General features: G+C 41.4%; 47 protein-coding genes and 2 pseudogenes (1 of these 49 running past the window's edge). 44 read left to right on the forward strand and 5 right to left on the reverse strand.

The features are described from left to right. Positions 1-439 precede the first annotated feature (439 nt). The 9 genes from OVN21_RS06840 to OVN21_RS06880 all read left to right on the forward strand — a co-directional run bounded on the left by OVN21_RS06840 (position 440) and on the right by OVN21_RS06880 (position 11,669). Positions 440-925, forward strand: coding sequence for an LURP-one-related/scramblase family protein (locus OVN21_RS06840; protein ID WP_267247822.1), 486 nt, complete (start codon positions 440-442; stop codon positions 923-925). A 21-nt stretch (positions 926-946) separates the two neighbouring features. Next, on the forward strand, positions 947-3,565 hold the full coding sequence (alaS, locus tag OVN21_RS06845) for an alanine--tRNA ligase (protein WP_267247824.1): 2,619 nt from the start codon (positions 947-949) through the stop codon (positions 3,563-3,565). A gap of 549 nt (positions 3,566-4,114) precedes the next feature. After that, positions 4,115-4,573, forward strand: coding sequence for a DUF4231 domain-containing protein (locus tag OVN21_RS06850; RefSeq protein WP_267247825.1), 459 nt, complete (start codon positions 4,115-4,117; stop codon positions 4,571-4,573). A gap of 12 nt (positions 4,574-4,585) precedes the next feature. Next, entirely contained in the window at positions 4,586-5,194 is a 609-nt protein-coding gene (locus OVN21_RS06855; protein WP_267247826.1) for a hypothetical protein, read from the forward strand. Further along, a complete protein-coding gene (locus OVN21_RS06860) occupies positions 5,187-5,597 on the forward strand; it encodes a hypothetical protein (protein WP_044814873.1) in 411 nt (136 codons plus the stop codon). The genes OVN21_RS06855 and OVN21_RS06860 overlap by 8 nt, the downstream gene beginning before the upstream one ends. Positions 5,598-5,607: 10 nt before the next feature. Next, complete coding sequence (ply, locus tag OVN21_RS06865; RefSeq protein ID WP_267247827.1) at positions 5,608-7,023, forward strand: cholesterol-dependent cytolysin pneumolysin; 1,416 nt, start codon at positions 5,608-5,610, stop codon at positions 7,021-7,023. A gap of 9 nt (positions 7,024-7,032) precedes the next feature. After that, complete coding sequence (locus OVN21_RS06870) at positions 7,033-7,779, forward strand: N-acetylmuramoyl-L-alanine amidase (RefSeq protein ID WP_267247828.1); 747 nt, start codon at positions 7,033-7,035, stop codon at positions 7,777-7,779. Between the two features lie 15 nt (positions 7,780-7,794). Further along, on the forward strand, positions 7,795-8,022 hold the full coding sequence (locus OVN21_RS06875) for a YSIRK-type signal peptide-containing protein (protein WP_267247829.1): 228 nt from the start codon (positions 7,795-7,797) through the stop codon (positions 8,020-8,022). Positions 8,023-8,237: 215 nt separating this feature from the next. Continuing rightward, positions 8,238-11,669: a DUF1542 domain-containing protein gene (locus OVN21_RS06880; RefSeq protein WP_267247830.1), complete on the forward strand. Its 3,432-nt coding sequence runs from the start codon at positions 8,238-8,240 to the stop codon at positions 11,667-11,669. Between the two features lie 296 nt (positions 11,670-11,965). Here OVN21_RS06880 and OVN21_RS06885 read toward each other — a convergent pair whose 3' ends face one another. Then, a complete protein-coding gene (locus OVN21_RS06885) occupies positions 11,966-13,420 on the reverse strand; it encodes an alpha-amylase (protein ID WP_267247831.1) in 1,455 nt (484 codons plus the stop codon). 272 nt (positions 13,421-13,692) lie between these two features. Between OVN21_RS06885 and OVN21_RS06890 the strand changes: the two genes are divergently transcribed. The 16 genes from OVN21_RS06890 (at position 13,693) to OVN21_RS06965 (ending at position 31,806) form a co-directional block, all read left to right on the forward strand. Beyond that, positions 13,693-14,856, forward strand: a complete 1,164-nt coding sequence (locus OVN21_RS06890) for a class I SAM-dependent rRNA methyltransferase (RefSeq protein WP_267247832.1) — start codon at positions 13,693-13,695, stop codon at positions 14,854-14,856. Next, a complete protein-coding gene (gene aroD, locus OVN21_RS06895) occupies positions 14,853-15,530 on the forward strand; it encodes a type I 3-dehydroquinate dehydratase (protein ID WP_267247833.1) in 678 nt (225 codons plus the stop codon). Before OVN21_RS06890 ends, aroD begins: the two co-directional genes overlap by 4 nt. Beyond that, a complete protein-coding gene (locus tag OVN21_RS06900; protein WP_267247834.1) occupies positions 15,520-16,374 on the forward strand; it encodes a shikimate dehydrogenase in 855 nt (284 codons plus the stop codon). Before aroD ends, OVN21_RS06900 begins: the two co-directional genes overlap by 11 nt. Positions 16,375-16,392: 18 nt before the next feature. After that, positions 16,393-17,460 (forward strand): 3-dehydroquinate synthase, encoded by a 1,068-nt coding sequence (gene aroB, locus OVN21_RS06905; RefSeq protein WP_267247835.1) that lies wholly within the window; start codon positions 16,393-16,395, stop codon positions 17,458-17,460. Between the two features lie 9 nt (positions 17,461-17,469). Further along, positions 17,470-18,636 (forward strand): chorismate synthase, encoded by a 1,167-nt coding sequence (gene aroC / locus OVN21_RS06910; RefSeq protein ID WP_267247836.1) that lies wholly within the window; start codon positions 17,470-17,472, stop codon positions 18,634-18,636. A gap of 9 nt (positions 18,637-18,645) precedes the next feature. Continuing rightward, a complete protein-coding gene (locus OVN21_RS06915) occupies positions 18,646-19,749 on the forward strand; it encodes a prephenate dehydrogenase (protein ID WP_267247837.1) in 1,104 nt (367 codons plus the stop codon). Positions 19,750-19,759: 10 nt separating this feature from the next. Continuing rightward, complete coding sequence (locus tag OVN21_RS06920; protein WP_267247838.1) at positions 19,760-20,098, forward strand: YlbF/YmcA family competence regulator; 339 nt, start codon at positions 19,760-19,762, stop codon at positions 20,096-20,098. Positions 20,099-20,188: 90 nt separating this feature from the next. Further along, positions 20,189-21,472 carry a 3-phosphoshikimate 1-carboxyvinyltransferase gene (gene aroA / locus OVN21_RS06925; RefSeq protein WP_267247839.1) on the forward strand — a complete coding sequence of 428 codons (1,284 nt, stop codon included), beginning with the start codon at positions 20,189-20,191 and terminating at the stop codon, positions 21,470-21,472. After that, a complete protein-coding gene (locus OVN21_RS06930; protein WP_267247840.1) occupies positions 21,465-21,941 on the forward strand; it encodes a shikimate kinase in 477 nt (158 codons plus the stop codon). Before aroA ends, OVN21_RS06930 begins: the two co-directional genes overlap by 8 nt. Continuing rightward, positions 21,938-22,786, forward strand: a complete 849-nt coding sequence (gene pheA / locus OVN21_RS06935; RefSeq protein ID WP_267247841.1) for a prephenate dehydratase — start codon at positions 21,938-21,940, stop codon at positions 22,784-22,786. Before OVN21_RS06930 ends, pheA begins: the two co-directional genes overlap by 4 nt. After that, positions 22,783-24,066 carry an LCP family protein gene (locus tag OVN21_RS06940; RefSeq protein ID WP_267247842.1) on the forward strand — a complete coding sequence of 428 codons (1,284 nt, stop codon included), beginning with the start codon at positions 22,783-22,785 and terminating at the stop codon, positions 24,064-24,066. Before pheA ends, OVN21_RS06940 begins: the two co-directional genes overlap by 4 nt. A 145-nt stretch (positions 24,067-24,211) precedes the next feature. Beyond that, positions 24,212-25,048, forward strand: a complete 837-nt coding sequence (locus OVN21_RS06945; RefSeq protein ID WP_267247843.1) for a LicD family protein — start codon at positions 24,212-24,214, stop codon at positions 25,046-25,048. Then, positions 25,045-26,013, forward strand: a complete 969-nt coding sequence (locus tag OVN21_RS06950) for a glycosyltransferase family 2 protein (protein WP_267247844.1) — start codon at positions 25,045-25,047, stop codon at positions 26,011-26,013. The genes OVN21_RS06945 and OVN21_RS06950 overlap by 4 nt, the downstream gene beginning before the upstream one ends. A gap of 21 nt (positions 26,014-26,034) precedes the next feature. After that, positions 26,035-28,194 (forward strand): LicD family protein, encoded by a 2,160-nt coding sequence (locus OVN21_RS06955; RefSeq protein ID WP_267247845.1) that lies wholly within the window; start codon positions 26,035-26,037, stop codon positions 28,192-28,194. Between the two features lie 57 nt (positions 28,195-28,251). Next, positions 28,252-29,064 (forward strand): LicD family protein, encoded by an 813-nt coding sequence (locus OVN21_RS06960; protein ID WP_267247846.1) that lies wholly within the window; start codon positions 28,252-28,254, stop codon positions 29,062-29,064. Between the two features lie 36 nt (positions 29,065-29,100). Next, entirely contained in the window at positions 29,101-31,806 is a 2,706-nt protein-coding gene (locus OVN21_RS06965; RefSeq protein WP_267247847.1) for an MBL fold metallo-hydrolase, read from the forward strand. A gap of 47 nt (positions 31,807-31,853) precedes the next feature. Here OVN21_RS06965 and OVN21_RS06970 read toward each other — a convergent pair whose 3' ends face one another. Beyond that, positions 31,854-33,332, reverse strand: a complete 1,479-nt coding sequence (locus OVN21_RS06970) for an oligosaccharide flippase family protein (RefSeq protein WP_267247848.1) — start codon at positions 33,330-33,332, stop codon at positions 31,854-31,856. A 122-nt stretch (positions 33,333-33,454) separates the two neighbouring features. Here OVN21_RS06970 and mecA point away from each other — a divergent pair, with 122 nt between their 5' ends. The 7 genes and pseudogenes from mecA to OVN21_RS07005 form a co-directional block, all read left to right on the forward strand. Further along, the gene (gene mecA, locus OVN21_RS06975) at positions 33,455-34,192 is read left to right on the forward strand and encodes an adaptor protein MecA (protein ID WP_267247991.1); all 738 of its coding nucleotides are present in this window, start codon (positions 33,455-33,457) and stop codon (positions 34,190-34,192) included. Positions 34,193-34,343: 151 nt separating this feature from the next. Beyond that, positions 34,344-35,630 (forward strand): homoserine dehydrogenase, encoded by a 1,287-nt coding sequence (locus OVN21_RS06980; RefSeq protein ID WP_267247849.1) that lies wholly within the window; start codon positions 34,344-34,346, stop codon positions 35,628-35,630. Between the two features lies 1 nt (position 35,631). After that, entirely contained in the window at positions 35,632-36,501 is an 870-nt protein-coding gene (gene thrB, locus OVN21_RS06985; protein WP_267247850.1) for a homoserine kinase, read from the forward strand. 212 nt (positions 36,502-36,713) lie between these two features. Then, a complete protein-coding gene (gene msrB, locus OVN21_RS06990; RefSeq protein ID WP_138338678.1) occupies positions 36,714-37,652 on the forward strand; it encodes a peptide-methionine (R)-S-oxide reductase MsrB in 939 nt (312 codons plus the stop codon). A gap of 59 nt (positions 37,653-37,711) precedes the next feature. After that, on the forward strand, positions 37,712-39,436 hold the full coding sequence (locus OVN21_RS06995; RefSeq protein WP_267247851.1) for an ABC transporter ATP-binding protein: 1,725 nt from the start codon (positions 37,712-37,714) through the stop codon (positions 39,434-39,436). A 1-nt stretch (position 39,437) separates the two neighbouring features. Next, positions 39,438-41,186: an ABC transporter ATP-binding protein gene (locus OVN21_RS07000; RefSeq protein WP_267247852.1), complete on the forward strand. Its 1,749-nt coding sequence runs from the start codon at positions 39,438-39,440 to the stop codon at positions 41,184-41,186. Between the two features lie 224 nt (positions 41,187-41,410). Then, a pseudogene (locus tag OVN21_RS07005) lies at positions 41,411-42,013 on the forward strand (amidohydrolase family protein); the annotation flags it as partial. Here the strand turns inward: OVN21_RS07005 and OVN21_RS07010 are convergent. Both OVN21_RS07010 and OVN21_RS07015 read right to left on the reverse strand, forming a co-directional pair. Continuing rightward, positions 42,008-42,526 carry a transposase gene (locus OVN21_RS07010; RefSeq protein ID WP_323744040.1) on the reverse strand — a complete coding sequence of 173 codons (519 nt, stop codon included), beginning with the start codon at positions 42,524-42,526 and terminating at the stop codon, positions 42,008-42,010. The pseudogene OVN21_RS07005 and the gene OVN21_RS07010 sit on opposite strands and share 6 nt — an antisense overlap. Then, positions 42,523-42,786 carry a transposase gene (locus OVN21_RS07015; RefSeq protein WP_267246846.1) on the reverse strand — a complete coding sequence of 88 codons (264 nt, stop codon included), beginning with the start codon at positions 42,784-42,786 and terminating at the stop codon, positions 42,523-42,525. The genes OVN21_RS07010 and OVN21_RS07015 overlap by 4 nt, the downstream gene beginning before the upstream one ends. 94 nt (positions 42,787-42,880) lie before the next feature. Here OVN21_RS07015 and OVN21_RS07020 point away from each other — a divergent pair, with 94 nt between their 5' ends. The 5 genes from OVN21_RS07020 (at position 42,881) to OVN21_RS07040 (ending at position 48,947) form a co-directional block, all read left to right on the forward strand. Further along, entirely contained in the window at positions 42,881-43,729 is an 849-nt protein-coding gene (locus OVN21_RS07020; RefSeq protein WP_323744041.1) for a putative PEP-binding protein, read from the forward strand. After that, positions 43,726-44,166 carry an ASCH domain-containing protein gene (locus OVN21_RS07025; RefSeq protein ID WP_267247854.1) on the forward strand — a complete coding sequence of 147 codons (441 nt, stop codon included), beginning with the start codon at positions 43,726-43,728 and terminating at the stop codon, positions 44,164-44,166. The genes OVN21_RS07020 and OVN21_RS07025 overlap by 4 nt, the downstream gene beginning before the upstream one ends. 122 nt (positions 44,167-44,288) lie before the next feature. Then, the gene (locus OVN21_RS07030; protein WP_267247855.1) at positions 44,289-46,835 is read left to right on the forward strand and encodes a M1 family metallopeptidase; all 2,547 of its coding nucleotides are present in this window, start codon (positions 44,289-44,291) and stop codon (positions 46,833-46,835) included. A gap of 110 nt (positions 46,836-46,945) precedes the next feature. After that, the gene (ciaR, locus tag OVN21_RS07035) at positions 46,946-47,620 is read left to right on the forward strand and encodes a two-component system response regulator CiaR (protein ID WP_267247856.1); all 675 of its coding nucleotides are present in this window, start codon (positions 46,946-46,948) and stop codon (positions 47,618-47,620) included. After that, entirely contained in the window at positions 47,610-48,947 is a 1,338-nt protein-coding gene (locus OVN21_RS07040) for a sensor histidine kinase (protein WP_267247857.1), read from the forward strand. Before ciaR ends, OVN21_RS07040 begins: the two co-directional genes overlap by 11 nt. A gap of 63 nt (positions 48,948-49,010) precedes the next feature. Here the strand turns inward: OVN21_RS07040 and OVN21_RS07045 are convergent, their stop codons facing one another. Further along, the gene (locus tag OVN21_RS07045; protein WP_267247858.1) at positions 49,011-49,295 is read right to left on the reverse strand and encodes a DUF3270 family protein; all 285 of its coding nucleotides are present in this window, start codon (positions 49,293-49,295) and stop codon (positions 49,011-49,013) included. 139 nt (positions 49,296-49,434) lie between these two features. Here OVN21_RS07045 and OVN21_RS07050 point away from each other — a divergent pair, with 139 nt between their 5' ends. The 7 genes and pseudogenes from OVN21_RS07050 to deoD all read left to right on the forward strand — a co-directional run. Further along, a complete protein-coding gene (locus OVN21_RS07050) occupies positions 49,435-50,364 on the forward strand; it encodes a peptidase U32 family protein (protein ID WP_267247859.1) in 930 nt (309 codons plus the stop codon). 105 nt (positions 50,365-50,469) lie between these two features. Then, entirely contained in the window at positions 50,470-51,153 is a 684-nt protein-coding gene (gene rpiA, locus OVN21_RS07055; protein ID WP_267247860.1) for a ribose-5-phosphate isomerase RpiA, read from the forward strand. A 13-nt stretch (positions 51,154-51,166) separates the two neighbouring features. Continuing rightward, the gene (locus OVN21_RS07060; RefSeq protein ID WP_267247861.1) at positions 51,167-52,378 is read left to right on the forward strand and encodes a phosphopentomutase; all 1,212 of its coding nucleotides are present in this window, start codon (positions 51,167-51,169) and stop codon (positions 52,376-52,378) included. Position 52,379: 1 nt separating this feature from the next. Beyond that, positions 52,380-52,941 (forward strand): annotated as a pseudogene (locus OVN21_RS07065) (DUF1697 domain-containing protein). After that, positions 52,938-53,747 carry a purine-nucleoside phosphorylase gene (locus OVN21_RS07070; protein ID WP_267247862.1) on the forward strand — a complete coding sequence of 270 codons (810 nt, stop codon included), beginning with the start codon at positions 52,938-52,940 and terminating at the stop codon, positions 53,745-53,747. The pseudogene OVN21_RS07065 and the gene OVN21_RS07070 overlap by 4 nt, the downstream one beginning before the upstream one ends. Positions 53,748-53,991: 244 nt before the next feature. Beyond that, positions 53,992-56,724 carry a thiol-activated cytolysin C-terminal domain-containing protein gene (locus OVN21_RS07075; RefSeq protein ID WP_323744037.1) on the forward strand — a complete coding sequence of 911 codons (2,733 nt, stop codon included), beginning with the start codon at positions 53,992-53,994 and terminating at the stop codon, positions 56,722-56,724. A gap of 377 nt (positions 56,725-57,101) precedes the next feature. Then, positions 57,102-57,671, forward strand: the 5' portion of a protein-coding gene (deoD, locus tag OVN21_RS07085) for a purine-nucleoside phosphorylase (RefSeq protein ID WP_267247863.1). It continues 141 nt past the right edge of the window; only the first 570 of its 711 coding nucleotides appear in the window; it begins with the start codon at positions 57,102-57,104; its stop codon lies beyond the right edge, outside the window.

Consider the following 57,671-nt stretch of genomic DNA (forward strand, 5'->3'; position numbering starts at 1 on the left):
TTCACAATGGATTTAAAGATGTTAAAGCAATTAGAATCCACACTTTAACCCAAAAATATTTATCCAATTCATATTGAAGATTATAGTCATTACCAGACTACAAAAAAAGAAGTAACAGATGCTAATTATAAAACTCTTTCTGTGGGGGAGACGATTAGTATCTAAGTTTCAGAATCTATAATTTGATGTGGCATCTTTAAAATGATATAACTTGACGAATCTCTATCAAAACAGTATAATAGTAAAGTTGAGAATTGATTTTCAATCATCTTAGTCCAGAGAAATGGCGGTGCTGCGAGCCATCTAAGCTAGGAAGTCATGCTACTCAATTATACAATTGCATAAGAATAGGAGAATGATAAGTTCATTGAATGAAGGTGGTACCGCGGTTTTTCGCCCTTCGTGATGTGAGCTTGTCTTTTGATTTTTGGAGGTGTTGATGAAAACATTTCTTGTCAAACAAAAGTTTCGCCTTGGAGGCGAACGCTTCGCTATCAAGGATGACAGGGGAGAAATCGCCTATCAGGTAGAGGGATCATTTTTTAAGATTCCCAAAACCTTTACTATCTATGATGCTAATGGTGAACAGATCAGTCAGATTAGTAAAGAAATCTTGACCTTGCTACCTCGTTTTGAGATTCAGCTTAGGGATGGCTCGAGTTTTGTCATTCGTAAGAAGTTGACCTTCTTTCGAGATAAGTATGAGTTTGATAATCTAGGTCTTCGTATCGAGGGCAATATCTGGGATTTGGATTTCAAATTGCTGGATGATCGCGATCAGCTGATTGCAGAAATTAAGAAGGAACTCTTCCATCTGACCTCTACCTATACCGTAACGGTTCTGGAGGACTCTTATGCAGATCTGGTCATTTCCCTCTGTGTCGCGATTGACTATGTGGAGATGCTGGAAAGCCAATCAAATTAAATAAGTAAATAAGGAGATATTATGAAACAACTATCTAGTGCTCAAGTTCGCCAAATGTGGCTTGACTTCTGGGCAAGCAGAGGCCACTCTGTAGAACCATCAGTGAGTTTGGTTCCTGTAAATGACCCAACTCTTTTATGGATTAACTCTGGGGTAGCAACCCTTAAGAAATACTTTGACGGGACTATCAAACCTGAAAATCCACGTATCACCAATGCGCAAAAGGCTATCCGTACCAACGACATTGAAAATGTCGGAAAAACTGCGCGTCACCATACCATGTTTGAAATGTTGGGGAACTTCTCTATCGGGGATTACTTCCGTGATGAAGCTATCACCTGGGCTTATGAGCTTTTGACAAGTCCTGAATGGTTTGATTTCCCTAAAGACAAACTATATATGACCTACTATCCAGATGATAAAGATTCTTACGACCGCTGGATTGAAGTAGGAGTGGATCCAAGCCACTTGATTCCAATCGAAGATAACTTCTGGGAAATTGGTGCGGGACCTTCTGGACCAGATACAGAGATTTTCTTTGACCGTGGAGAAGCCTTTGACCCAGAAAATATCGGTATTCGCCTTCTTGCAGAAGATATCGAAAACGACCGTTACATCGAAATCTGGAACATTGTTTTGTCACAATTTAACGCAGACCCTGCTGTACCTCGTAGCGAGTACAAGGAATTGCCACAGAAGAACATTGATACGGGCGCTGGTTTGGAGCGTTTGGTGGCAGTTATCCAAGGGGCTAAGACAAACTTTGAAACAGACCTCTTCATGCCGATTATCCGTGAAGTTGAGAAATCGTCAGGTAAGGTATATGACCAAGATGGCGATAACATGAGCTTCAAGGTCATCGCAGATCATATCCGTTCACTCTCATTTGCTATTGGAGATGGTGCCCTTCCAGGAAATGAAGGTCGTGGTTATGTCCTTCGTCGTCTGCTCCGTCGTGCCTCTATGCACGGTCAAAAATTGGGTATCAACGAGCCATTCCTTTACAAACTCGTTCCAACTGTTGGAAGAATCATGGAAAGCTACTACCCAGAAGTGCTTGAAAAACGTGACTTTATCGAAAAAATCGTTAAGAGTGAGGAAGAGTCATTTGCCCGTACTCTTCACTCAGGTCAACATTTTGCTCAAGGCATCGTAGTTGACTTGAAAGAGAAAGGACAAAGTGTTATCGCTGGTTCGGCTGTTTTCAAACTCTATGATACTTATGGATTCCCAGTTGAATTGACTGAAGAAATCGCTGAAGAAGCTGGTATGACTGTCGACCGTGAAGGTTTTGAAGCAGCCATGAAAGAACAGCAAGAACGCGCGCGTGCGTCAGCTGTCAAGGGTGGTTCAATGGGTATGCAAAATGAAACCCTTCAAAACATCACAGTGGAAAGCCACTTTAACTATGAAGCATCACAATTGTCTTCTAAATTGGTGGCTATCGTGGCTGACAATGCAGAAGTAGAAGCTGTGTCAGAAGGAACTGCCTCTTTGATCTTTGCAGAGACTCCATTCTACGCTGAAATGGGTGGACAAGTTGCGGATCACGGTCAAATCTTGGATGCTGCAGGAAATCTTGTTGCTACTGTGACAGATGTTAAAAAATCACCAAATGGACAAGCTCTTCATACTGTTGAAGTCCTTGCACCACTTGCCTTGAACCAAGAATATACCTTGGCAATTGATACAAATCGTCGTCACCGTGTCATGAAAAACCACACTGCGACTCACTTGCTCCATGCGGCTCTTCATAATATCCTTGGAAACCACGCAACACAAGCAGGATCTCTTAACGAAGTTGAATTCCTTCGCTTTGACTTTACCCACTTCCAAGCAGTGACTGCTGAAGAATTGCGAGCGATTGAACAGCAAGTCAACGAGAAAATCTGGGAAGCACTTGAAGTGAAGACAGTTGAAACAGATATTGACACTGCCAAGGAAATGGGAGCTATGGCCCTCTTTGGTGAGAAATACGGAAAAGAAGTCCATGTTGTCACTATCGGTGACTACTCTATCGAGCTTTGTGGTGGTACCCATGTTGGAAACACTTCTGAGATTGGACTCTTCAAGATTGTCAAAGAAGAAGGGATCGGATCAGGAACTCGCCGTATCTTGGCAGTGACTGGTAAGGAAGCCTTTGAAGCCTACCGCGAACAAGAAGACGCTCTGAAAGCTGTCGCAGCAACTCTGAAAGTACCTCAACTTAAAGAAGTACCTCATAAGGTTGAAGGACTTCAAGAACAACTTCGTCAGCTCCAAAAAGAAAATGCAGAATTGAAGGAAAAAGCAGCGGCAGCGGCAGCAGGCGATGTCTTTAAGAATGTCCAAGAAGCAAACGGCCACCGTTACATTGCTAGTCAAGTGTCTGTATCAGATGCCGGTGCCCTTCGTACCTTTGCGGACAACTGGAAACAAAAAGACTACTCTGACGTGCTTGTCCTAGTTGCTGCTATCGGTGACAAAGTCAATGTTCTTGTAGCAAGCAAGACAAAAGATGTGCATGCAGGAAACCTGGTCAAAGAATTGGCACCAATCGTCGATGGACGTGGTGGTGGTAAACCAGACATGGCCATGGCAGGAGGAAGCAACCAAGCTAAAATCCAAGAATTGTTGGATGCTGTAGTAGGTAAATTGTAAGTAAGTAAAGATCTATCCATTTGGGTAGGTCTTTTTGTGGTCAAAAAAGACCGTAACCGTCCAATATATGGCGGATTGAAGCTAGAATAATACAGCTTGGTTTCTAAAATATGGTTAAAAATTAGTTTGAATTTATCAATTAATTTATTCAGTCATTACTTCATTCTGCTATAAAAAATCAAACGCTCTCTTCTCATGATAGCAAAAAACAGCATGTAACAAAAAATTAATAATTCTGACATTTCAGGATACAGAGCTTGCAATCCCTGATAAAATCAGCTACCATGAGTAAGTAAGTAAGTAAGTAAGTAAGTAAGTAAGTAAGTAAGTAAGTAAGTAAGTAAGTAAGTAAGTTTTTTGTCCCAATTATGATATAATGAGTACACTAGTGTGAACTGTGCAAGTAGGAGAAGTGATGTTTTTCTCTCATTTCACAAACATTTCATATTTGGATTTTATAATAAGATATAGCTTTCCAGCTTTTACTATACTTTGATATTCAAATATGTTATATTACGATTATCAAAGTAAATGAAAGGAGTTACGAACATGACGTCAGAAGAAATGTACTTGACAGAGCGATTAGATGTACAGATAGAGCATTTTTTAAAGAAAAGCGTTCAACATCGTAGACGCTATAAGGTATTAAAAATAACAGAAATCGTGGCAGGTTTCTTCATAGCTGTCTTTTGTGCTATTCCTATGCCAGGTGATCGCTACCGTTTGATTTCGGTTGCTTTGTCCAGTCTGGGTTTGCTGTGTGAGGGGATTCTCAATTTGTATAATGCAAAGGAAAATTGGATTTCTTACCAAAAAACTGCGCAACTCCTGGAGAAAGAAAAATTCCTCTATCAATGCCAAACGGAGAAATATGCAGGAAAGACCAAGGCTTTTGCCCTATTTGTCAAGACATGCGAAGGTCTTATCTCAAAGGAAATCAACCAGTGGGAAAGTATCCAGTCAAAAGAAGTGGCAGCTAGTGCAGATGCTCCAGAGAAAAAAGAATAGGAGGTGGAGGAAATGTCTCAATCTAGCTACATTTTGCCCTTGCTCTGGTTAAAAAAAGAAGCCGACAAGGAAAAGATGAGCGCAATCCAGTGCCAGATATTTTTCTTTTACTATCAACTGTTTGAGCTCTTATTTGCTAGAGAAAGCGACTTGAAAGACTTGTGTCTGGGAAGGGAAGGTTTTTATTTCTCGCAGTTAGAGAAAGATTTGCTTTCTGGAGTTTCTCAATTTCTAAAAAACTTGGAGGGAAAAGGGACTCTCAAGGCTAACCAAGAAGTATCAGCTCGCAAAGCCCTTTTTCTAGCCTTGACAACTAGCCAGTCAGATTGGCTGGAGTTAGCTCCTGTTTTTGATTTTTATCAGACTATCAGGAGGCTTGAAATTCCTTCTCTCTTGAGTTCTCAGGACAGACAATATCTGATGTGGATTTACCAGTCAGCTTTGGAGAAGGATTATAGTGTCAAGGTGATTGGCGACAAGCATTTTGTATTGAAGAGACAAGAGGCTACTAAATTGACAGGGCGCCAAACGCAAACTTTGGAAATGCTGAGTCAATCAGAAGACTTGGTCAATCCTGTCTATGTTACATTAGGAGAAAAGGGGGTGCTCTTGCTTGATTAAGAGAGGAGATGTTGTAGCTCTTTATTTGCCTTTTCCAAGTATTAGTAGCGATTTGGCTGTAAAGAATCATATGTATATCTGTATTGACAACAGCATGACTAAAAACAAAGAGTTGGTTAAAAATCAGACCTTCAAACCAGTTCTCTTGACCAGACGTTTGGTCAAGAACTTTATGATAGAAGAGCCGGATCTAGCTCGTAATCCTTTTACAAGACCAACCTTGATTGACTTAGATAAGGTATTTATGCTGGATAATACGGTCATTCCGACTTCTTATCTAGCCAGACGGCGACGCAATGTCTCAGAAGAATTGTACGAGGAAATTTTGGATCACTTAGTCCAACCACGGCTGATTTCGCTGAACAAGTCTGAGTTTATGCAACTCAATCCAGGAACTTATTAGGAGGAAGAATATGACAAATAAAGCAGTAAATGACTTTATACTAGCTATGGATTACGATAAAAAGAAACTCTTGACCCATCAGGGAGAAAGTATTGAAAATCGTTTCATCAAAGAGGGGAATCAGCTACCCGATGAGTTTGTTGTTATCGAAAGAAAGAAGCGGAGCTTGGCGACAAACACAAGTGATATTTCCGTGACAGCTACGAACGATAGTCGCCTCTATCCTGGTGCACTTCTCGTAGTGGATGAGACCTTGTTAGAGAATAACCCCACTCTTCTTGCGGTCGATCGTGCCCCGATGACTTATAGTATTGATTTGCCTGGTTTGGCAAGTAGTGATAGCTTTCTCCAAGTGGAAGATCCCAGCAATTCAAGTGTTCGCGGAGCGGTAAATGATTTGTTGGGCAAGTGGCATCAAGACTACGGTCAGGTCAATAATGTCCCAGCTAGAATGCAGTATGAAAAAATCACGGCTCACAGCATGGAACAACTCAAGGTCAAGTTTGGTTCTGACTTTGAAAAGACAGGTAACTCTCTTGATATTGATTTTAATTCTGTCCATTCGGGTGAAAAGCAGATTCAGATTGTCAATTTTAAACAGATTTATTATACAGTTAGCGTAGATGCGGTTAAAAATCCAGGAGATGTGTTTCAAGATACTGTAACGGTAGAGGATTTGAGGCAGAGAGGAATTTCTGCCGAGCGTCCTTTGGTCTATATTTCGAGTGTTGCTTATGGGCGTCAGGTCTATCTCAAGTTGGAAACCACGAGTAAGAGTGATGAAGTGGAGGCTGCTTTTGAAGCTTTGATAAAAGGAGTCAAGGTAGCTCCTCAGACAGAGTGGAAGCAGATTTTGGACAATACAGAAGTGAAGGCAGTTATTTTAGGGGGCGACCCGAGTTCGGGTGCCCGAGTTGTAACAGGTAAGGTGGATATGGTAGAGGACTTGATTCAAGAAGGCAGTCGCTTTACAGCAGATCAGCCAGGTTTGCCGATTTCCTATACAACTTCTTTTTTACGTGACAATGTAGTTGCGACTTTTCAAAACAGTACAGACTATGTTGAGACTAAGGTGACAGCTTACAGAAACGGGGATTTACTATTGGATCATAGTGGTGCCTATGTTGCCCAATATTACATTACTTGGGATGAATTATCCTATGATTCTCAAGGGAAGGAAATTTTGACTCCTAAGGCTTGGGACAGAAATGGGCAGGATTTGACGGCTCATTTTACCACTAGTATTCCTTTGAAAGGGAATGTTCGCAATCTCTCTATCAAAATTAGGGAGTGTACCGGACTTGCTTGGGAATGGTGGCGTACGGTTTATGAAAAAACTGATTTGCCACTAGTACGTAAGCGGACGATTTCTATTTGGGGAACGACTCTTTATCCTCAGGTAGAAGATAAGGTAGAAAATGACTAGGAGGGAAGTATGTTTGAGACAAAAAGGATAAATGGTGATTTGTTTTCAGGACTTATCACAGATGTGGATGAGGAAATCATGAATAGCGATCAAAATCGCCTTGATATTGATACTATTGTCATCCACCATAATGGTGGGCTGAGTGATGAGGGGGCTAGAAGTACTTGGTATGTCTCTACAGGTCATGGCACATCTGCTCACTATCAGGTGACTCCTGATAAGATATGGGGGTGTGTTGGTGAAGAGAGCGTCGCCTATCATGCTGGCAACTATGAGGTCAATCAGCGTTCGATTGGTATTGAACACTTAAATAACCGTGGAGAACCGGACTGGACTATTGCAGAGGAAACCTACAGGAACTCAGCACGTTTGATTGCAGATATTTGTAACCGTTATAATTTGCCAATCAATCGTGAGACCATCCATCCTCATCAAGAATTCACAGCTACAGATTGTCCTGGTGGAATTGATCTAGATCGACTTATCCAGATGGCAGCTGAGATTCTTGCTAGCGATAGTTTCCAAGTATCGAAAGAGGAACAACCTCGAGATAGGAACAGAGAGCACCTAGTGCGTGTGGTAGATGATGATCTCTACATCCGAACAGGTCCAGGTATAGATTATCCTGATGACGGATTTTGTCCCCTTGGAACTTTTACTATCATAGAGGTAGAGGAAGCAGATGGCTATACTTGGGGCTTGCTGAAGTCGGGTAGGGGCTGGATCGCACTAGACTATACAGAAGAAATTAAATAGGAGAAGAAAAAAAGAATGAAACAAAAACATGAAGGAAACCACAAAGGGGAAAAGGTTTTTCGTTACTCAATAAGGAAGTACCACTTTGGTGCTGCCAGTGTTGCCGTTGCGGCGTTGATGTTTTTTGCTAACGGGACAGTACAGGCACAAACGCCTGATATTTCTCCAGCGACAGAAAGCGGAACGACTAGAACCAGCGCCCTTGTAAGCGATTCCTCGGGGGGGGGGTATCTGAAGAGCTAAGTGAAAAAACTTCTGATACAGATCCCAGTCAGTCAGAGCAATCTAGTCAAGGAAATCAAGAGACTTCAGATGGAAACAAGTCTCTAGTAAAAGATAGCGAAGAAGGCAAGAAAGAAAGCCAAGCAGAGACAAGTCGTCCTGCTGTAGATAAGTCGCTTGCCTCTTCTGCACAAACCAGTCTGCAAGCTTTACTTGCCAATCTGACACTGGACTCCATGAAAGAACTCCATGCTCGTGTAGAAGCAGGTCTAGCACAAGCTAAGGCTGTTCTTGAGAATCCAAACTCCAGTCAAGAGGAGGTCGATGCTCAGGTTCAAGTCATGAAAGACTTGACCGAGGAGGTCAACAAGGTTTTGGCTGGTGGGCTCACATCCCCAGCTCAGCTTGGAGACGGAAGTGGTGCGACTCCAAGTGAACCAAGCTCAACTCCTAAACGAGGGCGACGTGGTAGGGGGCAACTAACCCCTCCTGCAGAAAATCAAGAAACCAAGGAAAGGACGGAGGAAGTTACAGACTACACAAATGGTCAGGGGAGCTATCCTCTATCAGAGAAAATCCATAATCTCCTCCAAGAACTGAAGGCCAGCGCTGAAAATCCAGAACATGTTCAAAAACTCAAGGAAGCCTACGATAAACTCAACGAAGCATTGGGGCGATCAGAAAATGGGCTTGTCAATCAGGAGGTCTTTAATGCCGCACTTGAGGAGTATAAAAAGGCTACTCAATTAAAGAAAGGTTCGGAGGGAACTGGAAGAACTAGGAATCGTAGAAGCGTTTCCGGTCTTGTTTATGGCTTTGCCACAGGAAGTGATAGGAACGAAAAAAGAGCTAGGGATAGTTCAGGAAGGGAAAGAGACAGTCGTAGTTTATTTAATGGTCAAAATTTAAACACATTACCTTTAAAATATATTGCTACTGTAGAAACTGGAACTATTAGAGATATTTCTTTATCAGGGTTCCCAACGGTGGATAAAAACGGTAAAACCTGGGCTACAATAACAAAAAGAATTGATAACAATGGAAAGCGAGCTGTTATAGCTATTACTGGTCGCTCTCCTAAAGATATTCATGGGGTATACAATACAACCTTAACAGTGATTGAAGGAAATGGTCACGTATCTAGTAAGATACAAGCTGTTCAGTATCAACTTCCAAAACCAGAATTTGATGAATCTCCGCTTCATCCAGGAAAGACCGCTCAAGAAGATGTAGAGGGGAAAGCAGGAGAAAAACCGATAATTAAGGGGAAAATACCTACTCCACCAGGTGGATTGTCTGCTTCTAATATTCCGAAAGGCTCTCAATTGAGAATGTATTTGGTTCAAGGTGGACATAATGACTCTTTTGATGGAATTGAAACTTCAGCAAAAGGTTATGATATCGTTGCATGGGGGCTAGTAGGAGCAGATGGAACATCAGTCCTATATCCTACTCAGTATAAAAAACAATCCATCGGCGATAAACCGCTACGTCTTATTGTGGCTTATGTTCACCAAGGAACAGATCGACTAATAAGTGAGGACTTAGTTTCGCCTCTTTCTAAGGATTCCATTACACCGACCCATCCGATTGATAGGGATGGGGCAATTGGTGAACTTGATACCGCAGCTGGTAATAAGAAAACAGCGATTGAGAAGACTCCAAACTTAACTGCAGAAGAAATTGCGGATGCAAAAGGCAAAGTCGACCAAGCTCTTGCGGATGCCAAACGCAAAGTAGGAGAAGCGAAAGACCAGGCAGGAGTTAACCGAGCGAAACAAGAAGGACTTCAAGCGCTTCAAGCTATCAATCCGACACCAACAACGCACAACAAAGCAATTGGTGAACTTGATACCGCAGCTGGTAATAAGAAAACAGCGATTGAGAAGACTCCAAACTTAACTGCAGAAGAAATTGCGGATGCAAAAGGCAAAGTCGACCAAGCTCTTGCGGATGCCAAACGCAAAGTAGGAGAAGCGAAAGACCAGGCAGGAGTTAACCGAGCGAAACAAGAAGGACTTCAAGCGCTTCAAGCTATCAATCCGACACCAACAACGCACAACAAAGCAATTGGTGAACTTGATACCGCAGCTGGTAATAAGAAAACAGCGATTGAGAAGACTCCAAACTTAACTGCAGAAGAAATTGCGGATGCAAAAGGCAAAGTCGACCAAGCTCTTGCGGATGCCAAACGCAAAGTAGGAGAAGCGAAAGACCAGGCAGGAGTTAACCGAGCGAAACAAGAAGGACTTCAAGCGCTTCAAGCTATCAATCCGACACCAACAACGCACAACAAAGCAATTGGTGAACTTGATACCGCAGCTGGTAATAAGAAAACAGCGATTGAGAAGACTCCAAACTTAACTGCAGAAGAAATTGCGGATGCAAAAGGCAAAGTCGACCAAGCTCTTGCGGATGCCAAACGCAAAGTAGGAGAAGCGAAAGACCAGGCAGGAGTTAACCGAGCGAAACAAGAAGGACTTCAAGCGCTTCAAGCTATCAATCCGACAGCGAAAGCCAACAGCGACGCTAAATCAACACTGACGCAAAAAGCGACAGATAAGAAGAAGGACATCAATAACATTCCACATCTAACAGATGAAGAGAAGAATGCGGCGATTAAGAAAGTTGATGAGGCTCTTGAAAAAGCTAAGAAAGCCATTGATGCGGCGACGAACCAAGCAGAGATTGACGCGGCTAAAAGAACGCTTGAGACTGAGCTAGATCAAATCAGTCGAGAAGCAGAGGCTAAATCAACACTGACGCAAAAAGCGACAGATAAGAAGAAGGACATCAATAACATTCCACATCTAACAGATGAAGAGAAGAATGCGGCGATTAAGAAAGTTGATGAGGCTCTTGAAAAAGCTAAGAAAGCCATTGATGCGGCGACGAACCAAGCAGAGATTGACGCGGCTAAAAGAACGCTTGAGACTGAGCTAGATCAAATCAGTCGAGAAGCAGAGGCTTTGGGTAGAGCTAATGCTCGAACACTGTCTAGTCAAGATAAGGATCAAACTCCTCCGCGCCGCGCTCGTAGAAGTGTAGGAATTGTAGGGAATTCCCAAACCGGTACAACTCCATCGGCCGTGGACAAGTCAGAACTTCGCACTCTGATAGAGGATCTGGAACGCCGCCTGCAAAACCTAGCAGGTCTATCTCCTGAAGCACTTGAGGAAGCACAGCGTATTTTGAGAGAGGCGCAAGCAGCTCTTGCTAATGAAAACTTAACAGCTCAAGAATTGGCAGACCTTCTTGCTAAAGTTAGACAGTCTCTCAATTCTCTACAAGCTGGCACATCAGCTGATAAGAGTCAGTCTGCGTCAAGCTCAAATAAAGAAGTAGGAAGCGCCAAAGAATCTAAAAGTGCGATAGAAGTCCCTCTATATGGTGTCTTTGGAGCTGCAGTTCTATCTCTTCTAGGAGCTCTCCTCTTTGCAGTAGCTCGTAAAAAATCCTCTCAACTAGATAAGCTTTCAAGAGAATTGAATCAGCTTGTAGTTGAGCTAGAGGCTAGCAACAAAGATAAAAAAGTTCTAAACAAGGCTAAGAAATTAGCTGATGAAGCAAGACTCTTTGTAGATAGCCAGCAAAAAGATTCTCAAAAAGAAGCAGAACTAATTTCTGAAATCAAGACTGTTCTCAGCCAACTTAAAGAAGAAATCTAGTCTTGAAGAAAAAACTACTCCAACCTACTTTTAGTAATTGAGTGAGTAGCTTTGTAGCTATGATGAGGAAATAAGAAATCTCCAGATTAGGAACTATCCGTGAGTTCTCTAGTCTGGAGATTTTTCAATATACTTCGTTATTGGACGGTTACAGAAAATCAAATTAATTCCTAGAAATGTTTTAGAACCCGTAGTGTGCTATTTTATGTTTAATCCACTATATTGGACGGTTACGGTCTTTATGTGAATACAAAAAAGCCAAATCCGATGGGATCTGACTTGATTATCATTGTCTGTTAGATAGTATTGGCTGCCCATACACTGACTGAACCCGCTGCTACTGGAAATTCTCCATAACCTTCTTCATCAATTGTAACTTGACCTTGGTGGTTTCCAAGTAAATCTACAAAGGTTTGGTCAGCCCATTCTTGACCGATAAACATTGACTTGCTGTTTTCTTGGTCATTTGAGATAAGGACAGCGATTGGGGATTGATGTTCAGCACCTGAACGGACCCAACCGATACAGTTAGCATGGTCAAAGTAGTCTGTTTGCTCTCCATAGGCCAAATCTTTTCGGATGGCTAGGAGAAGGTCAAGAACTTCTCTGAAATCTTGTTGAGCAAATTGCCCTGAAATACCATAGTAGTCTCCGTAAAAGACACATGGAAGGCCATCTTGGCGTAATAGAATGAGGGCATAGGCCGCTGGCTTGAACCATTCTTCAACAGTTGATTCAAGGGCTTGTCCTCGTTGGGTATCGTGGTTGTCGACAAAGGTTACAGCCTTGACGGGCTTGAGTTCAACCAAGCTATCCGTGAAAATGCCACGAAGGTCGTAGTTGGAACCTGCTCGGCTAGCATCAAAGAGATTCTGGTGGAGACGAACATCGACAAGGTCAAAACGTTCCTCTATTTTTTCGAGATAGTCTAGGTTGGCTTCTTTATCTGGATTCCAAAATTCACCAAAAACATAGAAATCGTCACCATATTTTTCCTTCATATCACGTATGAAATTGCGCATAAAGAAAGAATCTATGTGCTTAACAGCATCCAAGCGAAAACCAGCTATACCTGTCGTTTCCATGAACCAGTCAGCCCAGTCATAGATATTTTGGATGACTTCAGGATGCTTAAAGTCTAGGTCTGCATACATGAGGTAGTCGTAGTTTCCGTTTTCGTTATCGACCAATTCCTCGTTGGCCCAGCCCTTGTTGTCTCCCTGGATCAGGTAAATGCCAGACTTACGACGTTTGGCATCATAGTCTGTACCTGTGAAGTGGTACCAGTGCCAGTGGAAGTCATTGTAGGTATTTTGACGACCATCGAAAGTAAAGTGAGTCCAGCCATTGATAGTGAAGGGATCGCTTAGTTGAACGGTACGGTCCTCAGGATTGACTTCAATAACCTGAAAGGCTTCCATATGATCGGCAGCAGCCTTGTGGTTAAGCACCACATCGGCCATAGGTTGAATTCCTTGTGCCTTTAGGGCTTGAATGGCTTGAAGATAGTCTTCTTTAACCCCATACTTGGTCCGGACAGTCCCTTTTTGCTGAAATTCTCCTAGGTCAAAAAGATCGTAAACACCATAGCCGACATCTTTTTCATTGGTTGCCTTGAAGGCAGGTGGCATCCAGACGTGGCTGATACCAAGGTTTGCTAGGTGCTCTGCGTCATTTGTCAGTCGATTCCAGTGTTGGCCGTCGTGAGGCAGATACCATTCAAAGTATTGCATAAGTGTCTGATTTTGCATTGTTTTTCCTCTTGCTTATCAATGTTGTGTTTTATTCTACCATAAAGTTTAGCACCAGGCAAACGTTTGCGCAAGTTTCTATACTCATTTCTAAAATTGTCTATTTTTAGCGAATAAAATCTCTCTTTCCATTACAAGGAAAAGGATGTTTTTGTGAAAAAGTAAATTGAATAAACTTATTTTAACAAAAATGACACTTAGTAAACTAAAGTACAAATGGTTAAACAGTTTCTTTTTTGAGAATTGTCACAAAATTTGCTATAATAGTAACTATGAATAGGATTAGGGTCAGCAGACGTGTTGAAAAGAAGCTCGCTAAAGGGTTAGTTTTACTAGAAGCTAGCGACCTTGCAGATGTTCATCTCAAGGATCAGGAAATAGAAGTCTATCGTCAAGAAGGCACCTTTCTTGGTACTGCCTACCTTTCTCAGCAAAACAAGGGCTTGGGCTGGTTTGTGAGCACAGACAAGGTGACCTTCAATCAAGCTTTCTTTGAAACGTTGTTTAGACAAGCTAAAGAAAAGAGAAGAGCCTACTATCAAGATGACTTGACTACTGCCTTTCGCCTTTTTAACCAAGAGGGGGATGATTTTGGTGGTCTGACAGTGGACCTTTATGGCGACTATGCCGTCTTTTCTTGGTATAACTCTTATGTTTATCAGATTCGCAAGGTTATCACAGAAGCCTTTAGACAGGTTTTTCCTGAGGTTTTAGGGGTCTATGAGAAGATCCGCTTTAAGGGTTTGGATTATGAATCTGCCCATGTTTATGGTCAAGAAGCACCTGACTTTTTCACTGTTTTGGAAAATGGTGTCCTCTATCAAGTCTTTATGAATGATGGCTTGATGACAGGTATTTTCCTGGACCAACATGAGGTTCGTGGTAGTCTAGTTGATGGGTTGGCCATGGGTAAATCCTTGCTCAATATGTTTTCCTATACGGCTGCCTTTTCAGTTGCTGCAGCTATGGGAGGCGCCAGTGAGACGACTTCTGTCGACTTGGCCAAACGATCGAGAGAGCTATCAGAAGCTCATTTTCAGGCAAATGGATTCAGTACGGACAATCACCGTTTTATAGTCATGGATGTCTTTGAGTATTTCAGGTATGCCAAACGAAAAGGCTTGACCTATGATGTCATTGTCCTAGATCCGCCTAGCTTTGCTCGGAATAAAAAACAAACTTTCTCTGTGGTCAAGGATTATCACAAGTTGATTTCCCAGAGTCTTGAGATTTTAAATCCTGGAGGGATTATCATTGCTAGTACCAATGCTGCCAATGCATCCCGTCAGAAATTTACAGAACAAATTGATAAAGGCTTTGCAGGAAGAAGTTACCAGATTTTAAATAAATACGGTCTTCCAGCAGATTTTGCCTATAATAAAAAAGATGAAAGTAGTAATTACCTCAAGGTGATTAGTATGAAGGTTAGTAAGTGAAATTAATCGTTTCAGTAATGCCAAGAAGTTTAGAGGAGGCTCAGGCTCTGGATGCCACGAGGTACCTGGATGCCGACATCATTGAATGGCGCGCCGACTATCTGCCTAAAGAAGCGATTTTGCAGGTAGCTCCAGCCATTTTTGAAAAATTCGCAGGTCGTGAGTTGGTTTTCACGCTGCGAACTCGTTCTGAAGGGGGACAAATCGACCTTTCTCCAGAAGAGTATGTTCAAATCATCAAGGAAGTTACACAGCTCTATCAGCCGGATTATGTAGATTTCGAGTATTTCAGCTACAAGGATGTTTTTGAGGAAATGTTGGATTTTTCAAATCTCGTATTGAGCTATCATAATTTTCAGGAGACACCTGAAAATATGATGGAAATCTTGTCAGAGTTGACGAGCCTAAATCCAAAACTTGTCAAGGTTGCAGTGATGGCTCATACGGAGCAGGATGTTTTAGATTTGATGAACTATACACGGGGCTTTAAAACCCTCAATCCTGAACAGGAATATGTGACTATTTCTATGGGCAAGGTGGGCAAGGTCTCTCGTATCACTGCGGATATGACTGGTTCGAGTTGGTCTTTTGCTAGTCTGGATGAGGCTAGTGCCCCTGGTCAAATTTCCCTAGCTAACATAAAAAGAATCAGGGAGATTTTGGATGAAGCTTGATGGCTATACACGTTTAGCTGCAGTTGTTGCCAATCCTATTAAACACTCTATTTCTCCTTTTATTCACAATAGGGGCTTTGAGGCGACAGCTACCAATGGTGTTTATGTGGCTTGGGAGATTGAAGCGGGTGATCTGGCGGAAACAGTAGCCAATATTCGCCGTTACCAGATGTTTGGGATTAATCTGTCTATGCCTTACAAGGAGCAAGTGATTCCTTATTTGGATGAACTGAGTGACGAAACACGCTTGATCGGTGCGGTCAATACGGTTGTCAATCATAATGGCAATTTAATCGGATATAATACAGATGGCAAGGGATTCTTTAAGAGCTTGCCTTCTTTTACAATTACAGGTAAGAAGATGACCTTGCTGGGTGCAGGTGGTGCGGCCAAGTCCATTTTGGCTCAGGCTATTTTGGATGGCGTCAGTCAGATTTCGGTCTTTGTTCGTTCAGTTTCCATGGAAAAAACAAGATCTTATCTGGACAAGTTACAGAAGCAGACAGGCTTTAAAGTGGACTTGTATGCTTTAGAAGATGTTTCTGTCTTGCAAGCAAGGATTGCTGAGTCGGATTTACTGGTCAATGCGACCAGTGTAGGAATGGATGGTCAGTCGTCCCCAGTTCCAGAAAGCATCAATTTGCCAGAAAATCTCTTGGTGGCAGATATCATTTACCAACCCTTTGAAACACCATTTTTGAAATGGACCAGAAGTCAGGGCAATCCAGCTGTTAACGGTCTGGGAATGTTGCTTTATCAAGCTGCAGAAGCTTTTCAATTGTGGACAGGCAAGGAAATGCCGACAGATGAGATTTGGCAGTCCTTAACAGAAAAATATAAATAGTGAAAAGGAGACCCTACTATGAAAATCAGAATCGATATTCCGCATCATCCTTATGATATTCAGATTGAAAAAGGTTGTCTAGCTCAGGCTGGTCAATGGTTGCGAGAACTCTGGCAACCTCAAAAAGTGGTCATTGTAACCGACAACCATGTAGCTTCTCTCTATGCAGATAAGGTTAAACTCAGCTTAGAAGATGCTGGTTTTCAGGTAGTTGTTTTTTACTTTTTAGAAGGGGAAGAACGAAAGAATTTAACCACTGTTCAGAAAGTCTATGATTTCCTAGTTAAGCAAGGTTTAACTCGTAGCGATGGAATCGTGGCTCTCGGAGGTGGTGTCGTTGGCGACCTGGCTGGTTTTGTGGCCTCTACCTATATGCGGGGTATTCACTTTGTTCAGATTCCGACCAGTTTGACAGCCCAGGTTGATTCTTCTATCGGTGGAAAGACGGGTGTTAACACTCCATTTGCCAAGAATATGGTAGGAACTTTTGCCCAACCAGATGGGGTTCTGATTGATCCGCTTGTCCTTGAAACACTTGGAAAGAGGGAGTTGATTGAAGGAATGGGTGAGGTTATCAAGTATGGCTTGATTGAGAACCCAGAACTGTGGGCTCTCTTGACGGAGCTGGATGGTTCTGTAGAGAGCATACTGGAACATGCAGAGACCTTGATTGAACATTCTTGTCAGGTCAAGCGCAAGATGGTGGTTGAGGATGAGTTGGATAACGGTGTTCGCCTTTATCTCAATTTTGGCCACACCATTGGCCATGCCATTGAAGCAACGGCCGGTTATGGCAAGGTCATGCATGGAGAGGCTGTGGCTATGGGAATGGTGCAGATTTCCAAGGTTGCTGAGAAAAAAGGTCTCATACCAGCTGGTATAACCCAGTCTATCACAGAGATGTGCCAGAAATTTGGACTACCTGTTGACTATGAAAACTGGGATGTTGATAAGCTTTATCAGACTTTGACTCATGACAAGAAAGCGCGTGGCAACACCTTGAAATTGGTCTTGGTACCAGAGCTTGGTTCAGCGACCATTCACCCAGTTTCTCTGGAAGAGCTGAAAGACTACTTGGTAAAATAAGGAGAGTGTATGAGATATTTAACTGCAGGAGAATCACACGGCCCTCGTCTGACAGCTATCATTGAAGGAATTCCAGCTGGACTACCTTTGACAGCTGAGGCTATCAATGGGGACCTTAAACGCCGTCAGGGTGGCTACGGCCGCGGTGGTCGTATGAAGATTGAGAGTGACCAGGTTGTCTTTACATCGGGAGTTCGCCATGGGAAAACGACAGGGGCTCCCATTACCATGGATGTCATCAACAAGGACCACCAAAAATGGCTGGATATCATGTCTGCGGAGGATATTGAAGACCGGCTTAAAAGCAAGCGGAAAATCACCCATCCTCGCCCAGGTCATGCCGATTTGGTTGGGGGCATCAAGTACCATTTTGATGATTTGCGTAATTCCTTGGAGCGCTCATCTGCCCGTGAAACCACCATGCGGGTGGCAGTTGGGGCAGTAGCCAAGCGTCTCTTAGCTGAGCTGGATATGGAGATTGCCAATCATGTCGTTGTCTTTGGTGGCAAGGAAATCGATGTACCTGAAAATCTGACAGTGGCTGAGATTAAGGAGCGAGCTGCCCAGTCTGAAGTTTCTATTGTTAACCAAGAACGGGAACAGGAAATCAAGGACTATATTGACCAAATCAAACGTGACGGTGATACCATCGGTGGGGTTGTGGAGACAGTCGTTGGAGGTGTACCAGTTGGTCTAGGTTCCTATGTTCAATGGGATAGAAAATTGGATGCGCGATTGGCCCAAGCAGTTGTCTCTATCAATGCCTTTAAAGGGGTGGAATTTGGCCTCGGCTTTGAAGCTGGTTACCGTAAAGGCAGCCAAGTCATGGACGAAATTCTCTGGTCTAAAGAAGACGGTTATACTCGCCGTACTAACAATCTGGGTGGCTTTGAAGGTGGTATGACTAATGGGCAACCCATCGTTGTTCGTGGAGTTATGAAGCCCATTCCTACTCTTTATAAACCACTCATGAGTGTAGATATCGAGACTCACGAACCCTACAAGGCAACCGTGGAGAGAAGTGATCCGACCGCTCTTCCAGCTGCCGGTGTGGTTATGGAAGCTGTTGTGGCAACGGTTCTAGCACAAGAAATCCTTGAAAAATTCTCATCAGATAATCTTGAGGAACTAAAAGAAGCAGTTGCTAAACACCGAGACTATACAAAGAACTATTAAGGAGTTCCTATGGCAAAAACAGTCTATATAGCAGGTCTTGGATTGATTGGAGCCTCTATGGCCCTAGGTATCAAGCGTGATCATCCTGATTATGAAATTCTAGGTTATAATCGCAGTCAGGCTTCTAGAGATATTGCCTTGGAAGAAGGTATGATTGACCGTGTGACGGATGATTTTGCCAGTTTTGCTCCTTTGGCAGATATCATCATCTTGACCTTGCCAATCAAACAGACCATTGCTTTTATTAAGGAGCTGGCAGATTTAGACTTGAAAGAAGGCGTCATTATCTCGGATGCGGGCTCAACCAAGGCTGCCATTGTGGAAATTGCTGAGGAATACTTGGCTGGCAAGTCAATTCGCTTTGTTGGGGCCCATCCTATGGCTGGTAGCCACAAGACAGGAGCTGCCTCTGCCGATGTTAATCTCTTTGAAAATGCCTACTATATCTTTACTCCATCGGGTTTGACCACTCCAGAAACTCTTTCAGAAATGAAGGATCTACTTTCTGGTCTCCATGCTCGTTTCATTGAAATTGATGCCAAGGAGCATGACCGTGTCACTTCTCAGATTAGCCATTTTCCTCATATTCTGGCTTCTAGTCTCATGGAGCAGACTGCGGTCTATGCTCAAGAGCATGAGATGGCAAGGTGCTTTGCGGCAGGTGGTTTTCGAGATATGACTCGTATTGCGGAGAGTGATCCAGGTATGTGGACCTCCATTCTCTTGTCCAATCGTGAAACTATTCTAGACCGAATTGCGGATTTCAAGGAACGCTTGGAAGCGATTGGTCAAGCCATCAGCAAAGGAGATGAGGATCAAATCTGGGACTTTTTCAACCAAGCGCGTGAGCAACGGCAGGCCATGGAAATCCATAAGCGTGGCGGTGTGGATAGTTCTTACGACCTCTATGTCGATGTTCCCGATGAAGAAGATGTCATCTTGCGGATTTTGGAATTGCTACGAGGAACTTCCTTGGTCAACATTCACATCAACGAAGAAAACCGTGAGGATATTCACGGGATTCTACAAATTTCATTTAAAAATGCTCAAGATTTAGAACGAGCTGAGCGCTTAATTACAGAAAATACCGACTACACAGTCGTCATCAAATAAGGAGAAAATCATGTCAAATATTTACGATAGTGCAAATGAACTTAGTCGCGGTCTACGCGAATTAGCAGAATACAAGGCTGTTAAAGCAGCTAAAGATGCGATTGCAGCAGATGCTGAGGCAAGCAAAATCTTTACAGAATATGTTGCTTTCCAAGAGGAAATTCAAAGACTAGCACAGACAGGTCAAATGCCAGACGCTTCCTTCCAAGCTAAGATGGAAGGCTTTGGCAAGCAGATTCAGGAGAACAGCCTCTTATCAGAATTCTTTACCAAGCAACAACAATTGGCAATTTACCTCTCAGACATTGAAAAAATTGTCTTTGAACCTGCTTCAGAATTATTGAAATAGTATTTTATCTGTATAAAAGCCAGAAATTTCAGGAATTTCTGGCTTTTTTGTGATAAAATAAGAAAAAGTATTGCAAGTATGAGGTCAACTATGAAACTAAAAACAAACATTCGCCACTTACATGGCAGTATCCGTGTCCCAGGTGACAAGTCTATCAGCCACCGTTCCATTATTTTTGGAAGTTTGGCTGAGGGCGAAACTAAGGTCTATGATATTCTGCGTGGAGAGGATGTGCTTTCAAGCATGCAGGTTTTTCGTGACCTTGGTGTTGAGATTGAGGACAAAGATGGGGTTATTACCATTCAAGGTGTAGGCATGGATGGCTTAAAAGCTCCGCAAAACGCCTTGGATATGGGGAATTCTGGTACCTCGATTCGCCTGATCTCAGGCGTACTTGCTGGTGCAGACTTCGAAGTAGAGATGTTTGGAGATGATAGTCTTTCCAAACGTCCAATGGACCGTGTGACGATTCCACTGAAAAAAATGGGCGTCAGTATTTCAGGGCAAACTGAGCGAGACCTGCCTCCCCTTCACTTAAAAGGAACGAAAAATTTAAAACCGATTCACTATGAGTTGCCAATCGCCTCTGCCCAAGTTAAGTCAGCCTTGATGTTCGCAGCCTTGCAGGCTCAGGGTGAGTCCGTGATTATCGAAAAAGAGTGTACCCGTAATCATACTGAAGATATGTTACAACAATTTGGTGGCCATTTAAGTGTGGACGGCAAGAAAATCACAGTCCAAGGACCACAAAAATTGACAGGACAGAAGGTAGTCGTGCCAGGAGATATTTCCAGTGCAGCCTTTTGGTTGGTTGCAGGTTTGATTGTTCCAAACTCTCGTGTGGTGCTGCAGAATGTGGGCATCAATGAAACGCGTACTGGTATTATTGACGTCATTCGTGCCATGGGAGGGAAATTGGAAATAACTGAAATCGATCCAGTCGCTAAATCAGCAACCTTGACTGTCGAGTCTTCAGACCTGAAAGGAACAGAGATTGGTGGCGCTTTGATTCCACGCTTGATTGATGAATTACCCATTATTGCTCTTCTTGCTACCCAAGCCCAAGGTGTAACAATCATTAGGGATGCTGAAGAACTCAAGGTCAAGGAAACCGACCGCATTCAGGTGGTGGCAGATGCTTTAAATAGCATGGGGGCGGATATCACTCCTACAGCAGATGGAATGATTATCAAAGGGAAATCAAGACTTCATGGCGCTAGAGTCAATACGTTTGGTGACCATCGAATTGGAATGATGACAGCCATTGCATCCCTCTTGGTTGCAGATGGAGAAGTGGAGCTTGACCGTGCTGAAGCTATCAATACCAGCTACCCTAGCTTCTTTGATGATTTGGAGAGCTTGATTCATGGCTAAGGTATTACTCGGATTTATGGGGGCAGGCAAATCGACAATCGCTAGAGGGTTGGACCCAGACTACATCGATATGGATGCCTTAATCGAGGAATGTTTGGGCATGTCCATTGTAAATTTTTTCGCTGAAAAGGGAGAAGAGGCCTTTCGTCAGGTGGAGTCTGAAGTTCTAGCTGACTTACTAAAAACGGATCACGTTGTGTCAACTGGCGGAGGGGTTGTCATTTCTCAGAGAAATCGTGACTTACTCAAGACCAATCCTGATAACATCTACCTAAAAGCAGATTTTGGAACCCTCTACCAACGTATCGCAGCTGATACGGGCAATCAGCGCCCGCTTTTTCTAAATAATAGTAAGGAAGAACTAGCAGCTATTTTCCAAGAAAGACAGACCTGGTATGAGGAAGTAGCCGGTCGTGTCCTGGATGTGACCAAGCTAAGCCCAGAGGAAATTATAGAGGAACTGAGATGAAAATTGCTTATCTAGGTCCCAAGGGATCATTTTCACACCACGTTGTGCAGACAGCTTTTCCTCATGAGGAATTGCAGGCCTTTGCCAATATCACAGATGTCATCAAGGCCTATGAACAGGGCTTGGTGGACTATTCTGTGGTACCAGTTGAAAACTCCATTGAAGGTAGTGTCCATGAAAGTTTGGATTACCTTTTTCACCAGGCTCGCATCCAAGCAGTTACAGAAATCGTTCAACCCATTCACCAGCAGTTGATGGTGGTTCCCGGTCAGTCAAAAATTGAAAAGATTTTTTCTCATCCTCAGGCTCTGGCTCAAGGAAAGAAATTCATCGACAAACACTATCCAGAGGTCCAAATCGAGGTGACAGCTAGTACTGCCTATGCAGCTCGTTTTATTTCAGAACATCCAGACCAGCCTTTTGCTGCAATTGCTCCTAAAAGTTCAGCTGAAGAATATGGCTTGGAATTGATTGCAGAGAATATTCAGGAAATGGAAGCCAATTTCACACGCTTCTGGGTTCTGGGAGCTGAAAAGCCTAGTATTCCCTTGCAAGCACAAAGTGAGAAAATGAGTTTGGCCTTGACCTTGCCAGACAACCTACCTGGTGCTCTTTACAAGGCACTTTCGACCTTTGCTTGGAGAGGGATTGACTTAACAAAAATTGAAAGTCGGCCACTCAAGACAGCACTGGGTCAATACTTTTTCATTATCGATGTAGACAATAGTGACAAAGAACTGGTTCATTTTGCCAGACAAGAACTAGAGGCCATTGGGATCCAGCACAAGATACTAGGAACCTACCCGATTTTTACCATAACTGATATAGAAAAGGAGAGTCAATGAGCAAAGAAAATCCTTTAAGTCATCATGAGCAGTTACGTTATGACTATCTCTTTAAGAATATTCATTACTTAAATGACCGTGAACGGAGGGAGTTTGACTATCTGCAACAGAAAATGACAGGTCCTAAGTCTGAAGTTCACCATTTCTACCAAGAAGAAAAAGAAGAATCTTGGGGTAGAGATATTGATCTTCCGACTTATGACAGTAGAAGTCGATCTAAGAGATGTGAAAAGAGAACTCCTCTACCTAAAGTCAAAAAGAAAAGAAGAAAAATTCGCTTCAAACGAATACTGACTTGGTTTTTACTGTTGATAACCTGTGTGGCTGCAGGGATGATTTTTATGTTCCTTCGCGGTTTCCAGTCAGCAAATAAGCCAGCTGATGCAAAAGCAGCTCAAGTAGAGATCTTTAATGGTCAAGATACCAAAGATGGTGTGAATATCCTAGTCATGGGGACAGATGGTCGTATCGGTCAAAATAGTGCAGAAACCCGTACCGATACGATCATGGTACTAAATATCAGCGGATCAGATAAAAAGATCAAGCTAGTCAGCTTCATGCGTGATAACTTAGTCTATATCGACGGGTATAGTAAGATTGTAAATGGCCAGAAACAAATGGATAATAAACTAAATGTTGCCTATGAACTTGGGGAACAAGAAGGGCAGAAAGGGGCTGAAATGGTCCGCAAGGTTCTAAAAGACAACTTTGATTTGGATATTAAGTACTATGCCCTAGTTGACTTCCAGGCCTTTGCAACAGTTATTGATACCCTCTTCCCTGACGGAGTAACCATTGATGCTCAATTCTCAACATTGAATGGTCAACCTCTGACAGAAGCTACAGTTGGAGATGATCTGCATGCAACAGAGACTGAGTCACCAACCCAAACCATCAAAGTTGGAAAACAGCAGATGAATGGATCCACCTTGCTGAACTACGCTCGCTTCCGTGATGATGATGAGGGAGACTACGGCCGTACCAAACGTCAACAACAAGTCATGTCAGCAGTTCTTGAGCAGATTAAAGATCCAACCAAGCTCTTTACAGGATCAGAGGCACTTGGAAAAGTCTTTGGCATGACTTCAACAAATCTACCGTATAGCTTTTTGTTGACCAATGGATTATCTGTCCTAGAAGGTGCTCAAAATGGAATTGAAAGACTCACAGTACCAGAACTTGGTGACTGGGTAGATGCTTATGATGTCTATGGAGGGCAAGGACTTCTTGTCGATCAAAATAAATACCAAACCAAACTTGCTCAAATGGGGATGAGATAAAAGGCGATAAATGAAAATCAAAGTTTGATTCACTAGTGAAATGGTGGTCTGAGCTTTGGTTTTTATTACTATCTGATAGATTTTTAGAGCTTTTTTATGGTATAATAAAATGATATAACTCGTTATTGGAGATAAGAGGAGAGATATGAGTGATTTGAAAGCGATTCAGGCTCGTAGCCTGGAAATGGCTGAATATTTCGTCGCATTTTGTAAAGAACATGATTTGTTATGCTACCTCTGTGGTGGAGGAGCTATTGGCGCTCTTCGTAATAAGGGCTTCATTCCTTGGGATGATGATCTAGACTTTTTCATGCCGCGTAAGGACTATGAAAAATTAGCAGAACTGTGGCCCTGTTATGCAGATAAGCGTTATTTCTTGTCAAAGAGTAACAAAGATTTTGTAGACCGTAACCTTTTTATTACCATTCGTGACAGGGAAACCACTTGTATCAAGCCTTATCAGAAGGATTTGGATTTACCACACGGTTTGGCCTTGGATGTTTTGCCTTTGGATTATTATCCGAAAAATCCAGCTGAGCGTAAGAAACAGGTTCGTTGGGCCTTGATTTATTCACTCTTTTGCGCCCAAACTATCCCAGAAAAGCATGGTGCAGTCATGAAATGGGGAAGTCGTATTTTACTCGGTTTGACTCCTAAATCTCTACGTTATCGCATTTGGAAAAAAGCTGAAAAAGAAATGACCAAGTATAGTCTGGTTGAGAGCGATGGAATCACGGAATTATGCTCAGGTCCTGGCTACATGAGAAACAAGTACCCAATCGCATCCTTTGAAGACAATCTTTTCTTGCCATTTGAAGGAACAGAGATGCCCATCCCAGTCGGCTATGATGCCTATCTCAGCACTGCTTTTGGGGATTATATGACACCACCACCAGCGGACAAGCAAGTACCGCATCATGATGCCATTATAGCAGACATGGACAAGAGCTACACAGAGTATAAGGGAGAATATGGAGCATGATGGGAGAAAAAATAAGCGTTATCGTTCCGGTCTACAATGTAGAAACCTATCTGGAGCGATGTGTGGAGTCGATTCTTCAACAGACTTATGCCCATTTTGAGTTAATCTTAATCAACGATGGTTCTACTGATTCCAGCGGACAGATCTGTGACCACTTGGTATCTCAGTATGAGAATATCAAGGCTCATCATATCGAAAATGCTGGAGTTTCAAATGCTAGAAATATGGGAATTCAGCTAGCGACGGGTTCTTGGGTTACCTTTATTGATAGCGATGATTTCGTTACCCATGATTACCTAGCTACTTTAGCCAGTGCAGTTGAGGGGGGAAATATAGGCTTTGTAATTGCTCCTCTGCACCATATTAAAAACGGCATTGTGACAGATTTACCTCCACATTCTGGAAAAACAGAACACTGGTCAACAGAAGAAACCATGAAGGAACTACTGATGACTACTAGAACGTCATTTTTTCCAGTCGCAAAACTGTTTAAGAGAGACCTGCTTGCGGATGAAAAGTTTAATACAAATTATCACCTAGCTGAAGATGCCTTATTTTTAACTGAATTGCTACTGAAGACAAGATGCAGTAGCGTATTTATTGATAAACCTGTTTATTATTATGATCATCGTGAGGGAAGTGCAACGACATCTGTTAATCAGCATGTGTTTGACACGATAGAAGTTTATAAGCAAATAATCGCTCAAGTTTCACAAGCCTTTCCTAATTTAAAATACGAATTAAAAAATAGAGAATGTTGGTCGTACATCACAGTTTACGATAAAATTATCTTTACTTCATCTGAAGAGTATCAAAAGGAGAAAGTCGAACTGAGGACTTGGATTGTTCAGCATCGACGCGAAATATGGAAGGATGCTTATTTCACTACTTTTCGCAAGATAGCAGTCCTATCACTTGTCTTTTCTCCATTGATTTATAAGAAAATTGTTGGATTAAAGAACTAATATCATGAGAAGGAGTTGAAAATGAATTTTTTAAAAATGGATGAATACTTTGAAAAATCAAAACTATGGATCGCATATCTGTTTGTGTTCATTTCGATTTTAAGTATGAGTTCACTAGTTTACAAGGTAGCAAATCCAATCTATAAGGGATTGTCAGCGATTGTTGTACTTTATATTTGCTACACATTGTTGTTTAAGTGGAAACAGATTACAGTAGATCGAAAGTTTTTAGCCTTATTTGGCTTGTTATCTGGAAGCCATCTGCTATCTGCTATTTTCAATCGCTCTGGACATTTGATTGGAAATGTAATCGAAATTCTCTTCATGGTGACCTATGTTCTATTATTTACTATGTTACAATCAGGGCAACTTAAAAAATTATTTGACTGGATTGCCTATACGGTTCAAATTGTATCTTTTTCTTCAGCAATTTTTGCGTTTGGTTTATTGGTAAGTAGAGTCCTTATCCTATTTAAGATTAGCGAACAATCTTATTACTATGGTGTCATGAATGGACGTCTGTGGGGAATTGTCAATCCAAATGCTAGTGCGATATTTTCATACATTAGCATTATTTTGGCCATATATTTGATCCATAAAGGAAGTAAATATTCTGTTTATCTTAAACTGAACAATGTGATTCAATTCGTTTACTTCGCTACAATGCAAAGTCGAGGAGCCTTACTTTCTTTGCTTCTCATGATTGGACTCTATAGTTTCTTTGCTAGTAGAGGAAGTATTGCTAAACGATTCCTCACTTTTATTGTTGCTGGTTTGCTGCTTACTGCAACTAATATTGGATTAAGCTATGTAACTTCAATTTATATCTCATCTGAAACTGCGACTGTTTTTGACTTGAACAAAGGACAATCCTACGCTGAGACAGATTCGTCTGTTACCAAGAAGAATGGTGAACTCCATCTGATTGAAACAACACCAAGTGGTAGAACCTATATCTGGAAAAATGCCATCAAGATGGGAAGTACGAAACCAATTTTTGGTTATGGCGTACGGAATGTTCCAGATTACTACACAGAATATTTCAGTAAATTTGAGATTCAAAACTCCCTTATCGGTGGGAATTTCCATAACATTTTTGTGACCATATTTGTCAGTTCGGGAGTTCTAGGCTTGGTACCCTTCCTTCTTATACTGGCTTATGTTATCAAGCACTTTTTAACTTATTTGATTGTTTCCAAGAAAAATACTGATAAATTGATCATGATCCTTTTCTTCGGTGTCTTGTTTGGTCAATTATTTGAAAGTCAGATCATGTACTCTACCAACTTTATTAATATCATCTTTTGGTTGGCAATCGGTTATGGACTAGTGGTTTGCAAACGGGATGAAGGAGTTCGGTATCAAGAAGTGACAGATGTCAGTGAAATTCAACAGATGGAACTTGGAATCATGGCGTACATTCATGAGGTTTGTCAGAAAATTGGTGTCAAGTATTTCCTAGCATATGGAAGTCTAATTGGTGCGGTTCGCCATAAAGGTTTTATCCCTTGGGATGATGACATGGATATCTGCATGTTACGAGAAGATTATGAAAAGTTGCAAGACTACCTTATCGCCAATCCAGATGAACGCTATGAGGTCATGTCTTATAAAAATAATCTTAACTATGTCTATCCTTTTATGAAAGTGCAGGATAACCATACCTACTTGCTCGAAGAAGATGTACGAATTGATTCCAATATGGGAATCTATGTGGATATTTTCCCTGTAGATGGTTATGAAGATGATGCAGATTTTAAAAACAAGATGACGAAACTCATAAAGAAACGTCAATTGAGTTGTTACACTTTTAAAGGAATTACCAACACGAAAAGTGTACTGAATTCACTGATACGCTATATTTCTGTTGTCATTTTCTATTTCACAAATACGAATAAGTATGTTGAGCAAATTGATGAGCTTGCTAAATATAGAGCAGTTGCTGACTACGAGCAAGTTGACTATTTGATTTACAAGGATATGAATAAGCCAGTTTGGAAACGTGAGTGGTTAGAACAAGTGATTGTGGGAACGTTTGAAGGCAAGAAATTTATGATTCCAAAACACTACCATGAAATTTTGACCTCTGACTATGGAGATTACATGCAATTGCCGCCTCTTGAACAAAGAGTATCTCACCACGATTTCAAACTGTGGAAAATCACTAAAAGTTCTAAGTAAGCAAATCGCAGTTAGAAATCATTTAAAAAATTAGTCAAAACTAGGAGAATAGAACCTATGTCTGAAAGAACTTTAAGTCTTGAAGAAATAAAACAAGTGGAGTTGGATATTTTAAAGTATCTACATGAACTATGTGAACAGCATCAGATTAAATATTTTATTGATTTTGGAACCTTACTAGGAGCTGTCCGCCATAAAGGATTTATCCCTTGGGATGATGATACGGATATTTCCTTGGCGCGTGATGAATTTGAAAAGCTTTATGAGGTTTTAAAAAATGAGAATCATCCCTACTACAAATTGATTTCATTTAGAGAAACAAAAGGCTATCCGTACAGTTATATGCGTGTTCATGACATTAGAACACGTAGAGATGCCAATCTTCTGGACCCGACAGTCGTATTGGGAACTTGCGTTGACATTTTTCCATACGATGGTGTCGTGACGGAGGAAAGTGATTGTAAGAAAATGAAACTCTACAAACATTTCATCCGCCTTTCTTCTCTGAATTTCAAAGGAATTAAATCGGAAAATGGGGGGATAAAAAATCTACCTCGCTATATTGGGTCAGCTATTTTTCGTTTAAGTTCTCCACAAACTTGGAATCAAAAATTAGAGAACCTTGCTTTGAAATATAGTATAAATCAAGCTACAGATTTTACCTGTACGATATTTGATCCAAGTTTTCCAGAGGGAATCAAAAAAGAATGGCTCTATGATCTGGTTGATATGCCATACGAAAACATCGTAGTGAAGGCTCCGAGAAAATACCATGAAATTCTTGTCTACGAATTTGGAGCAGACTATATGGCTCCACCACCTGTTGAACAGCAGGTTCCAGGAACTGATAAGAATTATTGGATTGATTAGTAAGAGATTGTTTTCATCGAGAAAGGAGTGTTAAAGATGAAGAATAAAAGATTAGTTAAATCAGTCAGTTATGGTTTACTTGCTTTCCTTTTTGTGTTGATTGGTTTATCACAGCAAGTTAATGCAGACACCATTACTGCTGGTTCAGGCAATCGTATCCATTTCATAAATACTAAAGCAAAATCTGGGAGTGATGCCATCCTTCTGGAGAGCAATGGTCATTATGCCTTGATTGACATGGGGGAAGATTATGACTTTCCTGATGGGAGTGATCCACGCTATCCAAGTCGTTGGGGAATTTCCATGAGAAATTATCAAGTCTTGGAAGACCGTTTGATTCGCCATCTTGACCAAGTTGGTGTTAAAAAACTGGATTTTATTATTGGAACCCATGTACATAGTGACCATATCGGCGGAGCAGATGAGATACTTAATCGTTATCAGGTTGGTAAGTTTTATTTAAAAAAATATTCAGATGAACGGATTACCTCACACTGGGGACTCTGGGATAATCTTTTCAATTATGATAATGCTTTGAGAGCCGCACAAAAACGAGGGGTTACTCTTATTCAGAATATTACAGATGAGGACAGTCACTTTAAATTAGGTGATATGGATATCCAACTCTACAACTATAAGAATGAATATGATGCTGAGGGGAATCTGAAAAAAGTTCTAGATGATAACTCCAACTCTATCGTTTCAGTGGTGACTGTTGCAGGAAAGAGAATCTATCTTGGTGGTGATTTAGATAACGCAGAAGGAGCGGAAGATAAGTTAGGCCCAGTTATCGGCAAGGTTGATATGATGAAATGGAATCATCATTATGATGCGAAAATTTCAAATACGATTAATTTTCTTGAAAACTTATCACCAAAGATGATTATTCAAACAACTGGTGGAGATATTAATGTTGCTTCAACCAGAGAATATCTCCAAAAGAAAAATATTCAAGTTCTCAGAGCTTCTAGTCAAACTCAAGACGCTACTGTTTTTGATATTAGTGATAGCGGATTTGCCAATGTTTCTAATCTCTTCCCTGACATCCCTGTAGTTGACGAAAAATGGTATCAAGAAGGTGGCTACTGGAAATATCGCTTAAGTGATGGGGAAATGGCTATCGGTTGGAAAGAGATTGGCGGAGCCACTTACTTCTTTAATGGAAAAGGGCAAATGCAAGCAGGACGCTGGCTTCACCTTAATGACGAATGGGGAGAAAATGCCAAGGGGAATGACTACTATTTGAACCCAAATGGTAAAATGCAAACTGGTGGTTGGTTCAAGCTGGATGGCTCTTGGTATTATATCCAATCAAACGGTGCTAGACGATTTAGTGAGCTTTCTGAAATTGGAGGGAAGAAATATCTCTTTGCAGCAGATGGTAAAATGCTAACAGGATATCAAGTCTTTAATGGCAAGAAGATGTTCTTTGCAGACAGTGGTGCACTCCAAACAGCAGGTAAGCCTTCAACTTGGCAAAAGATTGATTCAGATTGGTATTTCTATGATGAGGATGGGTTACGAACTATCGGTAAAAAGAATATCAATGAAAGCACATACTACTTTAATCAAGAAGGTGTCATGCAAACTGGTTGGGCCTTTATTGACAGTCACTGGAACTATTTTGCAAGTTCTGGAGCTATGAAAACTGGATGGGTCAAGGATCAGGATACATGGTATTATCTGGACAAAGATGGTATCATGCTTACTGGAAAACAAGAAATCAACGGTATTCGTTACTATTTGAACGCTAGTGGTGCAATGCAAACAGGCTGGAAATGGCTAGAGAACAATTGGTATTACTATGCGAACTCAGGAGCTATGAAAACAGGCTGGATTAAGGATAATGAGAAATGGTATTACCTAAATCAAGATGGTATTATGCAGACTGGGAAACAAGAAATCAACGGTATTCGTTACTATTTGAACGCTAGTGGTGCAATGCAAACGGGCTGGCAGTGGCTTGATAAACACTGGTATTACTACGCTGACTCAGGAGCTATGAAAACGGGCTGGGTTAAGGATAATGAGAAATGGTATTACCTTGAAGCTCAGGAAGGCACCATGTTGGTTGGCCTTCATCAAGTAGATGGTAAGCAATATTACTTTAGCGGATCTGGTGCTATGCAAACGGGTTGGAAATGGCTAGAGAACAATTGGTATTACTATGCGAACTCAGGAGCTATGAAAACAGGCTGGATTAAGGATAATGAGAAATGGTATTACCTAAATCAAGATGGTATTATGCAGACTGGGAAACAAGAAATCAACGGTATTCGTTACTATTTGAACGCTAGTGGTGCAATGCAAACGGGCTGGCAGTGGCTTGATAAACACTGGTATTACTACGCTGACTCAGGAGCTATGAAAACGGGCTGGGTTAAGGATAATGAGAAATGGTATTACCTTGAAGCTCAGGAAGGCACCATGTTGGTTGGCCTTCATCAAGTAGATGGTAAGCAATATTACTTTAGCGGATCTGGTGCTATGCAAACGGGTTGGAAACAGCTTGATGGTAATTGGTACTATTTCCAAGCTGATGGTTCTTTGTTGAAGAACGCAACAACACCTGATGGTTACAAGGTAAACGAAGAAGGTATTTGGAAACAGGCTGTTGCTGCTGTCAATGGCGAAGCAGATCAGTCAGAAAAGAAACAAGAAGCTAATTCCTCTATTGCTGAGCAGCCAAAACAAGATTCAAATCTAGAAGCCAATACTTCTGACAAGAAAGAAAAAGAATAAAAGAAACCCCCTACTAGTAAACGCTCGTTTATCAGTAGGGGGTTCTTTTAGTTTCTTTTGATCTTAGCTAGTACTAGGTTCAGTGCATAGTGAAGTGTTTTATCCTTGGCGATAAAAAGCATCAAGAGATAGTAGATTCCACAAGTTGCTATGGTAGAAAGAACCATGAGAATCATATTGAGGTTCACCGTATAGGAACTGATTTGGAAAATCATCTTGAAAATATAGAAAATCGGGATAAATCCAAGGGATATGAGACCATAACGTGTTAAGGTCTCAAAGATTTCTTTTAAATTGATTAGTTGGTGTTTCCTAATAAAATGAATTTCTAAGAGAACAACGATGGCTTCTGCAATAATGGTAGTAGCAATATAGTACTCAGGGGCAAAAATATTATTGATATACAAGATACAGTTGAAGAGGAGATTTGCTCCACCACCAGCAAAGTAGAAAGCAGTCAAGCGGTTCTCGTGGTCATTGATAAAGATAATTTGCTTACCAAGAATCAATTCAATAGCCCAGATAATGGTTCGAAAGGCGAAGACGCTGGTCACGATACCTGCCTCAAGATACTTTTCAGAAGAGTAGATAACCGTTGCGTACTTTCCTAGAATCATAATTCCGAAACTAGTTGGAATCATGAGAAAATAGAATAATGATGCTGCTTGATTTACAAGATAATTATAAGAATTGTAATCCTTTTTCCCGAGGTAGTAGCCTAGACGTGGAATGCTGACACTGATAGCACCACTTAAGACACCTGCAATCAGCATAACGATGCTATAGGCAATTGCATAATAAGAAATATAGTTTTCATCTGGTCCCTTGGTGATAAACATTCTATCTAGCAAGGTATAAAGCATATTAGCGTTTGCTAAGAGAAGCATAGTAAAGAGTGGTTTAGAAGCCTTAGCTAATTCGACGAAACCGATCTTAACAAAAGAAACTTCTCTCTTAATCCAAAGAAAACTGAGCAGGTAGTTGAGGATAGTGGTCGCTGTCATAACGATAGCATAAGGAACGATATCATCTGCCGTTTTAACAAAGGCGAAGATAGCGACCAGCATGGTAATCCGAATGATCAATGTTTTATAGAGGATGAAGGCATAGTTTTCATAAGCCTCGTTCATCCATTCGATATTGAGAAATTGGAAGAGTGCTTGGGCCCCTAGAATATAGTAGAGGACTTTCAGATTCTCAATGCTGGTGTCAAAGAAGGTAATGAGGAAGTAGATACCAGTAGTCAGGAGAGAGGTGAAAATCGAGATATAAAACAACTTAGAAAAGACGTAGTTGATTTTATTCTTGTCATCCTTGACCTTACTGATAGCTCGAATCCCGTAGTTGTATATCCCAAAGGCGGCAAGTGGAATAACGAAACTTGCCCAAGTATTGGCCGTATTGAAATAACCGTAATTGGATTTACTGAGAATCCGTGTCAGATAAGGGTTGGTTATCAGTGGAAAAACGATATTGAGAATATTGACCAGCAAGCTGGCCAAGGCATTTACTTTTATATTTTTCATTGAACTTGCTTTCTTAAATCTAAAATCATATCTAGTATTATATCACATTCTCGCTTCATTCTTTTGATAAAATCGTAAAAATCTAGTATAATAGATAGACTGAAAGTATGAGGTTACTAGACATGAAGATGAAACAAATTAGTGATACAACACTGAAAATCACGATGACTTTAGATGATTTGATGGATCGAGGAATGGAGATTGCAGACTTTCTCGTTCCTCAGGAAAAAACCGAAGAGTTTTTCTATGCTATTTTAGATGAGTTAGAGATGCCAGATAATTTCTTGGATAGTGGCATGCTGAGTTTCCGTGTGACGCCAAAACCTGATAAGGTGGACGTCCTTGTGACCAAGTCCAAGATTGACCAAAATCTGGATTTTGAAGATTTGGCGGATTTGCCAGACATGGAAGAATTGGCGCAAATGTCGCCAGATGAATTTCTCAAAACCTTGGAAAAGAGCATTGCAGATAAGACCAAGGACGATATTGAGGCTATCCAATCTCTAGAGCAGGTCGAAGCAAAGGAAGAAGAGCAAGAGCAGGCTGAACAAGAAGTTGAAAGCAAGAAAGAGCCCTACATCTACTATATCCTTTCTTTTGTTAAGTTGGCTGACTTGGTAGCTTTTGCCAAGACAGTGACTTTTGAGATGGAAACTTCTGAACTCTACAAAATGAACGAGCGCTATTATTTGACCATTCTAGTGGATATTGAAAATCATCCAAGTCCATATCCAGCCTGGATCTTGGCTCGTATGCGTGAATTTGCAGATGATAGTGACATCAGTCGTTCAGTCTTGCAAGAGTATGGTCAAGTCTTGATGAATCACGATGCAGTGCTCAATCTACAAAAGATTGGATAATCCTTTCTGGAAAGCTATTTCTAGATTTTAAGAAGAGCGAATCGTCTGATTCGTTTTTTCTTTACTAGACTGAAATAGTGATTTACTATAATAGGAATTTTCACAAAATTCTGTTATAATGGCTATATCAGAAAATTTCTAGGAGACAAACATGACAGTTAAAATTGCTTTACTAGGATTTGGTACCGTTGCAAGTGGTGTGCCTTTCCTCCTAAAGGAAAATGGAGAAAAAATCAATCAATCAGCACATTCAGAGATTGAAGTAGCCAAGGTATTGGTCAAGGATGAAGATGAAAAGAATCGCTTGCTTGCAGCTGGGAATGACTTTAACTTTGTGACCAGTGTAGACGATATTTTATCAGACAAGGACATTACTATCGTAGTGGAATTGATGGGACGTATCGAACCTGCTAAGACCTTTATCACTCGTGCCTTGGAAGCTGGAAAACACGTTGTTACTGCAAACAAGGACCTTTTGGCTGTCCATGGCGTAGAATTGTTAGAAATCGCTAAAGAGCATAATGTAGCACTTTACTACGAAGCGGCAGTTGCTGGTGGTATTCCAATTCTTCGTACTCTAGTAAATTCGTTGGCTTCTGATAAAATCACTCGCGTGCTTGGTGTCGTTAACGGAACTTCTAACTTTATGATGACCAAGATGGTGGAAGAAGGCTGGTCTTACGATGACGCTCTGGCCGAAGCTCAAAGACTAGGATTTGCAGAAAGCGACCCTACAAATGACGTGGATGGGATTGACGCAGCCTACAAGATGGTGATTTTGAGCCAGTTTGCTTTTGGTATGAAGGTTGCCTTTGACGATGTAGCCCACAAGGGAATCCGCAACATCACACCAGAAGACGTAGCTGTAGCCCAAGACCTGGGCTATGTAGTGAAATTGGTTGGTTCTATCGAGGAAACTCCTTCAGGTATTGCTGCAGAAGTAACTCCAACCTTCCTTCCTAAAGCACATCCACTTGCCAGTGTGAATGGGGTTATGAACGCTGTATTTGTAGAATCTATCGGTATCGGTGAATCTATGTACTACGGACCAGGTGCGGGTCAAAAACCAACTGCAACAAGTGTTGTGGCGGATATTGTCCGTATCGTTCGTCGCTTGAATGATGGTACCATTGGTAAAGACTTCAACGAATACAGCCGTGACTTGGTCTTGGCAAATCCAGAAGATGTTAAAGCAAACTACTATTTCTCAATCTTGGCACCAGACTCAAAAGGTCAGGTTTTGAAGTTGGCTGAAATCTTTAATGCTCAAGATATTTCCTTCAAGCAAATCCTCCAAGATGGCAAAGAGGGTGACAAGGCGCGTGTTGTTATCATTACACACAAGATTAATAAAGCACAAGTTGAGTATGTTTCAGCTGAGTTGGCCAAAGCTTCAGAATTTGACCTCTTGAATACCTTCAAGGTGTTAGGAGAATAGGATGAAGATTATCGTACCTGCAACCAGTGCCAATATTGGGCCAGGTTTTGACTCGGTCGGTGTAGCTGTAACCAAGTATCTTCAAATTGAGGTCTGCGAAGAACGAGATGAGTGGCTGATTGAACACCAGATTGGTAAATGGATTCCCCATGACGAACGTAATCTCTTGCTCAAGATTGCCTTGCAAATTGCGCCATACTTGCAACCGAGACGCTTGAAAATGACCAGTGATGTTCCCTTGGCGCGTGGTTTGGGTTCTTCTAGCTCGGTGATTGTTGCTGGGATTGAACTAGCTAACCAACTGGGCAAGCTCAACTTATCTAACCACGACAAATTGCAGCTGGCGACCAAGATTGAAGGACATCCAGACAATGTGGCTCCAGCTATCTATGGAAATCTCGTTATTGCAAGTTCCGTTGAAGGGCAAGTCTCTGCTATCGTGGCTGACTTCCCAGAATGTGATTTTTTAGCTTATATTCCCAACTATGAATTGCGTACTCGTGACAGTCGTGGTGTCTTGCCTAAAAAATTGTCCTACAAGGAAGCTGTCGCTGCTAGTTCTATCGCCAATGTGGCGGTTGCGGCTTTGTTAGCAGGAGATATGGTGACGGCTGGGCAAGCAATCGAGGGAGACCTCTTCCATGAACGTTACCGTCAGGACTTGGTGAGAGAATTTGCTACGATTAAGCAAGTAGCCAAAGAGAATGGTGCCTATGCAACCTATCTCTCTGGTGCCGGACCGACAGTTATGGTCTTGGCTTCTCATGACAAGATGCCAACGATTAAGGCAGAATTGGAAAAGCAACCTTTCAAAGGAAAACTGCATGATTTGAAAGTTGATACCCAAGGTGTCCGTGTCCAAGTAAAATAAAGAATAGATGATAGGATGGGGGAACTCTCGACCAGAGGGCTTCCTATCCTTTTTTTGAAAAGAAGTTTATACTCAATGAAAATCAAAGAGCAAACTAGGAAGCTAGCCGCAGGCTGCTCAAAACACTGTTTTGAGGTTGTGGATGAAGCTGACGCGGTTTGAAGAGATTTTCGAAGAGTATTAGTTACAAACTTGATAAAGGAGAAACGAAGATGGCAGAAATTTATCTAGCAGGCGGTTGTTTTTGGGGCCTAGAGGAATATTTTTCACGAATTTCTGGAGTGCTAGCAACCAGTGTTGGCTACGCTAATGGGCAAGTCGAAACGACCAATTACCAGCTGCTCGAGGAAACAGACCATGCAGAGACTGTTCAAGTGATGTATGATGAGAAAGCAGTGTCACTCAGAGAGATTTTACTTTATTATTTCCGAGTCATCGATCCTTTATCGATTAATCAACAAGGGAATGACCGTGGTCGCCAATATCGAACAGGAATCTATTATCAGAATGAAGCAGATCTGCCCATTATCTACACAGTGGTGCAGGAGCAGGAGCGCATGTTGGGTCGAAAGATTGCAGTAGAAGTAGAGAAACTACGCCACTACATTCTGGCTGAAGACTACCACCAAGACTATCTCAAGAAAAATCCTTCAGGTTACTGCCATATTGATGTGATCGATGCTGATAAGCCATTGATTGACGCATCTAACTATGAAAAGCCTAGTCAAGAAGTGTTGAAGAAAAGCTTAACTGAAGAGTCTTATCGTGTTACCCAAGAAGCTGCTACAGAGGCTCCATTTACCAATGCCTATGACCAAACCTTTGAAGAAGGGATTTATGTAGACATTACGACGGGTGAGCCACTCTTTTTTGCCAAGGATAAGTTTGCCTCAGGTTGTGGTTGGCCAAGTTTTAGCCGTCCGATTTCTAAGGAGTTGATTCATTATTACAAAGACTTGAGTCATGGAATGGAGCGAATCGAGGTTCGTTCTCGGTCAGGAAATGCTCACTTAGGTCATGTTTTCACAGATGGACCGCGTAAGTTAGGTGGCCTCCGTTACTGTATCAATTCTGCATCCTTGCGCTTTGTAGCCAAGGATGAGATGGAAAAAGCAGGATATGGCTATCTATTACCTTACTTAAACAAATAAATCAGAGAGGGTGGGGCTTCCCACTTTCTTCATTTCCAGAATAAGAATAGAAGGGATTTATGAAACACTTACTATCTTACTTTAAACCCTACATCAAGGGATCGATTTTGGCACCCTTGTTCAAGCTACTAGAAGCTGTGTTTGAGCTCCTGGTTCCCATGGTGATTGCAGGGATTGTTGACCAATCCTTGCCCCAGAGAGATCAAGGGCATCTATGGATGCAGATTGGCCTACTCCTTATCTGTGCAGTGATTGGCGTTTTAGTGGCCTTGGTAGCTCAGTTTTATTCAGCCAAGGCTGCGGTTGGTTTTGCCAAAGAACTGACAAACGACCTTTATCGTCATATTCTTTCCTTGCCCAAGGATAGCAGAGACCGTCTGACAACTTCTAGCTTGGTGACTCGTTTGACTTCGGACACTTATCAGATTCAGACTGGGATCAATCAATTTCTGCGCCTCTTTTTGCGAGCGCCTATTATCGTTTTTGGGGCGATCTTTATGGCCTATCGAATCTCAGCTGAGCTGACTTTTTGGTTTTTAGTTATGGTTGTCATTTTGACAATCGTCATTGTAGGGCTCTCTCGACTGGTTAATCCTCTCTACAGTAGTCTCAGAAAGAAAACGGACCAACTGGTTCAGGAAACACGCCAGCAATTGCAAGGGATGCGGGTCATTCGTGCTTTTGGACAAGAAAAACGAGAATTGCATATTTTTCAAACCCTTAACCAAGTCTATGCGAGATTGCAAGAAAAGACGGGTTTCTGGTCTAGTTTGTTAACACCTCTGACCTATCTGATTGTCAATGGAACCCTTCTCGTCATCATCTGGCAGGGCTATATTTCAATTCAAGGAGGGGTACTCAGTCAGGGTGCTCTTATTGCGCTTATCAACTACCTCTTACAGATCTTGGTGGAATTGGTTAAGCTCGCCATGCTGATAAATTCTCTCAACCAGTCCTATATCTCAGCCAAGCGAATCGAGGAAGTCTTTGCTGAAGCTCCAGAAGATATCCATTCAGAGTTAGAACAAAAGCAAGCTACCAATGATCAGGCTTTACAAGTCCAAGAATTGACCTTTACCTATCCAGATGCGGCCCAACCTTCTCTGAGAGACATTTCCTTTGATATGAAGCAAGGGCAAATCCTTGGTATCATTGGGGGGACGGGTTCTGGTAAATCAAGCTTGGTGCAAGTCTTACTTGGACTTTATCCAGCAGACAAGGGAAGTATTGACCTTTATCGAAATGGACGTAGTCCTCGTAAACTTGAACAGTGGCGGTCTTGGATTGCCTATGTACCCCAAAAGGTCGAACTCTTTAAAGGAACTATTCGTTCCAACTTGACTTTGGGTTTAAATCAAGAAGTATCTGACCAAGAACTCTGGCAGGCCTTGGAGATTGCGCAAGCAAAGGATTTTGTCGGTGAAAAGGAAGGACTCTTGGATGCCACTGTTGAGGCAGGAGGTCGAAATTTCTCAGGTGGACAAAAACAAAGGCTGTCTATTGCACGAGCAGCCTTGCGCCAAGCTCCGTTCCTCATCCTAGATGATGCGACTTCGGCACTGGACACCATTACCGAGTCCAAGCTCTTGAAAGCTATTCGAGAAAATATGCCAAATACGAGCTTAATTTTGATTTCTCAACGGACTTCTACACTTCAGATGGCTGACCAAATTCTCCTCTTGGAAAAAGGTGAGTTACTAGCTATCGGCAAGCACGAGGATTTGATGAAGACTAGTCAAGTCTATCGTGAAATCAATGCATCCCAACATGGAAAGGAGGACTAGCATGAGACGACAAACTGCAAACCAGACGCTAAAACGTTTAGCCATAGATTTAGCCAGCCATCCTTTCCTCCTTTTCCTGGCCTTTCTAGGAACTATTGCTCAGGTTGCCTTATCAATTTATTTACCTATTCTGATTGGGCAGGTCATCGACCAGGTCCTAGTGGCTGGTTCTTCACCAGTTTTTTGGCAGATTTTCCTCCAGATGATCTTGGTAGTCATAGGAAATACACTGGTGCAATGGGCCAATCCTCTTCTTTATAATCGTCTAATCTTCTCTTATACCAAAGACTTGCGAGAGCGAATCATCCATAAGCTCCATCGTTTACCGATTGCTTTTGTGGATCGGCAGGGGAGTGGAGAGATGGTTAGTCGTGTAACCACGGATATAGAACAGTTGGCAGCTGGTTTGACCATGATTTTTAACCAATTTTTCATTGGTGTTATGATGATTTTGGTTAGTATTCTAGCCATGCTTCAAATTCATCTCCTCATGACTCTCTTGGTCTTGCTGTTGACACCACTGTCCATAGTGATTTCACGCTTTATTGCCAAACGATCTTATCATCTCTTCCAAAAGCAAACAGAGACGAGGGGGATTCAGACTCAGTTGATTGAAGAATCGCTTAGCCAGCAAACTATTATCCAGTCTTTCAATGCTCAGACAGAGTTTATCCAAAGACTGCACGAGGCGAATGGCAACTACGCAGGCTATTCTCAGTCAGCCATCTTTTATTCTTCAACGGTTAATCCTTCGACTCGCTTTGTCAATGCGCTCATTTACGCTCTTCTTGCTGGAGTAGGAGCTTATCGTATCATGATGGGGTCCACCTTGACCATCGGACGTTTAGTGACTTTTTTGAATTACGTCCAACAGTACACCAAGCCCTTTAGCGATATTTCTTCAGTGCTAGCCGAATTGCAAAGTGCTTTAGCTTGTGCAGAGCGCGTCTATGCTGTCTTAGAAAGTCCTGAGGTTGCTGAAACAGGTAAGGAACTCTTGACCAGTGATCAAGTGAAGGGGGCTATTTCCTTTAAACATGTTTCTTTTGGATACAATCCTGAAAGGACCTTGATTAAGGACTTATCCATCGATATCCCAGCTGGCAGCAAGGTAGCCATCGTTGGTCCGACAGGTGCTGGAAAATCAACTCTTATCAATCTCCTCATGCGTTTTTATCCTATTAAGTCGGGAGATATCTTGCTGGATGGACGATCCATTTATGATTATACCCGAGCATCATTGAGACAGCAGTTTGGCATAGTGCTCCAAGAAACCTGGCTCAAGCAAGGGACCATTTATGACAATATTGCCTTTGGCAATCCTGAAGCCAGTCGAGAGCAGGTGATTGCTGCTGCCAAAGCTGCCAATGCAGACTTCTTTATCCAACAACTGCCGCAGGGATACGATACCAAGTTGGAAAATGCAGGAGAATCTCTCTCTGTTGGTCAAGCCCAGCTTTTGACCATCGCGCGAGTCTTTCTGGCTATTCCAAAGATTCTTATCTTAGACGAGGCGACTTCCTCCATCGATACACGAACAGAAGTGCTGGTTCAGGATGCCTTTGCTAAACTCATGAAGGGGCGCACAAGTTTTATCATCGCCCACCGCTTGTCAACCATTCAGGATGCGGATTTGATTCTTGTCTTGGTGGATGGCGACATTGTTGAGTATGGGAACAATCAGGACCTCATGGCTAGAAAAGGCAAGTATTACCAAATGCAGCAAGCTGCAGCTTTTAGCTCTGAATAATCCATTCTCTTTTGAAATTTTATGGACGGAAAAAGTTGCCTTCGGGTGACTTTTTTGTTTCATAGCTAGAAAAATTATTCACTGTAAATTGTCTTTTAGAAAAGGAGCCTATAATGAAAGTCTTTCAGCATGTATACTAGATTGAAATAAAATGTGAACAAATCCATTGGGGAATTGAAATCAATTTCTAACAATGATTCAGAAGTTGTATTGTACTGTTTTATATTCAATTAACTATAAATATCGTGACTTGTGACCAAGATTTCCATGTTTATCTGGATGGTATCTTAGCCGTTAAGGATTCTCAAATCATCTATGTTGGTCAAGAAAAGCCAGAGATTTTAGAGCAAGCTGAGCAGATTATAGACTATCAGGGAGCCTGGATCATGCCTGGTTTGGTCAATTGTCATACCCATTCTGCCATGATAGGTTTGCGAGGGATCCGAGATGACAGCAATCTCCATGAATGGCTCAATGACTATATCTGGCCAGCAGAAGCAGGATTTACTCCCGCCATGACTACCAAGGCGGTCAGAGAAGCTCTGACAGAAATGCTCCAGTCAGGAACAACAACCTTCAACGATATGTATAATCCCAATGGTGTGGATATTGAGAGAATTTATCAAGCAGCGAAGGCATCTAAGATGCGTTGTTATTTCTCACCGACCCTCTTTTCTTCAGATACAGAAACAACTACTGAGACTATGAGCAGAACACGAGCCATCATAGAGGAAATCTTAGGATATGAAAATCCAAATTTCAAGGTTATGGTAGCTCCACATTCTCCCTATAGCTGTAGTAAAGATTTACTAGAAGAAAGCTTAGAACCTGTATTCACAAAATGATAGAGCCTTTAAAAGCCGATTAATGTGTGAAAGTTTGACAAAAGCAAGCTCTGACGATACGGATTTTTCAACATCCTTAGCTAATCTTCGAGAGTGATTCAACCAAGAAAAAGTTCGCTCAACAACCCAAGGTTTGGGGATGATTTGCCAGCTGTCCTTGATTTTTTCAGAAATATCTACTGGGCAACCAAACTCCTTCACCATCATCTCCTCAGAGCTTTTACGATAACCAGCATCGGCTGAAAAAGCCTTGATGGTTGGGAATTGTAGCATCACTTTGCGAGCCACTAAAAAACCTGATTTTGTGCCGTGCAAATGAGCTGCATGAACCACCACATCGAGAAGATTTCCCACAGTATCCACAAGGATGTGGCGCTTCCTCCCTTTGACCTTCTTACCGCCATCAATCCCACGTTCCTCTGCGGCATCTGTTGTTTTCACGCTTTGAGAATCAATGATAGCATAGGTTGGAGTGGCTGCTCTACCAGCTTTCAGTCGCTTTTTTTAACCAGTTCCGTCAAAATGGTGTCCCACAAACCGCTCTCTCTGGCACGACGAAAGAAACTCCAGACAGTTAGGGAAGGAGGGAAATCATGAGGGAGCATACGCCATTGGCAACCTGTTTTAGTGATATACAAGGTGGCGTTCACGAGTTCTCGTTTAGCCCACTTATAGGTGCGATGTTGGGAGAAATAGGGTTCAAGTTTAGCCCATTCTTGATCGGTTAAATCGGTATCATATGTTTTTCGTATCATATCTTTAGTTTAACATTTTTTGTGAATACAGATTCTGAATTATTGGGATTTCCAGAACTTGACAAGACTTCTTACATGAATTGGAAGGTGAATGATGAAAAACCAACTTGCCCTTAGTGGCGAAAAACATGATGAAAAAGTTTACCCACAACTATTTCATCATGTTGGCATGATTCGTGGGGAATATTTGTTGAGAGAGCTCAACCAAAACATACTGTTACCAAGTTGTCAGCAATTTGTAAAAGATTATCTAGACACCATTTGCTCCTTGTACTCAGATGAAGAGGTCTGGTATCGTTTTTCAGAATTAACGAATACAGAAGCTAATTGTCTCGAGGGGACTAAAGAGTATTTTGATGAGAATCATCCCTTGTTTGGATACAGAGGAACTAGGCGTTTACTGGCGTATCCGGATGAATTTCAGGCTGAGTCCAATGTCGTTACAGAAATTTATCAAACCAATCCCAATCTGTCTCTTATTTTTCCTTTTGTCAATGATGCCGACCAATTAAAACAAGCTATTAGAGTATTGCGTGAGTATGGTTTTACCGGGAAAATCGGCACGATGATTGAATTACCGTCAGCATATTTTGACTTAGACAGCATACTGGAAGCTGGTATTTCAAAGATTGTAGTTGGAATGAATGATTTGACTTCTTTTGTTTTTGCGACTGTGAGAAACAGTCAATGGCATGATATGGAAAGTCCAATAATGTTAGATATGCTAAGAGATATGCAGGATAAAGCAAGGGCGAAAAAAATTGACTTTGCTGTAGCAGGCTATCTGAATGATTCTTTCATACAAAAAATGAATCAGAGGAGTATCAAGTGCATTATCCATTACAGTTCTATTCCAGAGATTTTTAATTTAGAGATTGATCATCCAGACCACCTCAAACGTGTAAAAGAAGAAAGTAAAAAATTACAAAGGAGCAACCCATGACACCGCAAGAAATGTGGAATGCCTACAAGAAAATTAACCCCTCTATAGGAGATGAAATCGATGCTTGGGCTTTTGGAGTGGAACCAGACCTTTTAGCAGATTTGGTTTTAAAAGGAGAAAAGACTGTAACAGCATCAGCCTACGACCTCTATGCACTAGAAGCCGAGTCTCTTCCTCAAGAAGGAACTTTTGATGTCATTTTAGATAGTCAAAATCAGGCTGTCTGTATTGTTGAAATTACAAAGGTTTCTGTCCAGCCCTTTCATCAAGTTTCTGCGCAACATGCCTATAAGGAAGGTGAGGGAGACAAATCCTTAGCCTATTGGCGCCAGGTTCATGAGGTTTTTTTCACAGACTGCTTAGGTCAAGCAGGACTGACTTTTACACCTAAAAGCAAGGTTGTTTTAGAAGAATTTCGCAAGGTCTACCCACTGTAGGCTGTTAGACGGAAGAAAGTTTTGGAAATCACCGTCCAATCCTTTTTTTTCAAGCAAAACATGATATAATAAGTTTGTTTGAAGAAGAGCAGCAGCTCTTAAACTTAGAATAGGAGAAAATTATGCAAGCAGTTGAACATTTTATTAAGCAATTTGTTCCTGAACATTATGATTTATTTTTAGACTTGAGTCGTGAGACCAAGACGTTTTCAGGGAAAGTAATCATCACTGGTCAAGCACAGAGTGACCGTATTTCCCTTCACCAAAAAGACTTGGAAATCGCTTCTATAGAAGTTGCAGGTCAAGCTCGTCCATTTACAGTTGACCATGAAAATGAGGCTCTTCATATCGAATTGGCTGAGGCTGGTCAAGTTGAAGTGGTTATCGCTTTCTCAGGAAAAATTACAGACAACATGACAGGGATTTACCCTTCTTACTATACTGTTGATGGAGTTAAGAAGGAAGTCTTATCAACTCAGTTCGAGAGCCATTTTGCGCGCGAAGCCTTCCCATGTGTGGATGAACCAGAAGCTAAAGCAACTTTTGACCTTTCTCTACGTTTTGACCAAGCAGAAGGTGAATTGGCCTTGTCTAACATGCCAGAAATCGATGTTGAAAACCGTAAGGAAACAGGTATCTGGAAGTTTGAGACAACACCTCGCATGTCTTCTTACTTGTTAGCCTTTGTTGCGGGTGATTTGCAAGGTGTGACGGCTAAAACTAAAAACGGTACCCTCGTAGGTGTTTACTCAACCAAAGCTCATCCACTATCAAACCTTGATTTCTCACTGGATATCGCTGTTCGCTCTATCGAGTTCTACGAAGATTACTACGGAGTTAAGTATCCAATCCCTCAATCTCTCCACATCGCCCTTCCTGACTTCTCAGCTGGAGCTATGGAAAACTGGGGTCTTGTGACCTACCGTGAAGTTTACTTGATTGTGGACGAGAACTCAACCTTTGCTAGCCGCCAACAAGTTGCCCTTGTCATTGCCCACGAGCTTGCCCATCAATGGTTTGGAAACCTCGTGACTATGAAATGGTGGGATGACCTCTGGCTCAATGAAAGCTTTGCCAACATGATGGAATACGTCTGTGTGGATGCCATCGAGCCAAGTTGGAATATCTTTGAAGACTTCCAAACAGGTGGAGTACCTCTTGCTCTTGAACGTGACGCGACTGATGGTGTTCAGTCTGTTCACGTCGAAGTCAAACACCCAGATGAAATCAATACCCTCTTTGATGGTGCTATCGTCTATGCTAAAGGAAGTCGTCTCATGCACATGCTTCGTCGTTGGCTGGGAGATGCTGATTTTGCTAAAGGTTTGCACGCTTACTTTGGAAAACATCAGTACAGCAATACAATTGGACGTGACCTTTGGAATGCTCTCGGACAAGCGTCAGGACGTGATGTCGCAGCCTTCATGGATTCTTGGTTGGAACAACCTGGTTACCCAGTACTTACTGTCAAAGTTGAAAATGATGTCTTGAGGATTTCACAAAAACAATTCTTTATCGGTGAGCACGAAGACAAGAATCGTCTCTGGGTTGTGCCACTCAACAGCAACTGGAAAGGTTTGCCAGATACACTTGAAACTGAAAGTATTGAAATTCCTGGATACGCAGCTCTTCTTGCTGAAAACAAAACAGCACTTCGCCTCAACACTGAAAATACAGCTCACTACATTACAGACTATCAAGGAGACTTGCTAGATGCAGTTCTTGCTGACCTAGTTGATCTTGATAATACAAGCAAACTACAAATCGTCCAAGAACGTCGCTTGCTTGCTGAAGCAGGGCACATTTCTTATGCTGACTTGTTCCCAGTCCTTGATAAACTTGCTAAGGAAGAATCTTACCTTGTGGTTTCCGCTGTTTCTCAAGTGATTTCTGCCCTTGAGCGCTTTATCGATGAAGGAACAGAAGCTGAAACAGCCTTCAAAGCACTAGTTGCTAAATTGGCTCGTCACAACTATGACCGTCTTGGTTTCGAAGCTAAAGATGGAGAATCAGATGAGGATGAATTGGTTCGTCAGTTAGCCATTTCTATGATGATTCGCTCAAATGATGCAGAAGCTAGTCAAGTTGCTAGCCAAATCTTTGCAGCCCACAAGGAGAATCTTGCAGGACTTCCGGCAGCTATTCGCTCACAGGTTCTGATCAATGAGATGAAACATCATGAGACTAAAGACTTGCTAGCAGTTTATCTTGATACTTATACGCACGCAACAGATGCAGTCTTTAAACGTCAGTTGGCAGCAGCTCTTGCCTACAGTACAGATACGGACAATATCCAAACCTTGATTGCTGCTTGGAAGGACAAATTTGTGGTCAAACCACAAGACTTGTCAGCTTGGTATTACCAGTTCCTAGCTCATCAAGCAACTCAGGAAACAGCTTGGTCTTGGGCTCGTGAAAACTGGGCTTGGATTAAGGCAGCTCTTGGAGGAGATATGAGCTTTGATAGCTTTGTTATCCTTCCTGCTCATGTATTTAAGACAGAGCAACGCTTGGCGGAATACAAGGAGTTCTTTGAGCCACAACTTTCTGATCTTGCTCTTAGCCGTAATATTGGTATGGGAATCAAGGAAATTGCAGCGCGTGTTGACTTGATTAACCGTGAAAAAGCAGCAGTCGAAGCTGTTGTAGCCCAATATGCCAAAGCTTAATTCGTTCGAAATGTAAACAAAAACTCAACTTTCTATCTTAAAAATAAGAGAGAGTTGAGTTTTTTTTAAGGCAAATTTGGTATAATGGTTTTAATAAGGAGGAGTTTCTCATGATAAAAATCTTATTGGTTGAGGATGACCTAGGCCTGTCAAACTCAGTATTTGACTTTTTAGATGATTTTGCAGATGTCATGCAGGTTTTTGATGGAGAAGAAGGTCTCTACGAAGCTGAGAGTGGTGTCTATGACTTGATTTTGCTTGACCTGATGTTGCCGGAAAAAAATGGTTTTCAAGTATTGAAAGAATTGCGTGAAAAGGGAATTACGACACCAGTTCTGATTATGACTGCCAAGGAAAGTTTGGATGACAAGGGACATGGATTTGAACTGGGAGCGGATGATTATCTGACCAAACCTTTCTACCTAGAAGAACTCAAAATGCGGATTCAAGCTCTTCTCAAACGTTCAGGTAAGTTTAATAAAAATACATTGACTTATGGAAATATTGTGGTTAATTTGTCAACCAATACCGTTAAAGTCGAAGATACTCCTGTCGAATTGCTAGGAAAAGAGTTTGATTTATTAGTTTATTTCTTTCAAAATCAAAATGTTATTTTGCCGAAGACTCAGATTTTTGACCGCCTATGGGGATTTGATAGTGATACGACGATTTCCGTTGTAGAAGTCTATGTCTCAAAAGTTCGTAAGAAATTGAAGGGAACAGCCTTTGCTGAAAATCTTCAAACCTTGCGTAGTGTCGGGTATATTTTAAAAGATGTTCAATAAGCTAAGAAAAACATGGTATTCAGATGACTTCAGCTATTTCATTCGGAACTTTGGAGTGTTCACCCTAATCTTCTCTGCTATGACCTTGATTATCCTCCAGGTCATGCACTCGAGTCTCTACACTTCTGTAGATGAAAAACTCCAAGCCCTTAGTGGTAGCCCTCAAGCGGTTATCCAGTTAGCCCTGAATCGGGCAACTGAGGAATTCAAGGACATTGAACCGGCAACTGCGGATGCCAGCAAGGCTGAAATCAAACCAAATGTTAGTTCCAATACTGAAGTATTGCTCTTTGACAAGGATTTTAACCAACTCTTACTGGGCAATCGCTTTTTAGGTTTGGACAAGATCAAAATGGACAAGAAAGAGTTGAATCACATTCGTCAACTCCAAGTTGTCAATAGCTACGGTCAAGAAGAAACCTACCGGATGATCTTGATGGAAACCAATTCATCCACTGTTTCAAGTAATGTCAAATATGCGACAATCTTGATCAATACTAGTCAGCTTGAGCAGATTAGCCAAAACCATGAGCACTTAATCGTAGTAGTCATGACCAGTTTCTGGCTCCTATCTTTAATTGCCAGTGTTTACCTGGCACGTGTCAGTGTCAAACCTCTGCTGGAAAGTATGCAAAAGCAGAAGTCCTTTGTTGAAAATGCGAGCCACGAATTGAGAACGCCTTTGGCCGTTTTACAAAATCGTTTAGAGACTCTCTTTCGAAAACCAGAAGCAACGATTATGGAATCTAGTGAAAGTATCGCTTCTAGTCTTGAAGAAGTTCGCAACATGCGTTTCCTCACGACCAATCTTCTCAACCTTGCACGTCGAGATGATGGAATCAAACCTGAAATAGCAGAAGTTTCTCCGCAATTCTTTAAAACAACCTTTGCTAACTATGAGTTGATTGCTTCTGAAAATGATCGTGTTTTTGAGTATGAAAATCGGATTTATCGCCCATTCATGACCGATCAGTTGCTCCTGAAACAGCTCATGACCATCTTATTTGACAATGCCATCAAGTATACCGAAGAAGATGGAAAAATTGAGTTTGTGATCCATGCTACGGATCGCCACCTCTATCTATCCGTAACGGATAATGGGATTGGGATCTCAGCTGCTGACAAGAAGAAAATCTTTGACCGCTTTTACCGTGTAGACAAGGCAAGAACCCGTCAGAAAGGTGGTTTTGGTCTAGGCCTATCTTTGGCTAAGCAGATCGTAGATGCCTTACGAGGAACGATTATCGTTAAAGATAACAAGGCTAGAGGAACAATTTTTGAAGTTAAGATTGCTATTCAATCTCCTCCCAAACGTAAGAATAAATAAAAAGACAGTTTTAAAACTGTCTTTTTTGATAACTAGAAAAGAGGTTGGTACCACTACCAACCTTTATTTTGAAATTTTTCGTTTAATAATCTCTCGTTGGAGTTGGAGGAGTGTCAAGCTTACCCCCATAGCAACAACAAATGATAAAGCTGTGTTTAATTTTAAGGCTAAAAAGATAAAACTAAAAAACACCATAAAAATACAAAAACAAGCAATATTTATAAAAAATAAAACCTCTTTTAAATTGGAGTTAACGGGTGATTCTAGTGTATAGTCATGATAAAGCGGAGTTTGATTCGATTCGGGAGTTTGTTCAAACTCATAGGCTTCTAATTTTCTTGCGGGCATGATTCTCTCCTTAACAGTATGTAACTATTTTATCATTTTTTATGCAGAGAATTATTACAGAATGGTTACAAAAACACTAAAGTTCCTTTTCATTTTCAAAGCATGGCTGATTTGCTAGAAATGTGGTATAATTTTTCTTATGGAAAAGATTATCATTACAGCAACTGCTGAAAGTATTGAACAAGTTGAACAACTACTCGAAGCTGGCGTAGACCGTATCTACGTCGGTGAGAAAGATTTTGGTCTTCGTCTGCCAACAACCTTTAGTCATAACCAATTGCGTGAAATTGCTAAGCTGGTTCATGACGCTGGTAAGGAATTGATTGTTGCGGTCAATGCCCTCATGCACCAAGATATGATGGACCGTATCAAGCCTTTCTTAGACTTTTTGGAAGAAATCAAGACAGACTACATTACGATTGGGGATGCAGGAGTCTTTCATGTGGTTAATCGCGATGGTTATTCATTTAAAACTATCTACGATGCCTCAACTATGGTAACTAGCAGTCGTCAGATCAACTTCTGGGGACAAAAGGCTGGTGCGTCTGAGGCTGTTTTGGCGCGTGAAATTCCATCTGCCGAACTCTTCAAGATGCCAGAGATTTTGGAAATTCCTGCTGAAGTCTTGGTTTATGGTGCCAGTGTCATTCACCATTCTAAGCGTCCTCTCTTACAAAACTACTATAACTTTACGCATATCGATGATGAAAAGACGCGTAAACGTGACCTCTTCTTGGCAGAGCCGAGTGATCCAGAGAGTCATTACTCGATTTTTGAGGACAATCATGGTACCCATATTTTTGCAAATAACGACCTTGATTTGATGACTAAATTGACAGAATTGGTAGAGCATGGTTTTACTCACTGGAAGCTAGAGGGGCTCTACACACCTGGTCAGAATTTTGTAGAGATTGCAAAACTCTTTATTCAAGCGCGTAGCTTGATTCAAGAGGGGAACTTTAGCCATGACCAAGCCTTCTTGCTGGATGAAGAAGTGCGCAAGTTACACCCTAAAAACCGTTTTCTTGACACAGGATTTTATGATTACGATCCTGACATGGTTAAATAGAACACCAAAACCTGAAATAAAAATGTTCGGGTTTTTCAAGTGTATTCATGAAATAAAAACGGATACATGTTATAATAGATGTAGCTCTATATTGGAGGTGTTTAAGTGGAGAATCTGAAAAAGATGGCAGGTATCAAGGCTGCTGAGTTTGTCAAGGATGGTATGGTAGTCGGTCTGGGAACGGGCTCTACTGCCTATTATTTTGTCGAAGAAATTGGTCGTCGGATCAAAGAAGAAGGTTTGCAGATTACTGCTGTAACAACTTCCAGTGTGACCAGTAAACAGGCTGAAGGACTTAACATCCCGCTCAAGTCGATTGATCAAGTGGATTTTGTCGATGTGACGGTTGACGGGGCGGATGAAGTAGATAGCCAGTTTAACGGAATCAAAGGCGGTGGTGGTGCCCTTCTGATGGAGAAGGTTGTCGCAACACCCTCAAAAGAATATATTTGGGTGGTGGATGAAAGCAAACTGGTTGATAAACTAGGTTCTTTTAAATTGCCTGTGGAAGTGGTTCAGTATGGCGCAGAACAGGTTTTTCGTCGTTTTGAGCGAGCTGGCTACAAACCAAGTTTTCGTGAAAAAGACGGCCAACGTTTTGTGACGGATATGCAGAACTTTATCATTGACCTAGCCTTGTATGTCATTGAAGATCCAATTGCCTTCGGGCAAGAATTGGATCATGTCGTTGGTGTCGTAGAGCATGGCTTGTTCAACCAAATGGTGGATAAGGTCATCGTAGCGGGACGAAATGGCGTTCAGGTTTTAACTTCAACAAAAGGAAAATAAAAGGAGGCACACTATGTCAAAATTTAATCGTATTCACTTGGTAGTACTCGATTCTGTAGGAATTGGTGCTGCACCAGATGCTAATAACTTTGTCAATGCAGGGGTTCCAGATGGAGCTTCGGACACACTGGGACACATTTCAAAAACAGTTGGTTTGAATGTGCCAAATATGGCCAAAATCGGTCTAGGAAATATTCCACGTGAAACTCCTCTTAAGACTGTACCAGCTGAAAGCAATCCAACAGGATATGCAACGAAATTGGAAGAAGTTTCCCTTGGTAAGGATACCATGACTGGTCACTGGGAAATCATGGGACTCAATATTACTGAGCCTTTTGATACTTTCTGGAACGGATTCCCAGAAGAAATCTTGACAAAAATCGAAGAATTTTCAGGACGCAAGGTCATTCGTGAAGCTAACAAACCTTACTCAGGTACAGCTGTTATCGATGATTTTGGACCACGTCAAATGGAAACTGGAGAGTTGATTATCTATACTTCAGCTGACCCAGTTTTGCAGATTGCTGCTCACGAAGACATCATTCCTTTGGATGAATTGTACCGTATCTGTGAATACGCTCGTTCGATTACCCTTGAGCGTCCTGCCCTTCTAGGTCGTATCATTGCCCGTCCATATGTTGGTGAACCAGGAAACTTCACTCGTACGGCAAATCGTCGTGACTTGGCCGTTTCTCCATTTGCACCGACTGTTTTGGATAAGTTGAACGAAGCTGGTATCGATACTTATGCTGTTGGTAAAATCAACGATATCTTTAACGGTGCGGGTATTAACCATGATATGGGCCACAACAAGTCAAATAGTCATGGAATTGATACACTATTGAAGACCATGGGTCTTGTTGAGTTTGAAAAAGGATTCTCTTTCACAAACTTGGTTGACTTTGACGCCCTTTACGGCCACCGTCGTAATGCTCACGGTTACCGTGATTGCTTGCATGAGTTTGATGAACGCTTACCTGAAATTATCGCAGCTATGAGAGAGAATGACCTTCTCTTGATTACAGCAGACCATGGAAATGATCCAACCTACGCTGGAACTGACCACACTCGTGAATATATTCCATTGTTGGCCTACAGCCCTGCCTTTAAAGGAAATGGTGTCATTCCAGTAGGGCATTTTGCAGATATCTCAGCGACTGTTGCCGATAACTTTGGTGTGGAAACTGCTATGATTGGGGAAAGTTTCTTAGATAAATTGGTATAAGATGACGCGCTATGCTTTGCTGGTGAGAGGCATCAATGTTGGTGGCAAGAATAAGGTCGTCATGGCGGAGCTTCGTCAAGAATTGACAGAGTTGGGACTGGGAAAGGTTGAAACTTACATCAACAGTGGCAATATTTTCTTTACATCGACAGATGTCAAAGCCTAGTTGGTTGAGAAGTTAGAGGATTTCTTTGAAGTCTATTGTCCATTTATTCAGAGCTTTTCTTTGCTGAGTCTAGAGGACTTTGAAGCGGAACTTAAAAATCTGCCTGAATGGCGGACCAGAGATTTGGCATGAAAGGATGTCCACTTTTACACTGAGGGTTTGGATGTGGAGCAAGTCATGCAGACAGTTGAAAGTTTAGATTTAAAAGATGAAGTGCTCCATTTTGGAAAACTTGGTATTTTCTGGGGGAAATTCTCTGAAGAATCCTATTCTAAGACTGCCTATCATAAGTACTTGCTCAAGATGCCTTTCTATCGCCACATTACTATTCGTAATGCTAAAACTTTTGACAAAATCGGTCAAATGCTTAAAAAATAATAAAGGAGACACACAATGACATTTTTAAACAAAATCCATGAAACAGCTACTTTCCTGAAAGACAAGGGAATCCAAGCGCCTGAGTTCGGTCTAATCCTTGGATCAGGACTTGGAGAATTGGCAGAAGAAATTGAAAATCCAGTTGTAGTAGACTATGCTGAGATTCCAAACTGGGGCCGTTCAACAGTAGTTGGTCACGCTGGTAAATTAGTATATGGGGAACTTGCAGGTCGCAAGGTCTTAGCTCTTCAAGGGCGTTTCCATTTCTACGAAGGAAATCCTCTGGAAGTTGTGACTTTCCCAGTTCGTGTCATGAAAGTTCTTGGATGTGAAGGTGTTATTGTAACCAATGCTGCTGGTGGTATTGGATATGGGCCAGGTACTTTGATGGCTATCTCTGACCATATCAATATGACGGGGCAAAACCCATTGATGGGTGAAAACTTGGATGATTTTGGTTCACGTTTCCCAGATATGTCTAAGGCCTACACACCAGAATACCGTGCTACTGCCCATGAAGTGGCTAAAAAACTTGGTATCAAGCTTGATGAAGGTGTCTATATCGGTGTAACCGGTCCAACTTATGAAACACCAGCAGAAATCCGTGCCTATAAGACACTGGGAGCAGATGCAGTTGGTATGTCTACGGTTCCTGAAGTTATCGTGGCAGCTCACTCAGGTTTAAAAGTTCTGGGAATTTCATGTATTACCAACTTTGCGGCTGGTTTCCAAGAAGAACTTAACCACGAAGAAGTTGTAGAAGTAACCGAACGTGTCAAAGGTGATTTCAAAGGCTTGCTTAAAGCGATTCTTGCAGAATTGTAAAAAAACTTGGTGATGGGATTAGACTAGAAATGAAGGTTTTAGTTCTCATCGCCTTTAGTAAAGAAGATTGGGTTTGTTGTGATTAAAAGATGAACAAAAATCCAATCAACTACTATATTTTTACAAAAAATTTGTCACATTCTTATTTATCAATTAGGAAAAATGACTTGGAAAGACGAAATAGCTTACAGGCTTAGTGATCTGATTGGTAAATAGGGGAAAATAAAAGAAAGTTAGAAAAAGAATGAAAATCGGTCAACGAATGATGCGTTTTGGCATAAAAAAATTAAGTATCGGAGTTGTATCTGTTGCGGTTGGTTATGCTTTTTTAGCACCGACAGGAATTTCTGCCAATGAAAGAAGTCCAGTTGTGAAAAACGAAACTCCTCTAGTCGTAAATGCAACGGATGGTTCGACAAAACTAGAAAATACTGATAAAAAACAGGAAACGCCTCTTATAGAGGAAAGAGTGGCAGTTATCCAACCAGCTACGGAAACAAAAGAAGTCCTTAAAAATCAGAAGGAAGAAGAAAAGCTGGAATCCCATGAAACAGAGCCTGCTCTAGTTCCTGAAGAAGTGAATAAAGAGGAAAATGTAAAGGATGAGGCTACAACTTCTCGTCCTGTGACAGCAGAAGATCTTTTGAAAATCTCAAAAGGAGAACTGCACTCAGAAAATGATTTGCTTGACAATTCTCTTTATGGTGAAAAAGTCCTTGATTTAGAAGGTGATGACGATCAGGATGGTATCAAAAATAAGGATGAGCTTTATGTTTATCGTAAAGATGGTAAGGACTATCTAGGATATAACAGTCATCCATTACTAGCAGACAGTGATGGGGATGGACTAGCAGATGGAGAAGATGATAATAAGAAACAATGGTATGTTACAGATCGAGACGCTCTTCTCTTTATGGAATTATCCTATCGTGATGATGACTATATCGAAAAAATTCTAGATCATAAAAATCCATTTCCGAGTCTCTACTTGAATCGTCAAGAATATAAGATGATGCACAATGAGTTAGCCCCGTTTTGGAAGATGAAAAAAGCTTACCATACAGCTAGCGGTTTGGATGCTTATCTATTCGAAACTAAGAGTGATCTTCCTTATTTAAAAGACAATACTGTTCAAATGTTGGCTATACGTGGAACAAGACTGAATGATGCCAAAGATTTGAGAACGGACTTGACCTTGCTAGGAGGAAATAAACCTGCACAAGCGGATGATATCCGTAATGTTGTCAAAGAATTGGCGCAGGATTCCACTATAACCAATCTGTATATGACAGGTCATTCGCTAGGAGGCTATTTAGCTCAAATAGCAGCAGTTGAAGCCTATCAAAAATATCCTACTTTTTATAATAATGTTTTGAAAAAAGTGACAACATTTAATGCACCTAAGGTCATTACTTCAAGAACAATCTGGAATGCCAAAAATGGTTTCTGGGATGTAGGACTAGAAAGTCGGAAGCTCGCTGTAAATGGAAAAATTAAACATTATGTAGTGGATAACGACAATGTGGTTACATATGTGCTACAAAATGATAGTGATGTTGTGACATCTACAGGAAGCGCCAATGTTAAACACCGTTCGCGTGGCTATTTTGAAAGTCGCATGAATGATATTCCAAACTTTAATATTGGAAAACGAACAACATTGGACAAGCAGGGTTACCGTGATCCAAAACTGGAAAAAATTTCTTTCTTTAAGAAACAACAACTCCCTCTGTCATCTAGTCAACCAAGCGCTGAACCTCTTGAAAATATAGCTCTAGGGAAACGGGTTACCCAAAGTTCGACAGCTTTTGGAGGTGACGCTAGAAGGGCTGTGGATGGAAAAGTTGATGGGAATTATACTCATCATTCTGTAACGCATACAGATTTTCAATCTAAGCCTTGGTGGCAAGTCGATTTAGACAAGGAAGAAACGATTCGTCAAATCAATATCTATAATCGAACAGATACTGCTCAGGATAGGTTTACCAATTTTAATGTGATTCTTTTAGATAGTTCTGGGAAAGAAATTGAGAGAAAGCGCATTGCATCTCTGAAAGATATCTCTGCACAAATTGCAATTGACTATAAAAAAGCTCGTTTTGTCCGTATTGAGTTAGATGGTTACAATGCTCTCAGTCTCGCAGAAGTTCAGGTCTTGCGTGCTGAAAATATCGCATGGAAAAAGCAAGCACGCCAAAGTTCTACCGAGTTTGGAGGAGATGCTAGACGTGCCTTGGATGGGAATACCAATAGTAGCTACAGCCAGCAATCGATTACTCATACAAAATTTGAGAATCAGCCTTGGTGGGAAGTTGATTTAGGTCGTACAGAACAGGTAGGACTTATCCGCCTTTATAATCGTGTAGATGGCGAATTTTCCAAACGTTTGGCAGATTTTGATGTGATTTTATATGATGAAAAAGGAAAAGAAGTTACTAGAAAATATGTTTCTCGTTTAGTAGGAAATCGTCTAGATCTTCAGTTGGATGGCAAGTTGGGTCGTCGTGTCCGTATTCAATTGCGTCAGAAAAATCAAGCTCTCAGTCTTGCTGAAGTAGAAGTATTTCGATTTATAGCTAAGAATGCTGTGACACCACCAATTTCTAAGCCAGTACAAGTGTTAAATTACATTCCTGTAAAAGATAAAACCCTAACTATTCATCATAGTGGAGCTTACATTGCACGCTATTCTATAACTTGGGAAGAAGTTACAGTAGATAAAAATGGTCATTCAGTTGTTCGAAGTCATTCTTGGGAAGGAAATGGACATAATCAGACTGCTGGTCTTGTCCTCAACCTCCCAATCAAAGAAAATATGAGAAATCTGCGAATTAAGATTAAAAAGAGAACAGGTCTTATCTGGAATAGATGGCAAACAATCTATGACAACAGACCTCTCCTTGCCCAACCACATCGAAAAATCACTCATTGGGGTACAACATTGAATTCCAAGGTGAGTGACGATGATGTCTTGTAATCTGATGATACAATGACAGTTAGATAATTCAGTTTATAAAAAACTACCTGAGCTTGAATAGGACTCAGGTAGCTATCTGTGAGAGAATAAAATTAAAAAGAAAGGTAGAGCGCGTGTTTTGATTTGAACACGAGCGGAAAACTTGGAAAATAGATAATCTGACTGAGAAATCAGGATTTCTAGTCAGATTCCTAATTTTCAGCCGTTTTCTTCTCGCTCTTTAATCTTCATAAAATAAAGAAAGGATGGGTAAACCGTATTCGCTGAACTGAATACGGGCGGAGAACTATGTAAAAAAGATAAACTGTCTAGCATCTGCGATGCTTCGTCAGTTTCCTATTTTTCCTTTGTTCTCTGTCGCCCTTTATATCTTAACGATGTCTATCCATATTGCTGCTCAGCAGGGTGAAATTGCTGATAAAATTCTTCTTCCTGGGGATCCTCTTCGTGCGAAATTTATTGCGGAGAATTTCCTTGAAGATGCTGTTTGTTTTAACGAAGTGCGTAACATGTTTGGCTACACTGGTACTTACAAGGGTCACTGTGTATCTGTCATGGGAACTGGGATGGGGATGCCATCGATTTCGATTTATGCGCGTGAGTTGATTGTGGACTACGGTGTGAAAAAATTGATTCGTGTGGGAACTGCTGGTTCGTTAAATGAAGATGTCCACGTACGTGAATTGGTTTTAGCGCAAGCAGCTGCAACCAACTCAAACATCATCCGCAACGACTGGCCACAGTATGATTTCCCACAAATCGCTAGTTTTGATTTGCTAGACAAGGCCTACCATATCGCCAAAGAACTCGGTATGACAACCCACGTTGGGAACGTTTTGTCATCCGATGTCTTTTACTCAAACTGCTTTGAAAAGAACATTGAGCTTGGTAAATGGGGAGTTAAAGCTGTAGAAATGGAAGCAGCAGCCCTTTACTATCTTGCTGCC

This window comes from Streptococcus sp. Marseille-Q5986 (assembly GCF_946902915.1).
Taxonomy (GTDB): Bacteria; Bacillota; Bacilli; order Lactobacillales; family Streptococcaceae; genus Streptococcus.

Bases quoted from the DNA above. Each gene is read 5' to 3' on its own strand.
- OVN21_RS06855 (WP_267247826.1), top strand. From the start codon at position 4,586: ATGTCTCAATCTAGCTACATTTTGCCCTTGCTCTGGTTAAAAAAAGAA.
- OVN21_RS07030 (WP_267247855.1), top strand. From the start codon at position 44,289: ATGCAAGCAGTTGAACATTTTATTAAGCAATTTGTTCCTGAACATTAT.
- OVN21_RS06940 (WP_267247842.1), top strand. From the start codon at position 22,783: ATGAGCAAAGAAAATCCTTTAAGTCATCATGAGCAGTTACGTTATGAC.
- OVN21_RS07060 (WP_267247861.1), top strand. From the start codon at position 51,167: ATGTCAAAATTTAATCGTATTCACTTGGTAGTACTCGATTCTGTAGGA.
- thrB (WP_267247850.1), top strand. From the start codon at position 35,632: ATGAAGATTATCGTACCTGCAACCAGTGCCAATATTGGGCCAGGTTTT.
- OVN21_RS06850 (WP_267247825.1), top strand. From the start codon at position 4,115: ATGACGTCAGAAGAAATGTACTTGACAGAGCGATTAGATGTACAGATA.
- mecA (WP_267247991.1), top strand. From the start codon at position 33,455: ATGAAGATGAAACAAATTAGTGATACAACACTGAAAATCACGATGACT.
- OVN21_RS07045 (WP_267247858.1), bottom strand. From the start codon at position 49,295: ATGCCCGCAAGAAAATTAGAAGCCTATGAGTTTGAACAAACTCCCGAA.
- OVN21_RS07070 (WP_267247862.1), top strand. From the start codon at position 52,938: ATGACATTTTTAAACAAAATCCATGAAACAGCTACTTTCCTGAAAGAC.
- OVN21_RS06885 (WP_267247831.1), bottom strand. From the start codon at position 13,420: ATGCAAAATCAGACACTTATGCAATACTTTGAATGGTATCTGCCTCAC.
- OVN21_RS07025 (WP_267247854.1), top strand. From the start codon at position 43,726: ATGACACCGCAAGAAATGTGGAATGCCTACAAGAAAATTAACCCCTCT.
- OVN21_RS06875 (WP_267247829.1), top strand. From the start codon at position 7,795: ATGAAACAAAAACATGAAGGAAACCACAAAGGGGAAAAGGTTTTTCGT.
- aroA (WP_267247839.1), top strand. From the start codon at position 20,189: ATGAAACTAAAAACAAACATTCGCCACTTACATGGCAGTATCCGTGTC.
- OVN21_RS06920 (WP_267247838.1), top strand. From the start codon at position 19,760: ATGTCAAATATTTACGATAGTGCAAATGAACTTAGTCGCGGTCTACGC.
- OVN21_RS06930 (WP_267247840.1), top strand. From the start codon at position 21,465: ATGGCTAAGGTATTACTCGGATTTATGGGGGCAGGCAAATCGACAATC.
- OVN21_RS06840 (WP_267247822.1), top strand. From the start codon at position 440: ATGAAAACATTTCTTGTCAAACAAAAGTTTCGCCTTGGAGGCGAACGC.
- OVN21_RS06870 (WP_267247828.1), top strand. From the start codon at position 7,033: ATGTTTGAGACAAAAAGGATAAATGGTGATTTGTTTTCAGGACTTATC.
- alaS (WP_267247824.1), top strand. From the start codon at position 947: ATGAAACAACTATCTAGTGCTCAAGTTCGCCAAATGTGGCTTGACTTC.
- OVN21_RS06970 (WP_267247848.1), bottom strand. From the start codon at position 33,332: ATGAAAAATATAAAAGTAAATGCCTTGGCCAGCTTGCTGGTCAATATT.
- OVN21_RS06880 (WP_267247830.1), top strand. From the start codon at position 8,238: ATGAAAGAACTCCATGCTCGTGTAGAAGCAGGTCTAGCACAAGCTAAG.
- ciaR (WP_267247856.1), top strand. From the start codon at position 46,946: ATGATAAAAATCTTATTGGTTGAGGATGACCTAGGCCTGTCAAACTCA.
- ply (WP_267247827.1), top strand. From the start codon at position 5,608: ATGACAAATAAAGCAGTAAATGACTTTATACTAGCTATGGATTACGAT.
- OVN21_RS07050 (WP_267247859.1), top strand. From the start codon at position 49,435: ATGGAAAAGATTATCATTACAGCAACTGCTGAAAGTATTGAACAAGTT.
- OVN21_RS06900 (WP_267247834.1), top strand. From the start codon at position 15,520: ATGAAGCTTGATGGCTATACACGTTTAGCTGCAGTTGTTGCCAATCCT.
- OVN21_RS07015 (WP_267246846.1), bottom strand. From the start codon at position 42,786: ATGATACGAAAAACATATGATACCGATTTAACCGATCAAGAATGGGCT.
- OVN21_RS06960 (WP_267247846.1), top strand. From the start codon at position 28,252: ATGTCTGAAAGAACTTTAAGTCTTGAAGAAATAAAACAAGTGGAGTTG.
- pheA (WP_267247841.1), top strand. From the start codon at position 21,938: ATGAAAATTGCTTATCTAGGTCCCAAGGGATCATTTTCACACCACGTT.
- aroC (WP_267247836.1), top strand. From the start codon at position 17,470: ATGAGATATTTAACTGCAGGAGAATCACACGGCCCTCGTCTGACAGCT.
- OVN21_RS06890 (WP_267247832.1), top strand. From the start codon at position 13,693: ATGAATAGGATTAGGGTCAGCAGACGTGTTGAAAAGAAGCTCGCTAAA.
- OVN21_RS07040 (WP_267247857.1), top strand. From the start codon at position 47,610: ATGTTCAATAAGCTAAGAAAAACATGGTATTCAGATGACTTCAGCTAT.
- OVN21_RS07020 (WP_323744041.1), top strand. From the start codon at position 42,881: ATGAAAAACCAACTTGCCCTTAGTGGCGAAAAACATGATGAAAAAGTT.
- OVN21_RS07000 (WP_267247852.1), top strand. From the start codon at position 39,438: ATGAGACGACAAACTGCAAACCAGACGCTAAAACGTTTAGCCATAGAT.
- aroB (WP_267247835.1), top strand. From the start codon at position 16,393: ATGAAAATCAGAATCGATATTCCGCATCATCCTTATGATATTCAGATT.
- OVN21_RS06915 (WP_267247837.1), top strand. From the start codon at position 18,646: ATGGCAAAAACAGTCTATATAGCAGGTCTTGGATTGATTGGAGCCTCT.
- OVN21_RS06965 (WP_267247847.1), top strand. From the start codon at position 29,101: ATGAAGAATAAAAGATTAGTTAAATCAGTCAGTTATGGTTTACTTGCT.
- OVN21_RS06950 (WP_267247844.1), top strand. From the start codon at position 25,045: ATGATGGGAGAAAAAATAAGCGTTATCGTTCCGGTCTACAATGTAGAA.
- OVN21_RS06955 (WP_267247845.1), top strand. From the start codon at position 26,035: ATGAATTTTTTAAAAATGGATGAATACTTTGAAAAATCAAAACTATGG.
- msrB (WP_138338678.1), top strand. From the start codon at position 36,714: ATGGCAGAAATTTATCTAGCAGGCGGTTGTTTTTGGGGCCTAGAGGAA.
- OVN21_RS06945 (WP_267247843.1), top strand. From the start codon at position 24,212: ATGAGTGATTTGAAAGCGATTCAGGCTCGTAGCCTGGAAATGGCTGAA.
- OVN21_RS07075 (WP_323744037.1), top strand. From the start codon at position 53,992: ATGAAAATCGGTCAACGAATGATGCGTTTTGGCATAAAAAAATTAAGT.
- OVN21_RS06980 (WP_267247849.1), top strand. From the start codon at position 34,344: ATGACAGTTAAAATTGCTTTACTAGGATTTGGTACCGTTGCAAGTGGT.
- OVN21_RS06995 (WP_267247851.1), top strand. From the start codon at position 37,712: ATGAAACACTTACTATCTTACTTTAAACCCTACATCAAGGGATCGATT.